The following is a 56809-nucleotide window of genomic DNA, read 5'->3' as shown; positions in this document are numbered from 1 at the left end:
TTCGACAGAGGCCAGCGCTTCGGCCATGACATCAGCCGCGGGCTGCATCAGCGCGCAGTGGAAAGGAGCACTGACCGGCAGCATCACCGCCCGCTTGGCGCCTTTTTCCTTGGCGATCTCTGCCGCGCGTTCAACGGCGGCCTTGGCCCCCGAGACAACAACCTGTGTCGGATCATTGTCGTTCGCAGCCTGACATACTTCACCCTGTGCGGCCTCTTCGGCAACTGCACGTACAGCGTCCAGATCAAGGCCCAGAATGGCCGCCATTGCACCCTCGCCGACCGGCACGGCGCTTTGCATTGCTTGACCGCGCGTGCGCAGCAGACGGGCGGTATCCGCAACCGTCAGCGCACCAGCCGCTGCCAGAGCCGAGTATTCACCTAGTGAGTGACCGGCAACGAAAGCCGCATCCGACACCGAAACACCTTCGGCCTCAAGCGCGCGCATCGCGGCGATAGAAGTTGCCATCAGCGCCGGTTGCGCATTTTGCGTCAGCGTAAGGTCCGCAATATCGCCGTCCCAGATCAGGCTGCTCAGTCTTTCACCCAGTGCCTCGTCGACCTCATCGAATACAGCCTGAGCTGCAGGGTAAGCCTCGGCCAAAGCCTTGCCCATCCCGACAGTTTGGGCGCCCTGCCCCGGAAATACGAATGCGCGTGTCATTGCGACCTCATGGATGACGTTAGGTTGCGGCGGGGTGTAAACTGTGTGCGAGCGCGGCACAAGCATTGCCTGACCTCTGCACTGTGGCACTTTTGATGTGCGTACCGCGCTATTGAGTCCTGATCCCATGGCTTTAGGTTGAACGCAGCCCTTCCAGCCCGGAGCAACTGATGCCTTCAACCAACACCTTTTCAAGCTATGGCAGCGTGACCAAGACGTTTCACTGGTTAACCGCCCTGTTGATCTTTACGGCATTGCCTTTGGGGTGGTTCGCCAATGATCTGGCCCACGCAATCTATGACCCGTCCGTCCCTACCACCGAAGAAGACATTGCACGGGCCGCCCGTCTGTTTTCGTTACACAAGACGGTAGGTGTCACTGTTTTCTTTGTCGCTCTTGCCCGCATCCTTTGGGCAGTGACGCAAACCAAGCCCGGATTGCTGAACGCAGAAAACAAGCCCGAAGCTTTCGCAGCAGAAGTCGTCCATTGGATGTTGTACGCTGCGTTGGTTTTAGTGCCGTTGACAGGTTGGGTGCATCACGCCGCTGCCGAGGGTTTCGCCCAGATCCTGTGGCCATTTGGTCAGAACCTGCCATTTGTACCCAAGTCACCTTACCTAGCCGAAGTCACGGCTGGTCTGCACTGGCTTTTCATCTGGGTTCTGGCTGGGTCTTTGGCGCTGCACATCGCCGGAGCACTCAAACACCACGTGATCGACAAGGACAGCACTCTTCGACGCATGCTGCCGGGCAATTCGGAGGCACCTGAGCCTCCTGCGCAACATCACTCGACCGCGCCTGCATTCGCGGCCCTTGCCGTCTGGGGCGCAGTTTTGATTGGCGGTTGGTCTACCGGCGTGTTTTCGGATCACTCTACCGCGGCGACCGACACAGCTGAACTGACCGAGGTGCAATCGGACTGGAAAGTTCAGGACGGCGACTTGTCTATCACGATCGCCCAACTGGGCAGCCCGGTTACCGGCAGCTTTGCCGATTGGACCGCAGCGATAGCCTTTGAAGACCCGGCAGAACCGGGCCAAGCCGGGACGGTGGATGTAACGATTGCGATCACGTCTCTGAGCCTTGGAACGGTCACTGATCAAGCCATGGGGGCTGATTTCTTTGACAGCGCTCAGTTCCCGACGGCCCAATTCAAGGCAGATATCTTCAAAACCGAAACTGGTTACGAGGCGCGCGGACCGCTGACTATTCGCGACAAATCCATGGATGTCGTCCTACCCTTTGAATTGGAGTTACAGGACAATACCGCAACGATGTCTGGCGAACTGGAACTGAATCGAATGGATTTCGATGTCGGCACATCCCAGCCGACCGAAGACTCGCTTGGTTTTGGCGTTGTTGTCTCGGTCAATCTTACTGCAGAACGCGGGCAATAAAAAAACCGCCGGGGTGATCCCCCGGCGGTTTCTTCTTAGAAAGTTTGAACTGGATTATTCAGCTTTCTGAGCTTCGACTGAAATACGAACCTGAACTTCGTCGCTGACGAACGGTGCAAATTGACCTAGGTCGAACTCGCTGCGGACCAGTGTGGTCGTCGCGTCAAAACCAGCCCAAGGCTTGTTGGCCATTGGGTGATCGCCAACTTGGTTCAATTTGGCGTCCAGAACGACTGACTTGGTCACACCATTCATGGTCAGGTCGCCAGTGATGTTGGCTGTGTTCTCGCCGGTGACTTCGATACCTGTCGAAGTGAATGTGATCAAATCGCCTTCGGCTACACCGAAAAAGTCTTCGGTCATGAAGTGATCTTCACGGGGCTTCCAGCCAGTAATCATCTCAACAACGGGCATCGACACGGACACACTCGAAGCAGCAGGATCCTCCTGATCGAACATGATCTCGCCTTCAAAGCCCGAGAACATGCCAGTTGTGGTAGAATAACCCAGATGGTCATAGCTGAAGACTACCTGGCTGTGGCTGGGGTCCAGAACGTATTTCTCGGCGCTGGCAAACGCCGAAGTTGCCGAAACGGCCAGCGCCGCAGCAAGAAGGGTGGTTTTCATGACAATCTCCGCAATTTTGTGGATGCAAACCGAATTGGTTGCTCGATAACGAAAATGTGCTGCCCAAGGGCAGCACACAAGTTCTATTCACTCACAATGTCTGTTCCTAGATGAACAGAATAAATCTTAGGCGAAGATTGTTACACTTCCGCTAAGCTGTCCCTTAAGCGCTCGGCTAACATCCGCCGATTCCAGTGGCAACTTCATCAGCAGGCTGCCATCCACGTCGAACAGTTCCACTTGATCTTCGGCGAAACGTGCACCGCCTAGAGTGTCATAGCTGCGACGCAGAACAGTCTGAGGACGCCCATTTTCGTTTTTCTGCAGAACCCGGACTTCGCGGCGGATCGGGTCAAAATACGCGTCAGGACGAGAGTCCAGCAGTTGGACTGTCAGCAGGCTGACGCCAATCAGCAGGAATGTCAGGGACGCTGCCAGTTTAATTGGCCATACTTCGGCCGCCATTGCGGAACCAGGGACCAACCACATCGAAAACGCCATAACGATCAGGAAAGCGCCAACTACGCGGGCCAAAATCATTCGAACTTTCCAGTTCGCAGCAAAGGTGATCAGAACTGGTACGGATTTTTCATAGCGCGCGTCGCTCGCAGACTGTTCGAAAGCATTCGTATTCATCGCGGTCATTTCTCTCACCCTGTTTTCAGGTTGCCGTCCTGGGTTCGTTCTTCGGCGTGTTGCCGGTATGCAAAACAACTTTGAGCCGAAAAGCGTCAGGAATTGGGCAGCGCAATGTTAATTGGATGTTAATAGCACGACTTCACCAAGGCATGTTCCGAGGGGTTGCCCCCCACTCGCAAAAGTGTATACGGGGCCATCCTTCGCTAATCGTATGAATCGCGCAGCCTCTCGTGGCAGGGTCGCGGAGGGTTTAAAGACCCCGCCTATGAAATGCGCCTTGATAGAAACAGGAGTGCACATGCCACTGTATGAGCATGTAATGATCGCGCGTCAGGATCTGTCCAACGCGCAGGCAGAAAGCCTCGTCGAACATTTCGGCACCGTTCTGGCTGACAACGGCGGCAACGTCGTCGAAAGCGAGTACTGGGGTGTCAAGACGATGGCCTACAAGATCAACAAAAACCGCAAAGGCCACTACGCCTTCCTGAAAACTGATGCCCCTTCCGGCGCGGTACAGGAAATGGAACGCCTGATGCGCCTGCATGACGACGTTATGCGCGTTCTGACCATCAAGGTCGACGAGCATGCCGAGGGCCCTTCGGTCCAGATGCAGAAGCGCGATGAGCGCGAAGGCCGCCGCGAGCGCCGCTGATCAACGCCTGACGAAAGGACATAAACCATGGCCGCAAAACCATTTTTCCGCCGCCGCAAGGTCTGCCCGTTCTCGGGTGAGAACGCGCCGAAAATCGACTACAAAGACACTCGTCTGCTGCAGCGCTACATCTCTGAGCGTGGCAAGATCGTACCTTCGCGCATCACCGCCGTTTCGGCGAAAAAGCAGCGTGAACTGGCCCGTGCTATCAAGCGCGCCCGCTTCCTCGCCCTGCTGCCCTACGCTGTGAAGTAAGGAGAGACTAACATGCAAGTTATCCTTCTGGAACGCGTTGCGAAACTGGGTCAAATGGGCGACGTCGTTGACGTTAAGCCCGGCTACGCCCGTAACTTCCTGCTGCCCCAAGGCAAAGCTCTGAGCGCATCGAACGCCAACATCGCGTCGTTCGAAGCCCAGAAAGCTCAGCTTGAAGCGCGCAACCTGGAAACCAAGAAAGAAGCTGAAGCACTGGCTGAAAAGCTGGACGGTCAGCAGTTCATCGTGATTCGCTCGGCATCGGATGCTGGCGCTCTGTACGGCTCGGTCACTCCGCGTGACGCGGCAGACGCTGCGACTGAAGCAGGCTTCACTGTCGACAAGAAACAGATCGCCCTGATCGCACCGATCAAGGAACTGGGTCTGCATTCGCTCGCCGTAAAGCTGCACCCCGAGGTCGAAGTCGAGATCCAAATGAACGTCGCCCGTTCGGAAGAAGAAGCCGAACTGCAGGCGTCGGGCAAATCGATCCAAGAACTGGCTGCCGAAGAAGAAGCTGCTGCTGAATTCGAAATCGCCGAACTGTTCGACGATATCGGCTCCGCTGCTTCGGACGACGAAGATCTGGTATCCGAAGAAGCTCCGGCTGAAGAAGACGAAGCTAAAGCCTGATCTGGCAAAATTGAGATTGAAAGAAGGCCGCGCATTTTGTGCGGCCTTTTTTTGCGCTCGCTCCAAACGGGCAAAATTCAGCCAGTATTTTGTAGCAGACTTGCAGATGCATCATCGTTTCCTATCATCGCACCCTGAATTTCGGAGCACCCAGATGACAAAATTTATGCGCCGCAGCGTCTTGGCCGCATTTCTAATTGCCCCAATAGCAGCTTGCGGCGGACCGGATACCCCTACACCGGTTGAGTTTGACCCCCCGCTACACCCCAATGAAACGCCCCAGCTGCGCGCCTCTATCAACAAGTGGGCCGACCACTATGAATTACCGCGCGAATTGGTTCACAAGCTGGCAATTCGTGAAAGCACGCACCGCCCCTGGGCTGTTAATCGCCCCTATTACGGCCTGCTACAGATTTTGCCCGCAACTGCCAGATCGATGGGTTACACCGGCAATGCACAAGGATTGTTGGACGCGGATACGAACCTCGAGTTTGCCGGGAAGTACCTCAAAGGCGCCTGGTTGCTATCTGATGGAGATCAGCAACGTGCAATTTTTCTGTATGCCAAAGGCTTCTACCCCGAAGCCAAGGCACGGGGGATGCTGGTTGAAACCGGGTTACGGCCAGAGTAGAAAAACCGTGCATAATACAGTTTACAACTGGGAAATAGTGTAAATCTGTTGCATCATTGGCCCGTCGTGTTGCCTCAAGCACGCAATATGTCTGTGTCTCTTGCACAAATGGCTTGCACTAAGCACTGCAATTGACGCAACGTATGATTTGAATGGACAGAAAGGCTTTTCCTTTGGGGAAAGAAAAGCCGCACAAGGGTAGGACAGGTGAAACTCATAGACTTGGCTGCGCTCGACCATCAGGAGAAGTCGACCGCCGATATCATTAACTCAGTCTGCGAGGAACTTGGCTTTGACTATGCGTCTTACGCCACCATGAATCCTGTCAAAGGTGATGTTCAGGGCTATGCGAACTACCCTGACGAGTGGAAACTGCACTACGGGCGCCACGGGTATCACCATTTTGACCCGACGATCTACCAGTCCGTTCTTAGTATCGCCCCAGTCGACTGGGGACGCTTCAATCACGACGAGAAGTTCAACACTGTTTTCCGTGATGCACATGATTTCGGAATAACTCCCAGAGGGTTGACCGTTCCTGTCCGCGGTCCTTATGGCGAGTGCGGCATTCTCAGCGTGACCCGAGATTGCTCGGATGAAGAGTGGGAAAAGCTGAAAACTCAAGTCATGGGGGACTTGCAGATGGCCGCGGTCCAAGCACACGACATGGTTATGCAGTCGGGCGTTTTGGCTAAGGCTCTCTACCTTCCAGCACTATCCACGCGAGAAAAAGAAATCCTGCAATGGGTGGCAGAGGGCAAATCCCAGCAGGATATCGGTGACATTCTTTCGATTTCGCACCGGACAGTAGAGGTGCACATGCGTTCCGGTCGGGAAAAACTGGGCGCGTTAACCACACCACAAGCCATTGGTAGAGCAATAGGTTTAGGTCTAATCGCTCCAGGTTAACAAAAAAGCCCAAAATCTACGGGAAACCCCCAATAGTCTCAGACAAGAACTTAGTTAACATCTTCCTTACGGTAACCAGACTGTAGGGGGATGGAAATGATCATCGTAATTGATGGTATCAACCAACATAAGTTTAAAGACGTCCTTGATGACATGTTCAAACTGCGCGCGCGCGTTTTCGGCGACCGCTTAGGCTGGGATGTAAATATTAAAGATGGGCGCGAACGCGACCACTTTGACGACCTGCACCCTGCACACGTTGTCAGCATCAATGACGAAGGGGACGTCGTTGGTTGTATGAGACTTTTGCAGACCACAGGGCCACATATGTTGGCGGACGTCTTTCATTCAATTCTCGACGGCGAAGCACCGCTTCGCAGCTCACAGGTCTGGGAAGCGACCCGCTTCTGTGTAGACACTAAGAAATTGGGCCGTGGGCGCGGAGAAAACTCGGTTTCCTATGTGACCAGCGAGGTTATGATCGGGTCCTTCGAATACGCAAAGGCGGCAGGAGTTCTTGACTCGATCGCCGTGATTGACCCGGTCATGAATCGCGTTCTGCAACGGTCTGGAAACGCGCCATACGATTATCTAGGTTCAGCCAAGCCAATGGGCAAAGTGGTTGCCATGGCAGCACTTATGGACTGCTCGGATGAGCGTATCTCAGGTATTCGGGACTATGCCGGCATTGCGCATGATGTCTTTCTGACAGATGAGCAAGCGCTTGAGTTGGTCGCCAGCTCTCAAACACAAGAAGATCCCGGTGTTGCGAATTTCGACCACCAGCCGCTAACACAGCTGGAAAAGTACTTTGTGGAACAAATGCACACCGCAACTTCGAAAGACGAAGTTGAAGCAGTTCTGAAGTTGATCGAAGCCCTTTCGGACAGATTTACGCCAGAGCAAAAGACCGCTCTGCTAAGTACCCCCCGTGCTTTTGCTCAAGAGGCCTGACCCCCTCACCTCGTAGAGCTAAAAGCCACCCACGCGGAGCCGTCTAATTTCAGACGGCTCCGCTTTTTTGTGCCCATATGGGTGAAATGGGCGGAAGAGGATTATTCCTCTTCCAGTGCCTCAACGGCTTTCTGCAGGTCGTCTTTGCTAACTTCTTTGTCAGCAACCTGAGCCAACTCGACAATGTAATCGACGACTTTGTCTTCAAAGATCGGCGCACGCAGCTGCTGCTGCATCTGAGCGTTCTGCTGAACGAACTCAAAGAACTGACGTTCCTGACCAGGGTACTGGCGCGCTTGGTTCATAATCGCCTGAGTCATCTCGGCATCGGTGACTTCAACCTCGGCTTTCTGACCCAGCTCAGCCAGCAGCAGACCCAAGCGAACGCGGCGCTCGGCCAGTTTGTTGTGCTCGTCGGTGGGTTCGATCTCACCGTGGTCGTGACCTTCGACTTCTGGGTTTTCTTCGTGCCACAGCTGATGTGCGATCTGCTTGGCCTCTGCTTCAACCAGCGACGGCGGCAGGTCGAACGAAACTTTCTCGTCCAGAACGTCAAGCAGCGCGCGCTTCATGACAGCACGGGAAGCACCCGCGTATTCAGCTTCCAGACGCTCAGCAATTTGGCCTTTCAGCGCGGCCAGATCTTCGGCGCCGAACTTGGTGGCCAGCTCGTCATTGATCTCGGCGGCAACGGGCTCTTTCACTTCCTTGACGGTGCAGGTGAAGACAGCGTCTTTACCGGCCAGATGCTCGGCACCATATTCCTCGGGGAACTTGACGTTGACGTCTTTTTCTTCTTCGGCCTTTACGCCAACCAGCTGCTCTTCGAAACCGGGGATGAAGCTGTTGGAGCCCAGTACCAGCGGATAGTCTTCGGCGGAACCGCCTTCGAACTCTTCGCCATCCACTTTACCAACGAAGTCGATCACAACCTGATCGCCATCTTTAGCTTTCGAACCTTTGCGGCGCGCTTTGAAGTCCTGAGCGGTTTCTGCCAGGTTGTTCAGCGCTTCTTCGACGGCTGCATCGTCTGCCTTGACGACCAGTTTCTCCAGCTCAACGGACTTCAGGTCAACTTCTGGAATTGCCGGCAGCGCCTCATAGGACATTTCGACGTGGACGTCGTCGCCCTCTTTCCAGTCCTCGTTGGTCATCTTGACCTGCGGCTGCAGCGCAGGACGGTCACCGCTGTCTTCGAAGTGCTGGTTCATCGCGCCGTCGATGCTTTCCTGCATCGCTTCACCCAGCAGACGCTGACCAAACTGCTTTTTCAGCAGAGCCATCGGCACCTTGCCTTTGCGGAAGCCCTTCATCTCAATTTCAGGCTGCGCTTCGACCAGTTTTTCATTCACTTTGTCGTCCAGCTCAGCTGCGGATACGACGATGTTGTAGCCGCGTTTCAGACCTTCGTTCAGCGTCTCGGTAACCTGCATTATGGTAGTCCCCATAGGATTCGGGGCGCGCAAAAAGGCGCGCCGGGCAAATTTGACGCCTTCTATTTGCCAAGCCGCCTGCGTGCAAGGGGGCAAAGGCCGGATCGGTCTTGTTTTGCCGCCGAATTGAACAAAAAAACGCCCCGGAAACTACCGGAGCGCCATTTGTGTCGGAAACAGCTGGATCAGAACTGCCAGCGTGCGCCCAATACCCATGCTTCGTTATCGTCAAAATCTACCATATCGTCGAAATTGTGGTTACGATATTTCAGGTACGTATCGGTGTTGATGCTGTCGATCCGCTGCACGACCGCAATGCCCCAAGCCTTGGTGCTAGAGCCGTCATTTTCGAAATCAGAGCCATCGAAATAGTCGATACCGATGCCGGTCTTTCCCCACGAAGGGATCCACTTGTCGGTTTCGTAGGCCAACTTGGTGTACCAGTAGTCCGGATCACTTGCCCCGGCGGATGTGTCATCGCGCGTACCCAAAGCCGCAGTAAAGCTGAACCCGCTGGGCAAAAGAACAGAGCCCGATCCGATCCAGTCTTTCCGCTCGCCGGACGAGTCATCGAAGTCGCGGACGGCATAAGCTATGCTTGCAGCGAGTTTAACGCCTCCGGCAAATGTTTCGTTATAGGACACAGCGACATCGTAGTAGTCATCGTCGTCGCTGCTGGACAGGATGTTTTGACCATAGGCGATGGAGGCTGAGAACCCGTTATCATCAGTACTTCCACCGAATTTTGGCGTGTCGTAACGAATACGGCCTCGGCGCGCGCCGTCGAAGTTATCGGCCGAGTCCCCAACAGTAATGTCGCTCAGAATGCCAGTGGGGTCTCGGTAGAAGAAAGCCCCGTTTTCATCATTGGTGAACGAATACAGCGCAGTGCCGACATAAGACAGATCAGTTTCGGCTGCCCCATCCGAGGCCATGCTGCCCTGACCCGCCGAGAACTTACCGTAACCACCTTTCAACGAGAAATCGACGTGGCGGATATCTGAGCGCGTCCATCCATTGGTGTTGGTGCCATCCTGGTTTGCGGTACCTGTGCTTGGCAGACCCAAACCAGTTTCAAACCGGAACATGAACTCGTTGCTGCCATAAGGCTGCATGACACGCAGGCCAACGCGGCTGTTGGACAGATCGTTGTCCAGTACCCGAGTTTCGGTCTCTTCGCCGTCGTCAACCGACACCAAAGCCGGGTGCAGCTGTCCGTACAACAGCACATAGCCGCCGCTGTTATTTTCGTACTTTAGCTCTGCCGCGGCAGGAATTGCCGTCGTCGCGGCCAAAACTGCTGCTACCGAAGACAGTTTTAGTTTTTGGGTCATTTCACTCACCATGAAAAATTCCGGGTTCAGGTACCATTTGATTGCGCATCAAATTCATAGGTTCCAGTGACATTTCCCTATACTTTTCAAAGTATTGCACGATCGCCACTCAGGTCACAAAAGGCCGGAATTAATTTCCTTTATTTTCAATTTATTAAGCGCAGCTTTGCTGCGACTAGAGACCAGCTCCAAGGAAATTTTGACGCCCGCCCATGCGTCTGGCAAACACTCGCTTTGCTGTAGCCGCAAGCCTATCGGCCGAATGCCGCCGACAGCACCGACCTTCGGCCAAAACTTGCCGAAATCATCAAATATTCAGTCCTTTAAAAACCTTAGGCAACTGCTCGGGCAGATCTTCGGCAATCAACCCAGGCCCAAATGCGCGCGCACATTCCACATGTAGCCATGCGCCGGTCTCTGCTGCCTGCATTGGATTGAACCCGCGCGCAAGCAACCCGGCAACGTAACCCGCCAGCACATCTCCCGAACCAGCAGTCGCCAGCCATGGCGCTGATCGCTCATAGAACGCCGCGCTTATTGAACACCGACCATCCGGCGCCGCAATTACAGTGTCCGGCCCTTTGAAAAGCACGATGCACCCTGCCCTTTGTGCCGCCTCGCGGGTAGCATCCACCTTGGAATAGGCAGGGCCTTTGGTTGGTTTTTCCACAAGTTTCTCGGCGATATCAGGAAACAACCGCGCAAACTCGCCGCCATGTGGGGTGAGAACGCAGTTCTCGTGTAGAAGCGGAAACAGCGATACCGGATCACTGGCAAGAACTGTCAATGCGTCGGCGTCCAGCACCGTTGCCCGTTTAGCCCCAAGGGCAACCGGGATCATTTCTCGAGCGCGCTCCACTCCCAATCCTGGGCCAAGGCAAAGGGCGTTCAGGCGCTCATCCCGCAAAGCTTCGGTCAGGCCGTCCGCGCCCTCCACCCGCTGCAACATAATGGCCGTCACCTGCGATGCTACCTCCATTTGAGCAGACGGAGGAACACCCAACGTCACCAGCCCCGCACCAATGCGCAAAGCCCCCCGAGCCGCCAGACGCGCGGCCCCGGTTTTGGCTGGTCCGCCTGACAAGATCAGGGCATGACCGTGGGTATACTTGTGATGCTGTTTAAACTTGGGCAGACGATAAAGCGGCAACCCACCCCATCTTCGCTCGTCCTCTACACGGCCCGGCGCCTCAACAAGGGTGAGAAATGCTGGACGGTTCGCCCTGGGAAAAGGCTTGGGCCCCAAGGTGAACGCGCTGTCGTATGGGTCACCGTTCCAGCGGCAACGCTGAGAGGATATACCGATGTCTTTCACAACAAGCTTGCCACATAAGTCCGGCCCCTGTGCCAAGAAATGTCCCGGCTTTGGACTGTCGAAACACACGGTCAACCGCGCAAAACGGTCGTGCAAAGCGCGTCCGCCGCCCGCACCGGCAACCTTGTTCCGCATCTCTACAGGAATACTGTCCAGCAACTCGCGAGGCCATAGATTCAAAGGCTCTTGATGCAACACCCGCCCGCTATCCAAACACAAGCCCGATGGGGCGTCGATACTGACAATTTGGTCTGTATAATAGTCCCCATTCATACCAGAAAGATGCCGAACAACTTTGAACAACTCACCGTCCAAGCCGCGCTTCAGCCCTGTCCCGAACAAGGCGTCAACGTACAGATCAGCGGAACCGCCCTTGCGCATGTCTCGTTCGGTCAGCGGCAGAACCTCTCCTAAACCCAGCCACCGGTCGTAATTTACCCGCGCATCCGGCGGCAGTTTATCGGCTTCCCCATATAGAAAAACCTGACCCTCCCAACCCTGCTCGTGCAACAAACGCGCCACGACAAACCCATCACCGCCATTGTTCCCCGGACCGCACAAAACCACCGCCCGGCCAGCCGCTTTTGCCAGTTCGGGCCACTCATCGAAAATCGCCTCGACCACGCCCTGCCCGGCCCGTTCCATCAGTTCCAGCCCGGTCACCTCACCGGACTCGATCGCGGCCTGTTCGATGGCCCGCATTTGCGCGGCTGTCAGCAATTCCGTCATCTCAAATTCCTCTGGTGATTCAATTCTGATTACTTTTTGTGCAAGTTGACCAAAATTTAATCCACCGCCTATTTTCTCGGCACACACTCGCCATCATCTACGCAATCAGATTGCCGCCTGATCTTAGACGTGATCAGTGCCATCGAGACAAGTGTTATAGGGAGCCCGGGATGAAGAAGATCGAAGCGATCATCAAACCGTTCAAACTGGACGAAGTGAAAGAGGCACTGCAGGACGTCGGTGTCCAGGGTCTCAGCGTGATCGAGGTTAAGGGTTTTGGCCGTCAGAAAGGCCACACCGAACTCTATCGCGGTGCTGAATACGTCGTGGACTTCTTGCCCAAGGTAAAAGTCGAAGTCGTACTGGACGACGACCAAGTTGACGCTGCAATCGAGGCAATCGTATCCGCTGCGAAAACCGACAAGATCGGCGACGGCAAGATTTTTGTCTCGCCCGTTGAACAAGCCATCCGCATCCGTACCGGCGAGACCGGTTCGGAAGCGCTGTAATCGAACACACTCAAACCAGAGGAATAGAGAGTATGAGCAAGGACGCAGTTCTTCAGCTGATCAAGGACGAAGGCGCCGAGTACGTCGATGTTCGCTTCACCGACCCGCGTGGCAAGCTGCAGCACGTTACCCTGATGGCCGATCAGGTTGACGAAGACTTCCTGGACGAAGGCTTCATGTTCGACGGTTCATCCATCGCAGGCTGGAAGTCGATCGAAGCTTCGGACATGAAGCTGGTAGTCGACACCGACAGCGCGTATGTCGATCCTTTCTACGCGGAAAAAACCATCTGCGTTCACTGCTCGGTTGTCGAGCCCGACACAGGTGAAGCGTACGAGCGTGACCCGCGCGGCACCGCTCAGAAAGCCGAAGCGTACCTGAAAGCATCGGGTATCGGTGATGTAGCCTACATGGGCCCCGAAGCCGAATTCTTCCTGTTCGACGACGTCCGTTTCTCGAACAGCATCAACAAGGTATCTTACGAAGTTGATGCAACCGACGCGTCGTGGAACACCGACACCGAGTACGAGATGGGCAACATGGGCCACCGTCCGGGCGTCAAGGGCGGTTACTTCCCGGTCAACCCGATCGACGAAGCACAAGACCTGCGTTCGGAAATGCTGTCGACCATGAAGCGTCTTGGCATGAAAGTTGACAAGCACCACCACGAGGTTGCGTCCTGTCAGCACGAGCTGGGCCTGATCTTTGACAGCCTGACCAAGCAAGCCGACGAGCTGCAGAAGTACAAGTACGTCATCCACAACGTTGCTCACGCCTACGGCAAATCGGCCACCTTCATGCCGAAGCCGATCGCAGGTGACAACGGCACCGGTATGCACGTGAACATGTCGATCTGGAAAGACGGCAAGCCTCTGTTCGCTGGCGACAAGTACGCCGACCTGTCGGACGAAGCGCTGTACTTCATCGGTGGCATCCTGAAGCACGCGAAGACCCTGAACGCCTTCACCAACCCGTCGACCAACAGCTACAAGCGTCTGATCCCGGGCTTTGAAGCACCTGTTCTGCGCGCCTACTCGGCTCGTAACCGTTCGGGTTGTGTCCGTATTCCGTGGACCGAAAGCCCGAAAGCCAAGCGCGTCGAGGCTCGCTTCCCCGATCCAGCTGCGAACCCCTACCTGGCGTTTGCCGCTCTGCTGATGGCCGGTCTGGACGGCATCAAGAACAAGATCGATCCGGGCGAAGCCATGGACAAGAACCTGTACGATCTGCCTGCCGAAGAACTGGCGGACATCCCGACAGTTTGCGGCTCGCTGCGTGAAGCACTGGAAGCTCTGGCATCCGATCACGACTTCCTGCTGCAGGGCGACGTGTTCACCAAGGACCAGATCGACGGCTACATCGCACTGAAGATGGAAGAGGTCGAAACCTACGAGCACACCCCGCATCCGGTAGAATACGGCATGTACTACAGCTGCTAATCCGGTTGCAGACCTACCTCGGCAAGGGCGTCCATTTGGGCGCCCTTGTTTCGTTTGGCTTGATCTACCAAACTCGGGACCATCCCGGTTAGGAGAAGATCGCATGTCATCCGACGCCCCATTCTCGCAATTCTCGAACTTCGTAACTTCGGCAGAAGAACTGAAACGCATCACTGGCGCACCCCTACCCCAGATCCTAGCTAAAGAGCTTTCGGCACTGGATCAGATGTGCCGTGACTTCATTTCAAAGTCGACTTTTTGCCTAATCGCCTCAGCCAATCCCGGTGGCTATCTGGATATCTCTCCCCGAGGCGACCCGGAAGGTTTTGTTAACGTGGTATCCGACACGCTGCTTGCCATCCCGGACCGTCCGGGCAACAAACGCGTGGATACGTTTCACAATGTACTATTAGACCCTCGGGTCAGCCTGATTTTCTTTGTTCCCGGCAAGATGGAAACACTACGCATTCGGGGAAACGCACGAATTTGCACCGACGCTGACCTGCTTAACAGTATGTCCGTCAAGGATCGTCCGCCCAAGCTGGCACTATTGGTTCAAGTCCAGACCGCCTTTGCGCACTGCCCTAAATGCGTCATCCGATCGAACCTTTGGGAACCGGATAACTGGCCAGATTCCTCGAAGTTGCCCAACATGAACGCGATGATGGTTAAACACGCGAAGATCGATAAAACGCCGGAGGAGTGGTTCGAAAGCCTCAAAGGCACAGATGAACTGGACCTTTATTGACCCCCTTTCCGGATTCAGAAACCCAGCTTAGGCTTGACCGTGAATTACAGGCTTTTGGATTGACCTCATGTTTCGCACATTGCTTTTGATACTTACGCTTTCCACACCGACTTATGCCCTGGCCGCACCCTGCGGGAATACCAGCGCTGGGTTTGATGCGTGGAAAAAGGACTTTGCAAAACAGGCCAAACGCGCGGGCGTAAAAAAGAAAGGGTTACAGGCATTGGCTCAAAGCCAATATGCAACCCGCACCATTGCAGCGGATCGCAACCAGAAAAGCTTTAAGTACTCGCTGGACAAGTTTATGCGAGTGCGCGGGGCCGACACCATTGTTGCACAGGGGCGCAAACGCAAAGCCCGCAACCCTCAGTTCTACGCCGCCCTTGAAAGACAATACGGTGTCCCGGCCGGTGTGCTGATTGCCATTCACGGCATGGAAACCGGGTTCGGAAATTTCATGGGAGACAGTCAGGTTGTTTCCGCAATCACAACACTTGCCTATGATTGTCGCCGATCCGAGTTCTTTATCCCTCATGCCATCGGAGCACTGAAACTGGTGGATCAAGGCAGCATTACGACCGCCACAAAAGGGGCAAAACATGGCGAGCTTGGACACACGCAGTTTTTGCCAGGCAATGCCCTGACCTACGGAGTGGACGCCACCGGTGACGGCAAAGTTGATTTTTACAACATGACAGACTCTTTGGCCTCGACCGCCAATTTTCTTCGCAAGAAAGGGTGGAAACCGGGTCGAGGCTATCAGCCAGGCCAACCAAATTACGCTGTTATTCAACAGTGGAACGCCGCCTCAGTATATCAGCAATCGATCGCAATCATGGCCGCCCGAATCGACGGGTAGTGGATTAACCGAAATTGAATGCAGACACCCCAATCCGGACACAATGTTGCCACAGAATCCGAACGGCCCTCAAAATGCCTTGGTTTCCATAGTGTAATCAATCAAGCGAATTTCTCATTTTTTTCCATTTGCGCCCAATTTTGCCCCATATCGATTGCTAAATTGATTGTTAAGAAATCGACGACAGAGGACAGGGCGGTGACTCCGAAGCACAGTTATCACGGTGGTCTGCAATTCAACGGCAAGACTGAAAACGCGATCGAGCGTTTCGGCGACATCGTTGCAACGACCCTCGAAGACTATGGGCATCTGGTCGAGCGCAAGAACTTTGTGAACGCGACCGAAGCCAGCATAGTCTCCAGCCAGTACCTTGTGCGTCTGACGCTAGACACCCAATTGGGCGAAAGCACTGACCGGTTCGAACGTCTAGATCGGTTTGCAGGCCTGAAAACCATGCATAAGCCGATAGTGAGTTTGCCTGAAAACAGGCTGACAATCACGATCTCTCCGGTTTCTGCACTGTTGGACGACAACGAAATCTCTGAGCTTATGATGGTGGTAATCCTCTACCGCATGGTCGACATCTGCGCGACACAGCGTGTCGAGTGGTTGTCCCCCAACACTGTTCTGACACTTGAGCAGTTCATGAGCGCATTCGATACACTGACCCCAAACAAACAGAGGGACAGAAAACAAATATTCGAGGCAGTTTCCGGCCCGTTCGCGGGCTTGAACATTCCTGCAGAAGAAGACCTGGATGAGTCAAAAAAACAGGCGCTGAAACCAGTAGCCCGACCGATCCAGTTGTCAGATGAGCAACTCCTCAGCATTGCTTTTCGGACAGAAACCAACGAGCAGCCCATTGATCGGGACGAAGACACGCGCCCCCTCGACCACGACCGCCCCAGTGACATCCTCCGACTGACAAGTTGGGGTCTGACAGGTGCCGTGGCTAGCGTGTCAGTTCCGATCGCGGCTTCGATGGCCGCAGTTAACCTGATCCGAGGCGAGGATTTTCGCTTGAATACTCAGGTACTTGCCTACACCGTCGCAATCTCCGCTCTCAGCACAAGCGGGGCATTCGCCGGTGTCGCAAATGTGCTCGGCATGTAGCACATTGTAGAAAGACCCTCCTTGGAGGCCCCGCCAATCGGCGGGGTTTTCCATTTTCAGGCTAAGCGGTCTACTTCAACAACATAGGTGTGAATCGTAAAGATCACCGCTCGTGTTTCCGGCAATCGCAATAATGTTTGCCGTTCACTGCGCATATAGCGGGTTGCTCCGGGGTCTTTGACTTGGCGTCGATCGCTTGCGCTGCGTGGTTGAAAGAGTTCGGCATCCTCGTACCTTAGCGCATTAAACCGCCACAGAGGTCGGCCCGGCTGCACACCGTCAAACAAGCGTTGTACTCGGCGGGCAATATCATCGGTGTAACTGTCCACAGGCACGTGAATATCAATCAAAGGGCGCATGTATTTTTCTGACAAGCGCCAACTTGCCGGGAAACATAAAATTGCCCCCGTCAGAACGTGCTCTGCCCCGTGCTTTTGCAGGATGCAAAAATCCTCTTGCACCAACTGGCACAGCGTATCCAGCGGGTGGTCGCGATCAATGTGAACCTCTTTCCCATCTGGCCGCGTCACGCTGTCCGAGACACCGGAATAGGCCTGTGTGAGAACAATATCCAGTAATTCCTGCGCCGCAGGTTTGGCGCTGGAATCCAAGGCCAGAACGTCCGACCGGCGTTCCGCTAACAGAGTTTCCCGACGTTGCATTTGACCGGCAAAGGCATCGTCAACGTGCAGCCATTCTTCCATGGTAGTCGGTTGAATGCCCGGCATAGGGCGCGGGTTGAACGGGTCGTATGGGATCGCTTTCTGTAGAATTGTTTTCATGAGTTTGACCTAACACTCGCGCGATCGATTGTCGGTCAAAAAGCGACGGGCAATGCGTCGCAAATTTTCAAGACGCCTGTTCATTCCACCTTCACGCTCAATAATGAGGCAAGGAGGTCCACAATGAACCGACATTACCGCGACAATCGCAAGATTGACCCAACCAAGGGCGCGTCACTTGGTGATGGCACTCCGAACGATAACGACCGTATCGAAATCGGGCCCACGCAGTTGGCCTTTGCGGAATGGGAAGCTGCCGGATTGACCTTGCCCGACTTGGTCCGGATGCGGGAATACCGTTGGAAGCGATTGACCAAAGCCATCGTGGATCGCGGCTTTGGTGGGCTTTTGATGTTTGATCCTTTGAACATTCGCTATGCCACTGACAGCACCAACATGCAGCTATGGAACACGCACAACCCATTTCGCGCCGTACTGTTATGCGCCGATGGCTACATGGTTATCTGGGACTACAAGAACTCTCCGTTTCTGTCCAAATTCAATCCCTTAGTACGAGAACAGAGGTCAGGTGCTGACCTGTTCTATTTTGACCGCGGTGACAAAGTAGATGTGGCGGCGGATGTGTTCTCAAACGAAGTGCGTGTGCTGATTGACGAACACGGCGGTGGGAACAAACGGTTGGCCGTCGACAAGATCATGCTTCACGGCCTACGCGCGCTTGAGGCGCAAGGGTTCGAAATCATGGAGGGCGAGGAAGTCACCGAAAAGACCCGTGCCGTTAAGGGCCCGGACGAGATTTTGGCTATGCGCTGCGCAAGCCACGCTTGCGAAACGGCTGTCGCGGAAATGGAAAAATTCGCACGCACCAACGTGGGAGACGGCAAGACTTCAGAGGATGATATCTGGGCAATCCTACATGCCGAAAACATCCGCCGTGGCGGAGAGTGGATCGAAACCCGCCTGTTGGCCTCGGGTCAGCGCACCAATCCTTGGTTTCAAGAATGCGGACCCAGGATCACCCAAAAGAATGAGATCATCGCATTCGACACTGATCTGATCGGCTCCTATGGCATCTGCGTGGATATCTCGCGCACCTGGTGGATCGGAGATGAAAAACCGCGGCCTGATATGGTCTATGCAATGCAGCACGCCCATGAGCACATTATGACCAACATGGAGATGTTGAAACCCGGCGTAATGATCCCTGAACTAACCGCAAACTGCCACCGACTGGATGACAAGTTTCAAGCTCAGAAATACGGGTGCCTAATGCACGGAGTCGGGCTGTGCGATGAATGGCCGTTGGTTGCCTACCCTGACAAGGCTGTCGCAGGATCATACGATTACCCGCTTGAGCCGGGAATGGTGCTGTGCGTTGAGGCCGCCGTGGGCGAAGTCGGCGGGGATTTTTCCATTAAGCTGGAAGATCAGGTTCTCATCACCGAAGACGGGTATGAAAACCTGACCACTTACGCTTTTGATCCCCAGCTCATGGGACAGGCCTAGTACCTTAGCTCGGCCAGTGCGAACGCCGGACGTTGCCGTGCCAGTCTTCTGTGACCGGGGCGCTGAATTCGGTTGTTGGTGACGCTGCAGGCCAAGTCTGGCCAAGTGCAAAACCAAGCAGCCCGGTGAGGGCAACGACAATCAGAATCTCGGGGCGCAATGCAACGCCACGCGGTGCGGGTACGGTATGTGCCATGAAAGCCTCCTTGGCTGTGAATTTGCTATGGCCAATACATGAGGCTTAACCAGAAATAGTTAAAACGAATATTTGATGGCCAAATCATCACAAATGTTGATCATATTGACTGGACCTGCATTGACGCGTTCGTTCCTCGAAAACATGTGCCTCTCACTCACCTTCCCGTGACGCTTCTTACATTGGGGTTGAGCCGCCCCACCGAAGCACACAGTATTGGTTCCATCCCGACACGTAAGGAATAGCCATGCCCACTGAACGCATTACTTTTGCCGGTCATGACGGCAACCAATTGGCCGCGCGACTTGATCTGCCGGATGGGCCAGTGCTTGCAACCGCGTTGTTTGCTCACTGCTTTACCTGTTCCAAAGACATACCGGCAGCGCGCCGTATTGCGACCCGGCTTACGACCATGGGCATAGCTGTCTTGCGTTTTGATTTCACGGGATTGGGGCATTCCGGTGGTGAGTTTGCCAACACGACTTTTACCTCGAATGTCGAGGATTTGATCGTGGCGTCGCGCTACCTTGCCGATAGGAAGATGGCGCCGTCCCTGTTGATCGGTCACTCGTTGGGCGGTGCCGCCGTTTTGAGGGCCCGCGCAGGAATTCCCAGCGTCAAGGCTGTGGTCACTCTGGGGGCCCCCGCCGACCCCGGCCATGTCTCGCATCACTTCGAAGACGCGCTGGAAGAGATACAGCAAGAAGGATCAGCCGAAGTCTCACTGGGCGGACGTCCGTTCCGCATTGGGAAGGCGTTCGTAGATGACATTTCGGAAACGGCTTTAACACCGGCGATTGCTGACCTTAGAGCAGCCCTATTGATCCTGCATGCTCCGCTGGATGAAACCGTGAGTATCGAGAATGCCAGCACCATTTTTCTGGCTGCCAAACACCCAAAGAGCTTTGTGACTTTGGACGATGCCGATCACCTGATCACTCGTGCGTCTGACGCCGAATATGCGGCCGACGTTATAGCGGCGTGGGTGTCGCGATATGTCCCCCTGAACCCGCCAGCCCCACCACCGGGAGCACCCGAAGGCGTTGTGCGCGTGACTGAAGTAGACCCGGGCGGCTTCTTGCAGGACATTCAGTCCGGCCCCCGGCATCACACCATCGCGGATGAACCCGCCTCTTACGGAGGAACTGACCGTGGCATGTCGCCTTATGGGTTCGTTTCATCCGGCTTGGGGGCATGTACATCGATGACTATACGCATGTACGCCCGACGAAAAGGATGGCCACTGACCGGCATCACCGTCGATGTATGCCACGATAAGGTCCACGCACAGGACGCGGGCCTCGCGGGTGACGGTAAGGTTGATCAGTTCCGCCGCAAGATACGTCTTGAAGGACCGCTGGATCAGGGACAGCGCGCGCGTTTGCTTGAAATCGCAGACAAGTGCCCTGTCCACCGCACACTCGAGGGGTCAGCCCAGATCACAACTGAGTTGCTGGCCTGACCCTTTGTTTGCTCTGCTTAACGCCGACGTGGCGCAGGGCGGTGGATCGGGGGCCTGGCCGCGGGTGGGCGTGCCACAGGCGGACGCGGACGCGCTGGCGGTTTTGCAATCGGTGGCTTCGGCCGTGCCGGGGGTTTACCGTTAGGCGGTCTGGGCCTATTGGGCGGTTTACCTTCGGGTGGGCGCGGACGAACAGGCCTGTCGATATCGATGTCGACGTCAACATCGCGATAGTAATCGTTCCACAGCATCGAGTCGTAGAACGGGTCATATCCGTAGCCATAGCTGGCGCCAACAGTGACACCATCACAGGCTGACAAAGTAAAGGTTGCTGCGCCCAACCCCAGTGCAAGGAACGTGCGTTTGATCAGTTTGCGGGTCATTTGCGCCTCCTCACTGCAGGGAACGGAACGACGCAAAGACATCGTTCAGGTCATCTACATAGCCGGGATCTGCCCCATCCCGCAGGATCGCAACAACCACAGCTACGCGGTCCCTCGGCAAGTCGATCACGGTTGCTGTGAAATTGATTCCGCGGCCCTCACGGGTGCCGGTACCCCGAATGACACGAGCTGGCAACCCTCCGATACGCGTGTCGCTTGTTCCGGAAACTTGGGGATCTTTGACTAGAAACTTGTCTATTTCTTCCAGATACCTGATGCCACCGTCGATCGATGCAACACCCGCAGGCGATACGAACCCCATCCAAACATTATCGTCTGTAACTGGGCGTACTCCAATGACACGTGCCACTGCGCGAAGGTCGCCCAGTTCGGTGTCCTCAATCTCTCGCGGGCCACCGGTTCGAACGGCCCAAAAATCAGGAACGGAAAAGCTGAACAAAGCACGATCGTCGTCAGTATATGTGATCGGCGTTTCAGCCGCAGATGGCGCGGCCCAAGACATCCAAATGGCAGCGCAAGCTGTAAGCGCTGAACGTGGGGACAAAAGCATATCTCAATAACCTAATGATTTCGCTGATGTCAGATTGGACTTTCACTGGCAACTTTGTCCAGCATCGGGTTGCTTGGGCAACAAAAAACCCGCGCCGAGGTCCAACCTGAGCGCGGGCATTTTTCTTTGAGTTTTTCTGAAATTCAGGCGCGAGCGTCGCCCACCAGTTTCCAGAGGCCGGGGATCAACAGAGCGGCAAGCGCCAGCTTGATCGCGTCACCCAGCAGGAACGGCGTCAGACCCCATTCCAGGATCGGCTTGTCCCAACCATACAGCTGACCCAACCACAGCAGGCCAGGCACGTAAATCAGAACATTTGCCAGCACAAGTGCCAGAGCCATTTTACCGACCGAGCGGTCCCAACCGCGCGCTGCCAGTGTACCAAGTAGGACAGTGGCCATCAGGTAGCCAACCAGATATCCACCGGTTCCGCCCATCATGTAGGTCAGACCATATTTTTCTGCCGAAGATGTCGCGAAGACGTCAAAGCCCAGCGCACCGATCAGCAGGTAACCCAGCATGGTGACCAGACCCAGACGCGCGCCATATGCTGTGCCAATGGTCAAAACAGCAAAGGTGCCCATGGTGATCGGAACAGGCCACATCGGCACTTTGATTTTGGCGGCGATTGCTAGGGCTACAATACCCAGCGCAACCAGAACAACTTGCTTTACGCGCAGTGCCGTGCCTTCGCGCGGACCAAACGCGTTGGCCAGTACGTTTGCATTCATTTCAATTTCTCCCAATTCGGACCAGGATTTCTGCATTAGCAATGCCTTGTCTCGGGCCTAGCTGCAAGATGATTACGCTATCGCGGCGCGTAATCTGTACTCATTTCATAGGATTTTCTGGGTCCGGCCACCTTCCAGCACACAGACCATTGCGGCCAGTGTGAGAAATCATAAACGGCGTCGTAGCTGTCTGGAGGGCAATCGTGGTGGTCAGATGCCTCCGGCGACCCCAATTTCAGAGCATGGAAAAAGCGGCCATCATCAAAATTCACCAAGATACGATCCTCACCGTTGTGCCATAGGTAACGGCGCGTTCCCTTCATCTCGGGCTGACCTGGAATGCGTAGGGTGACCTCCTCGTCATAAATCAGCCCCCCCTCACCTTCGTAGAGGTGTGCAACTCCGTCTGCCTGCACAACCTGCCCCGCTCGCGCGTCGCGTATAACGCGTTTTAAACTCCAGCGCCCTTCGAAGTCGGTCAGCTTTCGCGGCAGGTTCATGTCCACCGACACCCCGGCCAGACCGTCAAAATCAGGGCAAACCGTCTCATCCCAGCACTCGCATCTTGTTCCTTTGGCCGCGCGGGTTTAAACCCCGCCGCATCGCTCTCTGCCAAATCATAAAAAGGTGCCGCTGCCAATGATTCCACGTTATTCCCGCCCCGACATGGTTGCCATCTGGTCGCCCGAGACCAAGTTCCGCATCTGGTACGAGATCGAGGCACATGCCTGCGAAGCAATGGCAAATCTGGGCGTGATCCCGCGTGAAAATGCGGATGCTGTATGGAAAGCCAAGGACGTGGAATTCGACGTGGCCCGGATCGATGAGATCGAGGCTGTCACCAAGCACGACGTCATCGCATTCCTGACCCATCTGGCCGAGCATGTTGGCAGCGAAGAAGCCCGTTTCGTGCATCAGGGTATGACCAGCTCGGATGTTTTGGACACCTGCTTCAACGTACAGCTAACGCGCGCCGCCGACATCCTGATCGCTGACCTGGAAGGACTGCTGGCCGCCCTGAAGCGCCGCGCCTATGAGCACAAAGAAACCGTCCGCATCGGTCGCAGCCACGGCATCCACGCCGAGCCGACGACCATGGGTCTGACATTCGCCCGGTTCTACGCTGAAATGGACCGCAACCTTTCCCGTATGCGCGACGCGCGTGCCGAAATCGCAACCGGAGCGATCAGCGGCGCGGTTGGCACCTTTGCCAACATCGACCCGCGTGTAGAAGAGCATGTTTGCGATCAACTGGGTCTGGTCCCCGAGCCGATCAGCACGCAGGTTATCCCGCGCGACCGTCACGCGGCCTTCTTTGCCACGTTGGGCGTCATCGCCAGCAGCATCGAAAACATCGCCATCGAAATCCGCCACATGCAGCGGACCGAGGTTCTGGAGGCCGAAGAGTTCTTCTCAAAAGGCCAGAAAGGTTCGTCGGCGATGCCGCACAAGCGCAACCCGGTTCTGACCGAAAACCTGACCGGTCTGGCCCGTCTGGTGCGTATGGCCGTGGTTCCAGCGATGGAAAACGTGGCTCTGTGGCACGAGCGCGACATCAGCCACAGCTCGGTCGAGCGCAACATCGGCCCCGACACAACAGTCACTTTAGACTTTGCTCTGTCGCGCCTGACCAGCGTAATCGACAAGCTGGTGGTTTATCCTGAAAACATGCTGGCCAACATGAACAAGTTCCGCGGTCTGGTGATGAGCCAACGCGTGTTGCTGGCCCTGACGCAGGCAGGTGTTAGCCGCGAGGACGCATATCGCCTGGTTCAACGCAACGCGATGAAAGTCTGGGAAGAAGGCAAGGATTTCAAAACCGAACTTCTGGGTGATGCCGAAGTCACCGCCGCGTTGAGCACCGAAGAAATCGAAGAAAAGTTCGACCTTGGGTACCACACCAAACACGTCGACACGATTTTCGAACGCGTTTTCGGCGAATAGATCCTGATCATCAAGTACTTTGAGGGGCCCGGGTCGCGAAGAACGATCCGGGCCCCATTCTTTTGCCAGATTGGGTCAAATCGGCTATGCTGCGAAGGTATTTCCGAACTGGAGAAACATTATGACCCGCACTTTACTCTGCGCACTCGTTCTTAGCTGCACCGCCTCTATCGCACTGGCTTGCTCTGGAAATTCCAAGCAAACGCAATCCTGCGCACCCGGCACTTATTGGGACAGCGAAAGCCAAACCTGCGCAAAAATTGTAAACAGCTGAGAAAAATCTTTCCTACTTGTGAATAAAAGCGAGGGCGCGATTGTTAGCTTTTTATCAGATCGCGCTATGCTTGATGAGAGCAGCCCAGAGAACGGAGTAGGAAAATGCGTCTCGTACTAGCCTCAGCAATTGCCCTTCAGGCTTTTGCCTTTGCACCCGTCGTTTACGCCGCCGGCGGAGGTGGCAGCACTGCCCCCAAGCCAACCAATACCACCAAGAAATGCCTCTTTGGACGCGTGTACGACAAAGATGCCGGTCGGTGCGTAAAACCAGACAAAACCAAGTTCTCTGAAGACGAGCTGTACGAAGCCGTGCGTGAATTGGCGTATGACGGCCAATTCGAAAATGCCCAGAATATCTTGCGCATCATGGATCAGAACGATGATCGGGTGCTGACATACTGGGGTTTCACCTACCGCAAAATGGGTGAGCTTGAACTGGCAAACGTGTTTTACAACAACGCCATCGAAGCTAACCCAGATAACATTCTTGCCCGCAGCTATATGGGTCAGGGCTTTGTCGCCGAAGGCAAAACCGACTTGGCGATCGAGCAATGGCGTGAGATCAAGGCGCGCGGCGGAGAAGGCACATGGGCCGAGACGTCTCTGCAAGAGGCAATCCGCACCGGGCTGACTTATAGTTACTAGGCTTCAGTCTTTCTTTACCCGACTCTCCGTAATCTGCCTGTGGAACAGAAACTTGGCACCACAGGCAGATGCAGGACTTAAACTCTTTGATACAAATGGAACCGGGGACGGCAGCTCCGGTTATTGATCAGAACGACGACGCTTCGTGCCTTGTCCCGCAGGCATTGAACAGTCGGCAAAAGGCCGCGATCGTCGTTCGACTATTGTTGAACGAGGGTGCTGATATCCCTCTGGAAGAGCTTCCCGACGAGTTGCAGGAAAAGTTAACCCACCAGCTTGGCCGAATGGGGCTAGTGGATCGTGTGACCTTGGATGCAGTGGCCGAGGAATTCGCAGATGCATTGGAGAGCGTTGGTTTGTCCTTTCCCCACGGCTTGGCAAGCGCGCTTGATGCGGTAGACGGTAAGATCGCCCCCGCAACTGCGGCTCGATTGCGCAAGGTGGCTGGAGTGCGCCAGATCGGCGATCCCTGGCATCGACTGCGTGACATCCCGCCAGAGGATCTAGCCGCGATCGCCCAGGCGGAAAGTATCGAAATCGCAGCAGTAATGCTGTCAAAGCTGGAAACCGCTAAAGCGGCAGAGCTTTTGACTCTACTTCCCGGGCCACTTGCACGCCGCATTACCTATGCAGTATCCAAAACCGCCAATATTACTCCAGAGGCGGTAGATCGTATCGGTTGGTCTTTGGCTGCCCAACTGGATCAAAAGCCCGCGCAAGCATTCACCGATGGGCCAGGCGCGCGCGTTGGCGCGATCCTGAATCAGTCGACGGCGACCACACGCGATGGTCTGCTCACCGCCCTCTACGAAGAGGATTCAGATTTCGCCAGTGTCGTGCGAAAATCGATCTTTACCTTCGCCCATATACCCGAGCGTGTCATGCCGCGCGATGTCCCAACGCTCATACGCAGTCTGGATCAGGCCGACCTAGTTACAGCGCTTGCAGGCAGTACTTCGGAAGACGATGCAAACACGGCCGAGTTCTTGCTTTCGAACATGTCCAAACGGATGGCCGACAACTTACGAGACGAAATAAACGAACGTGGTAAGGTCAAACACGCGGATGCCGAAGCATCCATGGGGCGGGTCGTCGGCGCAATACGAACTCTGGTAGACGAAGGCACGATCTCTCTTATCGAGGAAGACGACGAAAAATAATGCGCTACCGATGCCCAAGCTATCCATCGGGGCGCTTGTGATCAGGGGGCGTGCCTTGTATGTCTGACCCGGCCAATCGCAACAGCCGGTGAGACCAGATTATGCCCGTCGAAAAGTCGGAACTAAGCCGCGGAGAGCTTAGAAAGTACTACATCACCGGTCTTTTCCTAAAAGGTGTAATCCGTGCGATGGGCATACTGCCCTATGAGCGTCGCATCGCAACTATGGGTGCAATCGTGCGCGGCCTCGCACCCCTTGTTGGGTTCACCAAGCGGGTACGCAGCAACCTGAAACTCACCTGTCCCGACCTACCCGAGGCGGAGGTCAAGCGTATTTGCCGTGCTGTCCCGGACAACGCCGGGCGTGCCATCATGGAGCATTTCTCGCCCGAAGGTTTCACCCAGCGCCAGAGTACCGCCAAGATCTCGGGGCCTGGTGTGGCTGCCTTTGACGCTGCTGTGGCCGAAGGTCGACCAGTCATGATGATCACCGCGCATTTCGGACACTATCTTGCTGCCCGGATCGCGTTACAGGCGCGCAGCGGTCAACCAATTGGTTGCCTGTACCGCCGAATGGCAAACCCTTACTTCAACGACATGTATGTGGACGCCTTTTACAAAACCGGTGCGCCCATGTTCGAACAAGGGCGCCGCGGGATGGTCGAAATGGTTCGGTCGCTTAAGAAAAGCGGCATCATCGCTATTGTTTCGGACCTCCACGCCCACGGCGGCGAAGAGCTGATGTTCTTCGGCAAACCGGCCGTGACCTCGGTTCTGAATGCAGAGCTGGCAATGAAATACAATGCTGTGCTAATCCCGTGCTATGCGGTGCGCCAACCGAACGGGATCGATTTTGAGATCGTCTTACATGACCCGGTGCCGCACACCGATCCCAAAACTATGACCCAGTTCACCAATGACGACCTTGAAAAAATGGTCAAACAGCACATGGGGCAATGGTTCTGGATTCACCGCCGCTGGAAAGCGTGGAATGGCTTAGGCGTGCAGCCCGAAGATATGCCCTGACTACTGAATATGCGCTGCCGCAACGATTGGGCCGTGCCCTACCCTTTGCACCAAAACGACTGCAGGCAGGTCCGAGGCTAACTCTGCCGTAAACTGTTGTGGAGCAACGCCGTCCCACTGCCCGGCTACGTACCATACCTCTACAACATTCGCGTAATCCAGTTCGTGCCCGGCCAGTTCACCACGTCGGATCGAAGCGTGCCGCATCGGGGAATACTGAACGATGCGCACATCATAGGTTTCATCCGCAGGTAATTCGACCGGAGCGACCTCAACCATAACATCGCTGCCTGAACGGCTTGCGCTGACCGTAGCCTCTGGTGCCGCCGTCAGATGGGCATCAATGAGGCGATCTAGTTCGAGAGACTTTGCACCAACGATATCATGCTGACCATTCACCACCATTTGAGGTGTGTAGATCATCGACCGTCCGCCTTCCCGTGCATACGCGCGTTGGCGCAGCGTGTGATCGGGTTTAGCGTATTCGTCTTTCCAGCCGATGTAGTCCCAATAGTCCACATGCAGCGCCAGACCAATCACATCATCTCGTTTTGCCAACTCATGCATAATGCGATCCGCAGGCGGACAAGAGGAACATCCCTGCGAAGTAAAAAGTTCAACAACAACGGGATCATTCTCGGCTGCCGCTGACACTGTCATAAACACGCTGATCACGGTCGCCAATGCTGTCGGTTTGAGCATTTTCACCTCGGTACGATAGGTTTTTCGCTTGAATTCGATAACTTGCCTAAATGGTCTAACGCTTCCGCCGCTCAAGCTCCAATCAAGGTTTCTTGAGACCGAAGTTTCTAAGCGCAGCAAGTGGCGGACAGGGTTTCAAAAAACACCAAACCTTGAACCGACGGCCCCAGTGATGCAGAAAACTTTTAGCGAATCCCATACTTCACGTCATTTGAGAGGGAGGCCATCAGATGCCTATCAATGTTGGAAAGGATACCGCCAACACACGCCGCAGTCTGAGCGTGAACGGCAAGTCGATTTCCTATTATTCAATCCCCGCTGCGCAAGAGGCCGGTCTGGGTGATTTTTCCAAGCTCCCTGCCGCACTGAAAGTCGTGCTTGAGAATATGCTGCGGTTCGAGGATGACGGCTTTTCCGTCTCGGTCGACGACATCAAGGCATTCAGTGAATGGGGTGCCAATGGCGGCAAGAACCCGCGCGAGATTGCCTACCGCCCTGCCCGTGTTCTGATGCAAGATTTCACTGGCGTGCCGGCCGTGGTCGATCTGGCCGCGATGCGCGATGGCATTAAGGGTCTTGGTGGCGACGCGCAAAAGATCAACCCGTTGAACCCTGTTGATCTGGTCATTGACCACTCGGTCATGATCGATGAATTCGGTAACCCACGCGCGTTTCAAATGAACGTGGACCGTGAATATGAACGCAACATGGAGCGGTATCAGTTTCTCAAATGGGGTCAGTCGGCATTCAACAACTTCCGCGTTGTGCCCCCCGGAACGGGCATCTGCCACCAGGTGAACCTGGAATACCTCGCGCAAACGGTTTGGACTGACACCGATCAGAACGGCGACGAAGTCGCCTATCCCGACACGCTGGTCGGCACCGACAGTCACACCACCATGGTCAACGGCATGGCCGTTCTGGGCTGGGGTGTCGGCGGGATCGAGGCTGAGGCAGCAATGCTGGGTCAACCGATTTCGATGCTGATCCCAGAGGTTGTGGGATTTGAGCTCACAGGATCGATGGTCGAGGGCACCACCGGCACTGACTTGGTTCTGAAAGTCGTCGAGATGCTGCGTGAAAAGGGCGTAGTCGGCAAATTCGTCGAGTTCTACGGCGAAGGTTTGGATCATCTGCCGCTAGCTGACCGCGCGACTATTGCCAACATGGCACCAGAATACGGCGCAACCTGCGGCTTTTTCCCCATTGATGGAGAAACCCTGCGCTACATGCGCAACACCGGCCGCGATGAGGACCGTCTCGCGCTGGTCGAAGCCTATGCCAAAGAAAATGGTTTCTGGCGCGATGAGAACTACGAGCCAATCTACACAGACACCCTGTCGCTGGATATGGGTACCATCGTGCCCGCGATCTCGGGCCCGAAACGCCCTCAGGACTACGTGGCGTTGACAGATGCCAAGGCTGCCTTCACCAAGGAAATGGCCGAGACCTTCAAACGCCCGATGGGCAAGCAGGTCGAAGTCAAGGGCGAGGAATACGGCATGGAGTCCGGCAAGGTCGTGATCGCATCGATCACCTCCTGCACCAACACCTCGAACCCCTACGTGATGATCGGCGCTGGTCTGGTGGCGAAAAAGGCGCATGAACTGGGTCTGAACCGTCAGCCTTGGGTCAAGACCTCGCTGGCACCCGGCTCGCAGGTCGTGTCCGAGTATCTTGAGGCGGCTGGCCTTCAAGAGCATCTGGATGCAATCGGGTTCAATCTCGTTGGCTATGGCTGCACCACATGCATCGGTAACTCCGGCCCCATCCAGCGAGAGATCAGCGAAGCGATCGCCGAGGGGGACCTAGTCGCTACCTCGGTGCTGTCGGGCAACCGCAACTTCGAAGGTCGAATCTCACCGGACGTCCGCGCCAACTATTTGGCGTCACCCCCGCTGGTCGTCGTCTACGCGCTGGCCGGTACTATGGATATTGACCTGACGTCCGAGCCAATTGGCAGGGATAAGGACGGCAACGATGTCTTTATGAAAAACCTCTGGCCAAGCCAAAAGGAAATCGCTGATTTGGTTCAGGCGACCGTAACCCGCGAGGCGTTCCAGTCGAAATACGCCGACGTCTTCAAAGGTGACGAAAAGTGGCAAGCGGTTGAGACCACCGATGCCGAAACCTATGACTGGCCGCCGAACTCGACTTACATCCAGAACCCGCCCTATTTCCAAGGGATGGGTCCGAATGCCGGTACGATTTCGAACATCGATGGAGCCAAGGTTCTAGCCATTCTGGGTGACATGGTCACAACCGACCACATCTCACCTGCTGGTTCTTTTGCCACGACAACTCCAGCCGGTAAGTATCTGACCGATCGCCAAGTTCAGCCGCGTGAGTTCAACTCGTACGGCTCGCGTCGAGGAAACCACGAGGTCATGATGCGTGGCACCTTCGCCAACATCCGCATCAAAAACGAAATGCTGGACGGTGTCGAAGGTGGCTACACCAAGGGGCCCGATGGTCAGCAGACGTCGATCTATGACGCTTCGATGGCCTATCAGGAACAGGGTACCCCGCTGGTTGTCTTTGGCGGAGAGCAGTACGGCGCAGGCTCCAGCCGAGATTGGGCGGCAAAAGGCACCGCACTATTGGGAGTCAAAGCCGTGATTGCCGAAAGCTTTGAGCGTATCCACCGCTCGAACCTGGTCGGCATGGGCGTCATTCCATTCGAATTCACAGGCGGAGACAATCGCAAGTCGCTGAGCCTGAAAGGTGATGAAACCGTCTCGATTGACGGTTTGGATTCGGTTGAACCGCTGCAGGAATTGCCCTGCAAAATCACCTATGGGGACGGCACTGAAAAGACCATCACCCTCAAGTGCCGCATCGATACCGCGCCTGAGATCGAGTACATCGAAAACGGCGGCGTGCTACAGTACGTCCTGCGAAACTTGGCGAAAGCCGACTAAAAAACAAAGCCCCGGCCAATATGCCGGGGCTTTTTCAATCTGTGCGGATCTACTCAATCCGCCTAGCCAAGATAACAAGCGGGGGCGCAGCCTCGCACCGCTTGGTACCGATCAGATCTATTGCCCAGCTTTCTCTAGCGCAGGCCGGATCGTGCTTTCGATAACGCGTTGGGTGATTGGGCCAGCAAAGCGCAGGATGATCGTACCCTCGCCATCAATGACGTAGGTCTCAGGCACACCGTAAACGCCCCAGTCCAACCCCATTCGTCCTTGCTCATCGCGCCCAATGCCGGTGTAAGGGTCGCCCAGTTCGGTCAGAAACGCCTCAGCGTTGCCCAACTTGTCTTTGTAGTTAATCCCGTAAACCGGAATGCCCTCTGCAGAGAGTGCCTCAAGGTTTGGATGTTCAGCGCGGCAGGGTGCACACCAGCTGGCCCAGTAGTTGACCAGTTTGACTTCACCATCGCGGAGGGTCGCATCATCGAACGATGTCTTGCCCGGAAACTCAGTCAGGACGACCGGCGGTGCCGGTTGACCCTCACGCGCCGAAGGCAGTGCGTTGGGGTCATCGCGAAACATACCGATGCCAGCCAGCACAGCGAATGCGGCAAAGATCAGTGGCGGCGCGATCATCAGAGGCGAAACTTTAGCCATTGCGCGTCATCCTTTGTTCGACCTTCTCCATCTCGGCCCTGACCTTGCGTCCTCGGGCAATGCTGAACACGATCAACAGCACAAGCAACGAGATCGAAGCCGCATAAGACCACAAAACCGTATCTGCATATTTTCCAAGATCCGGAATCATCCGCTCACCCTTTCACGTGCCAGCAGCGCTTTGATCCGTCGGGCGCGAATTTCAGTACCAGTACGATACAGGACGAGCGCGATGAACAGCAGAACAAACCCGATGATGCACAACAGCAGCGGGTAGAAATAAATGTTGCTGACTTTTTCTTCGGTATCTGTGCCTGTGATCGCCGCCGCACGCATCACCGACGCACCTTGATGCAGGCCCTGGTTCCAAAAGTTCACCGCGTAACGGCTTAGGATCGCAAAGACCGACCCGACGAGACACAGAACAGACGTCAGATCAGCTGCCGTATCGGGGTCTTCGATCGCCTCCCACAGCGCAACGTACCCCAGATAGAACAGGAACAAGATCAGAAATGATGTCAGGCGCGGATCCCATTCCCACCAAGTGCCCCACATGGGTTGACCCCAGATCGCCCCGGTAACCAAAGCGATCAGTGTCATGACGATGCCAATGGGCGCTGCTGCGCGGGCAGCCAGTGCGCTGACATGATGTCTGCGAACCAACCAAACCAAGGACGTCGCAAGCATCATTAGCCAACAGTTGATTGCCATCAACGCGGCCGGCACATGCAGGTAAATAATCTTAACGGTCGAACCCTGCTTGTAGTCATCTGGTGTGAAGAAGAAACCCCAGACCAGTCCGACAACAATACACGCAAGAGAAGTCACCCAGAAAAACGGCATTACCCGCTCACTGGTTGCAAGGAACTTGCGTGGGTTGGCGTATTCCCAGAGGGCGTTGGCTTTGGCTGCGATAGACATGGGCCTTATCTAGTCCGAGTCGGGTTCGTTCTCAATTGACATCGGTCAAAGTTTGACCGCGTCACCGAAGGTTGATGCGCAGAACAGCGGCGCTGGCAAAGGGTAGCAAGGCGATTGTGGCCGCCGTTATACCCGCGAGCATCAGTAGAGGGGTTTGTGTCTCCATCCCCGTGGCACCGCGTCGCGCGACCTCGGCACCGAAAATCAGCGTCGGCACGTACAGTGGCAAAACGAGCAAAGACAAAAGCAACCCTCCGCGTTTCAGGCCAACGGTCAAGGCGGCACCGAAAGTGCCAATAACGCTCATCGCGGGGGTTCCGACCAGCAACGAGATCACCAGCCAGAAAAAACCTGGCACCGGCAGATTCAGCAACACGCCCAGAAAAGGAGCAGCCAGCACCAGCGGCAACCCGGTCGTGATCCAATGAGCAAGGGCCTTGATCGAAACTACCGATTCCAGCGGCAGTGGTGCTGTCGCCAACAGATCAAGCGAGCCATCTTCCCAATCCAGAGCCAACAGGCGATCCAGCGACAGCAGACAGGCCAGAAGCGCACCCAGCCAAAGAACGCCCGGCGCAATCGTTGACAATAGCGAAGATTGAGGGCCCACCGAAAACGGGACCAGAACGGTCACGATCAGGAAAAACGCCAAACCAAGACCGAACCCTCCGCCCGCACGGAAGGCCAGTTTCAGGTCACGCAGTAGCAAAGCGATCACAAGAAGCCTCCGTCGAAGTCGTCGATAGGTTTCGGTTTGGCCTTGTTGGGCCCCACGTCCAGAACCTCACCATCCAAACCAAGATCGATATGGGTGGCGATCAAGGCCGAACCGCCCTGCCCCAGATGCGCGCGCACGGCATCGGCGAACATCTGAACTGCGTTGCGGTCTAGCGACACAGTCGGTTCGTCCAGCATCCAAATCGGCCGACCGGTCACCAACATCCGCGCCAAACCCAATCGTCGCTTCTGCCCCGCCGACAGGTTGCCCGCGTGGCGATCGGACAACTCGTTTAGTGCAAAGGCGTCCAAAGCAGGTTGAATATCATTTGTGCCGAAAACCGAGGCCCAAAAGGTAAGGTTCTCAACCACCGTCAGCGTCGGCTTCAGTCCATCGGAATGTGAGGCGTAAGCGATTTGATCTTCTGCCCCTTCGATCTCTCCGGTCAGGGGCGGTTGCAATCCCGCAAGCGTCCTCAGCAAGGTGGTCTTGCCGATACCGTTCGGCCCGCGCAAGATCAGTGCCTTGCCCGGTTGCAGCTCAAAGCTCAGCCCCTCAAGAACAGGAACGCCACCACGGGCGATGGCCAGATCAGTCACAGTCAGTGTCATGAGTTCCGCTTATCTCATTGCCGTCAGAGGCAAAAGGTGAGATTTGCCGCAGGCTCTGTAACCAGATCAGACCGGCAATAGCGCCAGCGCAACACGCCGCCCTTCGGACAACAGCACGTTGTACGTGCGGCAAGCCGCCGGAGAGTTCATAATCTCGACGCCAATACCAGCACCTTCAAGTGTAGTACGCAGATCGCTCGGGATATGCGTCAGCGCCTCTCCGGTACCAATAAAGAGAACATCAACGGTATCAGAGAGCGCAAGTAGAGGCGCGTCGTCCGTGTACCCACCCCATTCTAAGGTTCCCGTCGGCCCAGTCAGGACTGACCCCTCGAAAACCTTCCCGCCAATTCGGAAAAAACCGGGGCCATAGCCGTCGACCGGAACTGCATTGTTATAGCTGATCTCATTCAAGCGCATGGCGTCTTCTAGCCCCAAAGAGGCAGTCCCGACAAGGCCGCAAGAGCAATCGCCAGGTAGGCCGCAGCACGATAGAGCTTTTCGCGCTTGGGCCGGAACAACCATCCCCCCAGCCGATTGCCAGCAAGGTTCGGGACAGCCAGAACCAAACCAAGCATTGCTGCGGAAAATGTCACCCGCCCCATCCCCGTAAGGTATCCAAGGATAAGAAAGTCGAAGACAAACAGGAACAACAAGATAGTCGCCCGGATCACTTCAACCGGCAGTGAACGCGACATGTAAAACAGGATAACAGCTGGCCCGGGCAACCCAGCGCCCCCCCCAAGGAAGCCTGCGGCCCCGCCTATACCCGCAACCATCGTTCGGGTGACAACCCCATTGTACCGAACCCCCATTATCAGCACAGCGAGCATGAAAAAGGCCAAAAGGCTGACCGCATAGCGAAACACTTCGGGTTCAACTTTTGTAAGAACCCATAACCCTACGGGCAGCAACAGGGCACATCCCGTCACCAGCCTTACCAGATCACTCCGATCCACCACGCGCCATGCTCCGCGCAGGTTTGGCAGCGGCCCGAAAATATCCATGATCGTTAGGCCGATCAGTGCTCCGAACGGTCCAAGATAAGGTGTGGAAATTGGGAGAAAGATAAGAGCGGTCCCAAAGCCGGAAAAACCGCGTACGACACCACCCAAAAAGGCGGCGAATAGAATTATGGCCAGCCCCGTGGGGGACTGGCCAAAGAACTCAGGCGTCGATGTTGGCAAACTGATTGCCCGCCGTATTCGACGGCTTAGACCAGTCGCGTTTAACACCCAGCCACAGCAGAATTGTCGAGGCCACGAAGACCGAAGAATATGTTCCCACGATCACACCCCAGATCATCGCAAAGACAAATCCGCGGATCACGTCGCCGCCCAGCACATACAGCGAGATCAACGCCAGAAGCGTCGTGACCGAGGTCATCACCGTCCGGCTGAGCGTCTCGTTGATCGAGATGTTCAGAACCTCTTTCAGCTCTTTCTTCTTGTACTTACGCAGGTTCTCACGAACCCGGTCAAACACAACAACGGTATCGTTCAACGAGTAGCCAACAATGGTTAGCAACGCTGCAATAATCGCCAGATCAAAGCGGATCTGCAGTTCCGAAAAGATGCCTATGGTCAAGATCACGTCGTGCACCAAAGCGGCCACAGCGCCCAGCGCGAACTGCCATTCGAAGCGCAGCCAGATGTAGACCAACACCGCCCCGATAGCGAGCATCACCGCGATCACGGCGGTCTGGATCAACTCGCCCGACACTTTGGGACCAACGGATTCGACCGAGACAAATTCGATATCCGGCACGGAAACCTTCAGCGCCTCTTCCACTGCGGTGACCGTGGCGGCCGAGACCGCCTCGGCATCGGCCTGCGCCTGAATACGGATCATGGCGACGTTTTCGTCTTCGCCAAAGGTTGGGTCAAAGATTTCGGTGATCGTAACATCGCCCAGCTCAAGTGGAGCAATGGCATCACGATAGGCACCAATATCGATTTCCTGCGCGGATTGGGTCCGGATAGTGGTCCCGCCGCGGAAGTCGATGCCAAAGTTCAGCCCTTGCAGCATGAATGAGGTGAACGCAATCACCATCATCAAAGCCGAAATGCCCAGCCACAATTTCCAACGAGTGAAGAAATCGAACGAGGTGTTTTGGGGTACGAGTTTCAGTCTCATGTCAAACCTCGATCGTTTTCGGACGGCGGCGTTCGAACCACATCACCACCATCAGACGCGTCACGAAGATCGCGGTGAAGGCTGAGGTCAGAATACCCAGACCCAGCGTAATCGCGAAACCGCGCACCGGTCCGCTGCCCATTGCAAACAGGATCACGGCGGTGATGAAGGTGGTCACGTTGGCGTCGACAATAGCCGATAGCGCCTTTTCATAACCCAGCTCGATTGCGCGCGCCGGACCTTTGGCTGATTTCAGTTCCTCACGGATACGCTCAAAGATCAGCACGTTGGCGTCCACCGCCATACCAACCGTCAGAACGATACCCGCGATACCCGGCAAGGTCAGCGTCGCCCCAATCAAGGACAGCAGGCCAAACAACAAGCCGACGTTGATGATCAGTGCGATATTCGCGAACACACCGAACAGGCCGTAGCTAAGCGCCATGAAGCTCAGAACCGCGACAAAGGCCACCATTGTCGCAATCTTACCTGCGTCGATGCTGTCCTGCCCTAGCTCAGGACCAATGGTGCGTTCTTCCAGAAACTCCAACTCTGCAGGTAGAGCACCAGCGCGCAGCAGAACGGCCAGATTGGTGCTTTCTTCAACAGTGAAGTTTCCGGTGATGATCCCGGACCCACCGGCAATATGCGCCTGAATCACTGGCGCCGAGATCACCTCGTCATCCAGCACGATTGCGAAGGGCGCGCCAATGTTGTCTCGGGTATAGTCACCGAACTTACGGGCGCCCGATGTATTGAACCGGAAGCTGACCGCAGGACGGCCGTTCTGGTCGAACGACGGCTGCGCGTCCACCAGTTCCTCGCCGGTTACGACAGGGGCGGACTCGATGATGTAAAACACACCATTTTCGTCGATCGAAGGGACAACCTCTTGCCCGAAGTTCGGCGTAACATCCGGGTCAGTGCCGCGCCCAACAACCGGATTGAAGGTCAGCTGCGCCGTGGTACCGATGAGATCTTTCAGCTCACCTGCGCTGCCGATACCCGGCACCTGAATAAGAATACGGTTTGCACCCTGACGCTGAATAGTCGGCTCACGGGTCCCCACCTCGTCAATCCGGCGGCGAATGATTTCCAGCGACTGACGCACTGTACGGTCGTCAGAGGCCAGTTTCTCTGCCTCGGAAAGCTGTACGATGAGCGTGTCGCCCTCTGCGCTTACCACGATATCGGTGGCCCCCACCCCAGTCAGCGTCTGCACCTGACGGGCAAGGCCACGCACAACCTCAAGCGCACGGGACATGCCTTCGGGCTGGCTTATGCGAACACGAATCTCGTCCGGGGCTGATTCCTGCTCTCGGATTGTGCCGACCGTGGCACGCTCGCCCCGCAATGCATCGCGGATTTCGGGCCACATCGCCTCCATGCGGGATTCGTAGACATCTTCGACCTTAACTTCGGCCAGCAGATGAGCTCCACCACGCAGATCGAGGCCAAGATTGACCAGCGATGACGGCAGCCAATTCGGCCACTGCCCCGCTTGGGTCTGAAGCTCTGGGGTGTCGATGCCAAGCTCGATCTCGGCCTTGGCATCGTTGGATTGCTCGACGCGCGTATAGAACGCATTCGGCAGGGCCATGAGCAGGCCGATCACGCAGACCGACCAGATCAGAACCCGCTTCCAGGTATCAATTTGCAGCATTACCCTGCCTTTTCAAGGAATTGTCGCGCGAAGTTACTTCGCAGGTTCAGTCTTGTTCAAAACCTGTGCAATGGTCGATTTGACCACGCGAACCTTGACGTTCTCAGCGAGTTCAACCTCGATCTCGTTCTCGCCTTCCTTGACCTTCGAAACTTTGCCGATCAGACCACCTTGGGTGACGACCTGATCGCCCCGGCGCACGGCCTCGACCATGGCCTGATGTTCCTTCATCTTCTTCTGCTGCGGGCGGATCAGCAGAAAATACATGATCGCAAAGATTAGGATCAGTGGGAGAAACTGGGCGATTGCGCCACCTTCCATGGGATATTCCTTTTGGTTTGGAGCTGCGGAGGGGCTCCGCAAATTTGGCGAGAACCTATGCCTTGAACCGGCTGTTTGCAAGCAAAGGCGGCACCGGATTGTGCAAGCTTGCTTCTGGAAGCGTTAAGGATGTTCAGAAGCGTTGCAGATATGTCCTAGGAACGAGCGCTGTCTTGGATATAGTCAGGGGAAAGGAGGACGAATGACGAGAAACTTCAATCCCTTCCAGCTGTTGATGCATCTGTTGCTAACGGCTGTAGTCATCGTTCTTCTATCTGGACCAAGCGCGGCGCAGGAAGCACCCGCCGCACCAGCAGAGGTTCAAGAAAGCGACACGGACGTATTCAAAGCCCCTGTGATCGTAGACGGGGACACGCTGTTCTTCTTGCGCGGCTCCAGCGCCCTTCCGGCCTCGGAGCGGGCCGAACGCGTTCAGAACAGCATTATCGAAGTTGCCGAAGCATCCGACCGACCCAACGTCGAAATCGCCTTTGAGGAAACTGAGCTGGGTACGCGCATCAGAGCTGATGGCGTCCTCATATCAATCGTAACGGTGGCCGATGCCGAGTTGGACCAGATGGAGCTGGATGTTCTCGCCCTTCTGCACGGTGACGCTATCAAAGAGGCAATCGTATCTTACCGGGCCAACCGCACCGAACAGGCACGGGTGTCCGGCGCCATCGAGGCCGCAGCTTGGACGTTGGGTTTTGTTGCTTTCGTCGTGGCCATCCTATGGATCCACCGGCGTATTCGCCGCCGTACGCTCAAATTCGTGAAACGTCAGCTTAAGGATGTAGAAACCGCTACTGCCAAAAGCGTTCAGGCCGAGGCGATTGCCGCTTTGGTGAGGTACGGACTGAATTTCGCTCTGCTGGTGATCTTTTTTCTTGGCTTCTACTACTACCTTTCTTTCGTCCTGCTCGCCTTTGCCGAAACCCGCTACTTCGCACAGCTGCTACTGACCTACCTGACCGAGCCGGTCCTGCTGATCTTTAAGGGTATTCTGAGTTATATACCGAACTTGATCATGCTGGCCCTGATCGCGTGGGTCACGATGTACATCATCAAAGGTATGCGGGTGTTCTTCGACGCGGTTGAGGCAGGATCATTCGATCTAGGCGATTTCGAAAAGCACTGGGTCAGCCCAACATTCAACATCGCACGCGTGATCGTCATTTTGATCGCGCTGGTCTTTGCCGTGCCTTACATTCCGGGGTCGGACTCGGCGGCCTTTCAGGGACTAACTATTCTGGTCGGTGCGATGCTGTCGCTGGGTGCAAACTCGGTTGTATCAAACATGCTGGCTGGCCTGTTTGTGATCTATCGCCGTTCGACGTCGATCGGTGACCGTATCCAAATCGGAGATCACATCGGCGACGTGGTGCAGATCAAGCTGATGGAAACGCACCTGAAGTCGATCAAGAATGAACTAATCTCGATCCCGAATGCGCAGTTGATGAACTCGGACGTCGTGAATTTCTCAAAGAAAACCGACGGCAGCGGTCTGCTGTTACATACAACCGTTGGCATTGGCTACGAAGAGCCGCCCGAGAAGGTAGAAGCCATGCTGGTCGAAGCCGCCAACCGAACCAAGGGGATCAAGGCCAAACCCGAGCCGTTTGTCTTGTGGACGGCTTTGGCGGACTACGCGATCAATTACCAGATCAATGGATTCACCACGCGCGGTAGTATCATCCCCAAGATCCGTTCTGACCTGCATCGCAATATCGTGGCGGTATTCAACGAAAATCACGTGCAGATCATGACACCCTCGTACATGGCCGATCCCCCTGAACCCAAGATCCCGGTCGAAGAATGGGACGGGCATTTGGCACATGAATCGCACGAGGTCTCCGATAAGTCGTAACCGGTGCTACACCCCGCCTTTCAGATGGTGCATAAGCGGTTCCAGTGATTCACACATTTAAGGATCTGAACCATGCACGACATCCGCGCCATTCGCGAAAATCCAGCCGCCTTCGACGCCGCACTTGCGCGCCGTGGGGACGCGCCGGTGTCGTCAGACCTGCTGAGGCTGGACGAAAGCCGTCGGGCGAAAATTCTGGCCGCCGAAACTGCGCAGGCTGAACAGAACAAAGCGTCTAAAGAAGTGGGCGCTGCCAAGGGACGCGGTGACGAAGCAGAGTTCGAGCGCCTCCGCGCGCTGGTGGCCGAAAAAAAGGCCGAAGTCGCCCGTATGCAGAACGAGGCCAAAGACCTCGACGCCTTGCTGGCCGACCAGCTGATCCGCATCGCCAATCTGCCAGCCGAAGATGTGCCCAAAGGCAAAGACGAAAACGACAATGTCGAAGTCAACCGCTGGGGTACACCGCGTGAGCTGGACTTTGCGCCGAAGGAGCACTTCGAAATCGAAGCCGTCAAAACCGGGATGGATTTCGAAACCGCAGCGAAACTCTCCGGCTCGCGTTTCGTATTGCTGTCTGGTGGTGTCGCACGCATTCACCGTGCATTGGCGCAGTTCATGCTGGACACGCACGTCAACGAGAACGAACTTACTGAGGTGAATGGGCCTGTTCTGGTTCTCTCCGAGATGATGCAAGGCACCGGTCAATTACCGAAATTCGGCGAAGACAGCTATCAAACCCGCGAAGGTTGGTGGTTGATTCCGACATCCGAAGTCTCGCTCACCAACATGGTCAATGACACCCTGACCGAGGAAGAGATCCTGCCCCGCCGTTACACCGCGCATTCGCTGTGCTTCCGTTCCGAGGCTGGCTCTGCGGGCAAGGACACTCGCGGGATGCTGCGGCAGCACCAGTTTGAAAAGGTCGAGATGGTCTCGATCACTCATCCGGACAAGTCGGATGATGAACAAAAGCGCATGCTGCGTTGCGCCGAGGGTATTCTGGAAAAGCTGGGCATCCCCTATCGCACGGTGATCCTGTGCACTGGCGACATGGGGTTCGGCGCCCGCCGCACATTTGATATTGAGGCGTGGTTGCCCGGTCAGGACACCTATCGCGAGATCAGTTCGGTTTCGACGTGTGGTGATTTTCAGGCGCGCCGGATGAACGCGCGTTTCCGTCCCGAAGGAGGCGGTAAACCCGAATACGTGCATACTCTGAACGGCTCGGGCTTGGCGGTAGGACGCTGCTTGATTGCTGTTCTCGAGAATGGACAAAACGCCGATGGTACTGTGACACTGCCCGAAGTTCTGGCGCCTTATCTGGGCGGCAAGCTGACGCTGCAACTGGACGGCACACTGGCATAAAAAACCGGCGCACGCGCAACGCGGCACCGGTTCGAAAATCCGAAAGGCGGAGAAGGCTTACTTCTTCGCCTTTTTCTTATCTTTACTCTTATCTTTCTTTTTTTCTTTGCTTTTGTCTTTTTTCTTAACGTCTTTTTTCTTCTTATCGTCTTTCTTCTTTTCGACTTTTTTCTTGCCGTCCTTCTTGGACTTTTTGTCCTTTTTGGTCTTGGCCTTCACCTTGTCCTTGGCTTTTGAAAACACAGCCTCCATTTCCTGGAGCTTCTTGGCCGCCTTTTCAGCCTTAGCTTTGGCCTTGGCTTTCTTGCGCGCCTTTGCTTCGGCAGCTTCTGCCGCAGCTTTTTCTTCGGCCGCCTTTCGCGCGGCTTCCTCAGCACGTTTTTCCGCCGCTGCCGCCGCCACGGTCTTTCGAGCAGCTGGCCTACGGGGCGCTTTTTTCCTTGTCACTGGCTTTCTGGCAGGCGCACGACGAGCGGCTGGTTTTGCAGCTGCCGGTTTGGTTGCAATCGCTTCTTTCGCCGCCGCGATCAAAAGCGGCGCGCTTGCGGCGCCTATTCTGGGGACTTTGACCAGGTCTGCGGGGCTTGCCTTGGCGATGGCTTCTGCGGTTTTGAAGCCATTGGCGACCAGCGCTTGCCCTAGCGCCTCACCTACACCCTTAACGTCAGTCACTGCGGTCATTACGGTTCCTTTCTTTCTCCCCAACTCTTCGAACGTACGCGTGATACACGCGCCTGCAAACTTTGGATCGGCAGATCAGCCTTCAGATGTCACCCTGTACGGGCCAAGCTACCGTGTTGATCCTTTTTGGGAAATGGCACAAGGCGCTTTGCGTCCTCGTCCCACAGTTTCAGATTTAACGCCGCCACGGCCTCGGGGAATTTGATCCGGCGCGGCGTGAATTCCGGTGGTAAGTTATAATGGCAGGCACGCAGCCGATAGGATGGGATGCGAGCGTTGAAATGGTGAATGTCATGCAGCGTGATACAGGCGACTGCGTTATCAAACCACCAGCCGAAATCCAGAGCCGAAGACCCCTGCAGAGCAGCTATTTTGGGGTCCAGTTCAGGCCGACGATCCCAATAGGTGTCTTCAAAGTTGTGCTGCAGGTAAACAAGGAACACTCCCAGCATCCCACCCAGCAAAGAAAACACCAGCCAGACTAGAATGCCCGTGCTGCCTGCCGCCAAGTAAAGAAGGCCCAGGAAAACAACGATCGACAGGTTGTGTAGCAATACTCCCTTCACGCCGAACCGCATGGTGTTCTTGGGCCAGCGATAGCGGATGAAATAGGTGAACAACGCCCCCACCGGAACAAGTATGAAGGGATTGCGATACAGCCGGTAAAACAAACGGGTTTTCCAGTCTGCCTGGTTCCATTCCCGCAATGTCATTGTGTGGATTTCACCGGTCTCGCGATGCTCAAGATTACCGATACCCGCATGATGCAGGTTGTGGTTTTGCTTCATTACCTCGAACGGAGCGAACGTGAATGGGGACAGCCCATGCCCTGCCCATTCATTCTGCTGTCGCGTTTCAAAAAGAGAGTGGTGTCCGCAATCGTGCTGGAGTACGTAAAGGCGCACAGCAGAAAAGGCAAAGACGATCCCGGCCGGTATCATCACATACCACCGATCCACAAAAATGATCGCCAGCGCAAGCGATGTGAAATACACCGCAAAAGTTCCAAAATAGCTCAGTGCGGCCAACCTGTTGTCTTGCACCGCGTATTTTCGAGTATATTCCCTCAGATCCATCCAGTCCGCTCCCCACGATGGCCCGGTTCAATGTAGTTTCAAAATTAATGCGGTTTGCCCGCATACAAGCTGCGCGCGAAAACAGATGCACGCAAGCGAATGCTAGCGCGCAGTCAGGGGAGTGTCACGCCCCTGAGCCGAAAATGCTGAAAATTGGCGCAGTTACGCGCGACCCTTGAGATGTTTGGCCAAGGCACCAGCGTTTTTCTTGCGCCGTCCTTTATAAGGGTTCTTGTCTCCCTGGCCGCGCAACGTTAGGCGGATAGGAGTTCCCGGCATGTCGAAATCCTCGCGCAGACCATTGACCAGATAGCGTTTGTAGCTGTCTGGCATCTTATCCGGGTGCGAGCACATGACTACAAACCCGGGGGGGCGGGTCTTGGCCTGTGTCATATAGCGCAGCTTGATCCGACGACCTTGTGGGGCTGGCGGCGGGTGCTGCTCCAACATTGCGGTTAGCCAACGGTTCAGTGCTGCGGTGGGGACGCGACGGTTCCAGACGTCATGCGCACGCAGGATCGCGGCACGCAGACGCTCCAGGCCGCGGCCGGTCTTAGCCGATACGGTAATCAGTGGAGCGCCACGCAATTGCGGCAACAGGCGTTCGAAAGACTCTTTGAGGTCGCGCAGTTTTTCCTGCTTGTCCTCTTCGATGTCCCACTTGTTGATGGCAACGACAACGGCACGACCCTCGCGTTCTGCCAAATCTGCAATACGCAGGTCCTGTTGTTCAAACGGGATTGCTGCGTCCAACAGCACCACCACGACCTCGGCAAACTTCACGGCGCGCAGGCCATCCGAAACCGATAGCTTCTCCAGTTTCTCCTGAACTTTGGCCTTTTTACGCATCCCGGCGGTGTCAAAAATCCGCATCGGAGTGCTTTCACCATCCGGGTCGGCCCAATCAATCCGCAGGCTGATCGCATCGCGGGTGATACCGGCTTCGGGGCCGGTCAACAGGCGATCCTCACCAATGATCTTGTTGATCAGAGTGGATTTACCAGCGTTCGGACGCCCAACAACCGCGACCTGCAGCGGTTTTGCCGCAGTGATCAGTGGGGTTTCCCCTTCGCCGTCCTCATCCAACTCGATATCAGTTTCCGGCGCATCGTCCTCGGCTTTTTCGGCCGCAGCATCTGCCAAAGGCATCAGTTGAGCATAGAGGTCTGTCATGCCTTCACCATGCTCACCCGACAGCCGAACAGGCTCGCCCAAGCCCAAGTTATAGGCCTCAAGCACACCCGCATCGGCAGCGCTTCCCTCTGCCTTGTTGGCGGCGAGGATCACGTGCTTGGAACGCTTACGCAGGATTTCAGCGAACATCTCATCGGTAGGTGTCAGACCTACGCGTGCATCGATCATGAACAGGCACACATCAGCCATGTCCACAGCACGTTCAGTCAGGCGACGCATACGCCCCTGAAGGCTGTCATCCGTCGCATCTTCCAAACCAGCCGTGTCGATAACGGTAAAGCGCAGATCACCCAGACGCCCTTCGCCTTCGCGCAGGTCGCGCGTTACGCCCGGCTGATCGTCGACCAAAGCCAGACGTTTGCCCACAAGGCGGTTGAACAGTGTGGATTTGCCCACGTTGGGGCGCCCCACGATGGCGAGGGTCAGCGACATGATACTCAACTTTCAAGACTCAGACGCGCCCTTTAGCGCATCTTTTCGTCAACGGAAAGCGTGCAGTTCACCTTTGGACGATACGACATACAGCGTTTGGCCAGCTACAACCGGCGCTGTAGTGGCTCCGCCGGGTACTTCGACACGATGCACAAGCGTGCCATCCACCGGGTTAAAGAACCGCAGATATCCGTCATTCGAAGCGACAACGATACGTCCACCTGCAAGGATTGGACCGTAATGAGCGACGATGGGGCCGCGCCGGTTCGGCTTGTCTTTCACAAAGCCCGGCAAGTCCTGCGCCCATACGATAGAGCCGTCCGCAGTACTCAGGCGGACCAGCTGACTACGGTCGCTGATCAGAAAAATACTATTGCCCGCGGGCCAAACCGTATCAACCGCACCTTCATCGGCTGTCCACTTCCGCTCACCCGAGCTTACCTCGAACGCGACTGTTCGGCCCGAGTGGTTGCCAATGTAGATCGTGTCTCCGACGACCATGGGCCCACCTGTCACATCCACAATCTGAGCAGCCGCGCGTCCACGACGCCCACCGGCCACCGAGGCGCTCCAACGACGGATACCGCCGCGCCGGAAAGTTGCGGTTATGTCGCCCGACCCGAATGCGAAAACAGCAAACTCAGATGCGATCACTGGTGCCGGAGCACCCAGAACGTTCCCCACGCTCGGCGTACCTTGGATCTGCCACGCGATCCGGCCGTCCTTGGTATCAACAGTCCATCCCGTTTCATCGCCAGCGACCAGATACAGTAATCCGTCGCTCACCAACGGAGATCCACTGCCGGTCGCATTCAAGCGTTTTTGCCATTTGATGGCGCCAGATTTCGCATCAAGTGCAGTCAACCGCCCGAAACCAGACGAGACATAAAGAACACCGTTGGCATAAGCCATGCCGCCGCCCGTCGCATCAGCTTCACCGTCAGTGGCAGGGATCAGCTTAGTGTTCCAGGCCACCTGCCCTTGCGGAGTTACGGCTGATACGGTTGCCCCGGAGTCCAGGGTGTAGATCAACCCTCCGGCCACAACAGGTTCTGCCGTGATCCGTTGCTTGCGGGAATCCCCTTTGCCGATAGACGTCGACCAAATCCGTTGAGGTGTAGTCCGTAGCGCGGCATTCGTGGTCCGGAATGCCGAAGTTCCCGGGCTTTGCGACCAACTGCTGTTGGCTTTTTGCGCCGGTAGGCTGATCGGCTTGGAACCACGGGTCTCGACAGTTTCCAAGTCCGACGCCGGGCGAATATCTTCGCGTGCACCCGGAAGAATAACTTCGGGTTCTTCACAGGCGGCCAAAACAGTCAATGAGGCGGCCGCAACCGACAATCCAATGCGGGAGAAAAGACTTGTCACCATGATGCTCCGAACTCGCCTGTCATTATTTACGCCGCCGTATCAGCCCTGCTGGGCAACCAGCGGTTCCGGTTCGCCACCAAGGGCCACGATCAACTGCGCAGCGCGTTGTTGAAGGTCTACGCCAATTTCGGCGTCTTGGCGCATCGCCTGCAACCGTGTGATAGCGGCGTCAACATTGCCCTCAGACACTTCAATCAAAGCCAGCTGTTCTTCGGCGAGCAGCCGCAAAGGCGCACCCGGCGCGGCCAGGGCTTCAAACTGTTGACGACGATCTGCCACCGGCAGCGTATCAGTTTGCAGAAGTAAAGCCTTAAATGTCGCGATAGCACGGTAGATTTCCGGCAACTCGCCTTGAACGGCAATGGCATTGAGGCTGTCCACCGCGTCCTGCCTGGACCCAGCCTCGATCTGCGACGAGGAAAGCAGCATGTTCAGAACGGCATCCCCACCGGGTGTAGCCGCCTCAACCCCTGCCAAAGCTGCGGCACGTTCGGCCGAGTCATTCTGAGCCAGCGCGCCAAGGATATCATCACCGAGTTCCTCGGCCTGCGAGGTGGCGCGCGATTTGCGAATTTCGTTGAACGCGGCACCGCCGACAATCAGGACTACGGCCAATACGCCGACCCAACCCCAACGCCGAAGCAAAAGGAACAAACGATCGCGGCGGACCTCTTCGGTCACCTCTTCAATGAAACTGTCGACGTCGCTCATCCCTGCTCCCCAGGCTTAGTCCTGCTGTATAGCGCCATGTCATAACCCGGCGACTTTGCCAAGCCAAGGGTCCGAATTCGCCCAGTAAGACCTTGGCACGCTGCCCTTGCGAAAAAAAGTGAACCGAACTATTCAGTTTAGCGTAGAAAAGGCGAACGTCTGACCCCATTTTTAGACTTACAAGTCGTAGGACAATCGACAAAAATTCTGGGAGAAATTCTGTATGCGATTGATTTCATTCGTAAATGCGATTCTAGTTATAGTCGTTTTGTTCTTCTTGGTTTTTGAGCGCGATGCGCTGTTCGCCTTTGCAGGCCGCGGCGACACAACCGAAGATACCGCTTCGGGTGCCGAGTCTGCAGATCAAAATTCGGGGGATCAAACCCTGATCGGCGTAGTTGCCCTTAGGTCAATCGCGCGTGAAATTGACAACGCTGTTCTCCTGCGCGGTCAGACGAGAGCCAATCGCCAGGTCGAAGTACTGGCCGAGACGACCTCGACAGTGATCTCTGAACCGAAGCGGAAAGGGACATTTGTAGAGGCAGGCGACCTGTTGTGCGAACTGGATCCCGGCACCCGCCCTGCGAGCCTTGCCGAAGCAATGGCCGGCAAACTTGAGGCCGAGAGCCGAGTGCCCGAAGCTGAAGCTCGATTGGAAGAGGCACATGCTCTTGTCGCCGAAGCGGAAATCAATCTAACCGCTGCGAATAAGCTGTCAGAGACAGGCTTCGGCTCGGAAACCCGCAGAATCTCGAGCGAGGCGGCAATGCGTTCCGCTGAAGCGGGAGTAAAGACCGCCGAGGCTGGGCTGGAAGCCACGCGGGCAGGCATCGAAGCCGCCACAGCCGAAGTCAAAGCCGCCCAGCGCGAGATCGAACGCCAAACCATCGAAGCGCCTTTCAAAGGTCTGCTGGAAAGTGACACAGCCGAGTTGGGCAGCTTGATGCAGCCCGGATCACTGTGCGCTACTGTCATTCAATTGGATCCAATGAAGCTGGTCGGATTTGTACCCGAAGCCGAGGTAAACCGGATTATTGTTGGATCGGAGGCATCGGCGCAACTGATCACGGGCCTTGAGGTTACAGGGCGTGTCACTTTCCTCAGCCGCTCGGCGGATGAAACTACTCGGACATTCGAAGTTGAGATCACGGTGCCAAATCCTGACCTCGCCATTCGTGATGGTCAGACCGCCAACATCCGCATCGCAGCAGAAGGTGCCAAGGCACACCTGTTGCCACAATCCGCCCTGACCTTGAACAATGAAGGGCAAGTGGGCGTTCGTACTGTTGGTGCGGGCAATGTTGTCGACTTCAAGCCGATTCGCCTGTTGCGCGACACAGCTAATGGCGTTTGGGTCAACGGATTGCCAGAAACGTCTGACGTCATCGTTGTCGGACAAGAGTTTGTGACAGAGGGAGTAACCGTTGCGCCCACATATCGGGAAGCTGATCAATGATAAGTATTGTCAGCTGGGCCGCCAGTCGGGCCCGTATGGTTTTGGCGTTTATTGCGATCTCGCTCGTCGTTGGGGGGGTTGCCTATGTTGGCTTGCCCAAGGAGGGTGAGCCCGACATCGAAATTCCCGCCCTTTTCGTATCAGTTCAGTTTCCGGGCATCTCTGCCGAAGATTCCGAGAACCTGCTGATCAAACCGATGGAAACAGAGCTTGCGGATCTAGATGGTCTCAAAGAGATGACCGCCACCGCTGCCGAAGGCTATGCGGGCATTGCTCTTGAATTTGATTTTGGCTGGGATAAAACCGCGATCATGGCGGATGTCCGCGACGCCATGAACAGTGCTCAGGCTGATTTCCCCGAGGGAGCAGAGCAGTACTCGCTGTTCGAGATTAACTTCTCGGAATTCCCGATTGTCATCGTCAACCTGACCGGGGCTGTCCCGGAACGCACAATGGCGCGGATTGCCAAAGACTTGCAGGACGATCTGGAAGCTTTGGATTCAGTGCTTGAAGCCGGTATCGCGGGCAATCGCGATGAGATGCTTGAAGTCATTATCGATCCGCTGCGGCTTGAGGCCTACAACGTCTCGGCTGATGAACTGATCAGCGTTGTTCAGAACAACAACCAATTGATCGCCGCAGGCGAGGTCGATACCGCGCAAGGCACGTTCTCGGTTAAAATCCCATCGTCGTTCAAGACCGCCGAGGATGTCTATAGCCTTCCCGTAAAGGTCAACGGTGATCGCGTGGTCACCATGGGTGAGTTGGCCCAGATCAACTACACCTTCGAAGACCGCGAAGGTACAGCCCGTTTCGACAACGAATCCACCGTGGCGTTGCAAGTGGTCAAACGTAAGGGTTTTAACCTGATCGACACCGTGGCTGACGTCAAAGCAACTCTTGCCACAGCACAGGTAAAGTGGCCCGCCGAACTGCGCGCCGCCGTCGATGTCGGAACCTCGAACGACCAAAGCCGTATAGTCGCTTCGATGGTGCGCCAGCTGGAGGGCTCGGTTCTGACCGCCATCGCTCTGGTGATGATCGTGGTTCTGGCGTCACTGGGCACACGCGCAGCATTGCTGGTGGGTTTCGCCATTCCAACCTCGTTTCTTCTGAGCTTTGCGTTTCTCGCGATCATGGGTGTCAGCATCTCGAACATGGTGATGTTCGGGCTGATCCTGGCCGTTGGGATGCTGGTCGATGGGGCGATCGTAGTGGTCGAATACGCCGACAAACGCATCAACGAAGGCATCGGCCCGATGCACGCCTATGTCGAGGCCGCCCAGCGGATGTTCTGGCCCATCGTGTCCTCGACCGCGACGACGCTCTGTGCCTTCCTGCCGATGCTGTTCTGGCCCGGTGTGCCCGGCGAATTCATGAAGATGCTGCCGATCACGCTGATCTTTGTGCTTTCCTCGTCGCTGATCGTCGCGCTGATTTACTTGCCTGTCGTGGGCGGCGTGTCCGGTCGCCTCAGCCGCATATTTGACCGCACGTCCAATTGGCTACGCGGAGTGGCCCCCTGGTGGGTTCGTGCGGTGCTGGTGCCGCCGTCGCTATACATGATCTTCCTCGGCGCGATGCAGATGCTGAACCCCGGCTATTTGTTGCCCGATGGCAGTGCTGGCGGCGTGGTATTCGGCGCCCTGCTATTCATAGCAGGCGGCTTTGCCGGGTCAGTTACATTGAGCGCGGCAAAAATCGAACGCCACCGAGAAGAGCACGTCCACACGGCCCGTGAGCACAGTCCCTTTGGGTATCTGATCAAATTCTTGGTTGGCAACCCAATCATGCCCGTGGTTTCGATTGCTATTGTCGCCTTCAGCGTCATGTCCGTGATGGGCTATTACGGCGCGAACAACCGTGGCGTTGAATTCTTTGTGGAGACAGAACCAGAGCAAGCAACCGCCTATGTGCGGGCTCGGGGAAATCTGTCACTGCAGGAAAAAGACGCAATGGTGATGGCTGCTGAGGAAGTGATCAGTGCCCACCCTGCCGTTACCAATGTGTTCGCGTTTGCCGGTGAAGGCGGGTTGAACCAGAATAACGGCGGTGCCGAAGCCCCAGCCGACACCGTGGGCCGTGTACAGTTTGAGATCACCCCTTGGGAGGATCGCCCCAACGTATCCGAACCGGCGTTTTTTGGCTTGTTCGACCGCCAGATAATCGACCCTGAATATGACGGTGACTACGTTCTGGACGAGCTGGCCGCGGAACTTTCAAAGCTGCCCGGCTTCGTTGTCGAGCTTCTGCCGCTGGAGCAGGGCCCGGCCTCGGCCAAACCAGTCCATCTGCGTATCAAAGGTGACGGATGGGCGGAACTGACCGAAGCGACCGAAGCAGCGCGGGCCGTCTTTGACGAAACACCCGGTTTGATCAAGATCGAAGACACCATGCCTTTGCCCGGCATCGACTGGCAAATCGACGTAGACGTTGCCAAAGCAGGTCGCTTTGGTGCGGACGTCGCTACTGTTGGTGCAATGGTACAGTTGGTCACGCGCGGTATCTTACTGGGCGAGATGCGCCCCGATACGACCGACGAAGAGGTCGAGATACGCGTGCGTTTGCCCGAGGATGACAGGGTGCTGTCCACACTGGACACGCTAAAAGTCCGCACACCTGACGGTCTGGTACCGCTGTCTAACTTTGTCACCCGCCAGCCTGTGGCCAAATTGGCCGAGATCAACAGGATCGACCAGCAGCGCTACTATGATGTGAAGGCCGATGTAGAGCCGAACCTATCGAAAGTGGTAGTTGATGGGGCGGACGGAGCAGAGCAGCGTCTGGCAGTTGTACGCGCAGTTGAAGACGGTGCTGAAGCAAATGGAACAACCGTCACCAACCAGGATGGAACAGTTTATGAGCTGTTCCAACTGACAGGCGCCGAGACCGTAGATGACCTGCGTGCCACCATCGAAAGCGGCGACGCACGTTTTGCTCTGGTCAACCCTAACGAACGGATCGAGATTCTGACCGAATGGCTGAACACCGACCCCTTCCCTAACACTATCAGTTGGGAATGGACCGGCGACCAGGAAGATCAGGCTGAATCCGGGGCGTTTCTGATGCAGGCGTTCTTGGGTGCGTTGGGTTTGATGTTCGTAATCCTGTTGGCGCAGTTCAACTCGCTCTACAACTCAGTACTGGTGTTGCTGGCGGTGGTCTTGTCTACCACTGGGGTTCTGATTGGGATGATCATCATGCAGCAACCCTTCTCGATCATTATGACCGGGACGGGCATCGTGGCGCTAGCCGGGATCGTGGTGAACAACAACATCGTTCTGATCGACACTTATCAGGAATACAGCCGCTATATGCCGCGTATCGAAGCGATCATTCGGACGGCCGAAGCACGTATCCGCCCGGTTCTGCTGACAACGTTGACTACGATGGCCGGCCTGACACCGATGATGTTTGGTCTTTCGCTGGACTTTATCAACGGCGGGTATTCAATCGACAGCCCGACGGCACTGTGGTGGAAGCAGTTGGCAACGGCTGTTGTATTCGGATTGGGTACGGCCACCTTCCTTACCCTGATCGTGACACCTTCGCTGTTGGCGCTGCGTGTTTGGATTTCCACTTATACGGTATGGATCGGTAAGCTTCTTGCGCGCGCCACGGCCGGACGCTCCAGCCAGGTTGCACAGGACATGGCGATCGGCAAGGCAGCGCGTCAGGCACAAGCAACTGAGGTTATCTGGAACGACGGTGCACCCGCAGTTCAGGCAGCGTCCGAAGAGAGTACCAGCCCCCCTGACCGACCATCAGGTACGCCGTTAAAGGCTGCGGAATAACGAAATGGCGAGCTCTAGAGCTCGCCATTTTTTGTTTGAGATTTAGTCGTCAAAGTCGGGTTTGCTTAACTCAAACAGATGCACACATCAGTGCTCTGAAGCGGAACTATCAGATCATCCACTTCGTCGGGTCACGGCCATGCTTCAATTCGATAGACGCGTCCAAGTTTGATGACCGCAAACAACGTGTTCACACCCGCGCACGGTTAGAGAGTTACCACTTAGTGTCATCTGCGGAACGACATCAACATCGACCATTGGAATCCAAAAGTCGCCACCGCCGTACTTTCCGCCGCCTTCACTGGCGACATCCCAAAAGAGCTTCTTACCAATATTTGGGGTTTTCACCTGCTTGCCCGATGCGTCGTAAGCGGACTCAATCTCACCGCAGAATTTCCCTCCGCAGTCCGAAATTTTGATGTGTGAGATGAGGTTCTTTCGATCGGGCTCGGTTTTCCATACGCCCACGATGGGATCTGCTGCGGCGAGCGCAGGAGCCATGACAAACGCAGCTACGATTACGGCTTTCAGCACGGGTTTACGCATTAGCTCTCCTCACACAAGGTCGAGACATCATATCACAATTCTGGTCGAAGCCCCGTGGCAGTTTAGGCGGCTTGTGAGTCCGATTGCTGACGGTTCCAAAGCTGGGCATAGCGCCCTGCCCGTTTCAGCAGCTCATCATGCGTTCCCTGCTCTAAAATCTCACCCTGCTCCAACACAACGATAAGATCCGCCTCAGCAATCGTGCTAAGCCGGTGCGCAATGGTCAGAACCGTTCGTCCCTCACCCGCCCGTGCCAGAGCGTCCTTGATGTCCTGTTCAGTATCAGTGTCCAACGCTGAGGTCGCTTCGTCCAAGAGTAGGATTGGCGGGTTCTTTAGCAGCGTGCGCGCGATGCCAACGCGTTGTTTTTCTCCACCTGACAGCTTCAGACCACGCTCACCGACCTTGGTGTCGTAGCCCTCGGGCAAGGTGACAATAAAGTCGTGAATTTGAGCAGCCTTTGCGGCGGCTTCGACATCGTCCTGACTGGCGCCATCGCGGCCATAAGCGATGTTGTAACGGATCGTATCGTTGAACAGCACCGTGTCCTGAGGCACCACACCAATTGCCGAGTGAAGGCTGGTTTGCGTAACGTCGCGCACATCTTGCCCGTCGATCTTTAGCGCCCCACCCGTCACATCGTAGAACCGAAACAACAACCGCCCTATGGTGGACTTACCAGACCCTGTCGCCCCCACGATTGCCACGGTCTGGCCCGCAGGAACTGTCAGGGAAACGCCCTTTAGGATTTCGCGGTCCGGCTCATATCCAAAATGGACATTCTCCAACGTGACCTGACCACCGTTTACCTGCAGATCGGCTGCGCCGGGCTTGTCGGTCACCTCGGCCGGCTGTTCCAGCAAGTCGAACATCTGCCCCATATCTACAAGTGACTGTCTGATCTCGCGGTACACCGTGCCAAGAAAATTCAATGGCACCGTAATCTGGATCATGTACGCATTGACCATCACGAAATCGCCAACGGTCAGAGAGCCATTCTGAACGCCGACAGCAGCCAGAACCATCACCCCAATCAGGCCGCATGTGATCAGAAAAGACTGCCCGAAATTCAAAAAAGCCAGCGAATAGGCTGTTTTCAGCGCAGCGCCAGCATAAGCCTTCATGGACACATCGTAACGTTCTGCTTCGCGCCGCTCGGCATTGAAGTACTTTACGGTTTCAAAATTCAACAGGCTGTCGATTGCGCGCTGGTTGGCCTCGGTATCCTGATCGTTCATCTCGCGGCGCAGCTTTACCCGCCATTCTGTCACCGCAAAGGTAAACCAGATGTACAAAGCGATCGTCACGGCAACGACGACCAGATACCAGACATCAAACAACCACATCAGAATGATCGCGACCAAGAGAAGCTCGAGGATCAGCGGTCCGATTGAAAACAACAGAAACCGCAGCAGGAACTCTACCCCCTTCACACCGCGCTCGATAATCCGACTAAGACCACCTGTTCGCCGGGTCACGTGGTATCGCATCGAAAGCTGATGGATGTGCTGAAACGTCTCAAGCGCAAGTGCGCGCAGCGCACGTTGGCCGACTGGTGCAAAAGCCGCATCACGTAATTGCTGAAAACCCACGGTCATCATCCGAGCGACACCGTAGGCAACAGTCAGCCCGACTGCGCCCAACGCCAGCGGCGGCACGCCTTCACCCGCCAAACTGTCGACCGCACCTTTGTACAGGATCGGCGTGTAAACAGCGATTAGTTTGGCCAGCACCAACATGCCCAAGGCCAAAACCACGCGGCGTTTTACCCAAGGCTCATCATCGGGCCATAGGTAAGGGGCAACCCTGCGGATCGTGCGCCAGCCAGAGCGGCGTTCGTCGGTTTGGGGCATATCTTCAGAATGCATCGGGGCTGATCGTCTCATCACGTACCTGAACTGCGGTCAGAGATAGTGCTCAGCCCCCGAAAGGGCCAGAGGCAGCGGCTTATTCCGGAATAGTAAATATCTGACCGGGATATATCAGGTCAGGGTCTCGAATGGCATCCCGATTGGCGTCGAACAGTTTCACGTACAGAACACCATCGCCAAAACGCTCGCGCGAAATCGCCCAGAGTGTATCGCCCTCTTGAACAGTGACTGATCGGATTGGCGGCGCATCTGGTTCCTCTCCCGAGGCTTCTGCAACGCTCAACACCTCGACAGGTTCACGCTTGAACGGAGTCTCCAGGCGACTGACCACGGTTCCGTCGGCAGAAACCTCATCCACGCGCAGTGTGTATACACCAGGGTCGATACCTTCCAGCTCACTTCGCCACTTGCCACCGTCGGCGGGTGTCAGGTCGTCCACGAGGCGATTGTCTAGGTACAAGCGAACAACCGATCCGTCCGGAACCCGACCCGTCAGTTCGACGTCACCTGCATCCGAATACCCAATCGTGTCCAGCGCAACCTGCTCTGGTGCCTGGCTCTGAGCGGTTGGGGGCTGCACAAGCTCGACACCGTCCTCACCCGAGCGCAAAATTGCGACCTGCTGGTCTTGGCCCTCGTCCGTGATGGTTTCGGTTGTGTCTTCTGCAACCTGTTCAACCTCTTCAACTGCCTCATCCGCAGGCGGCTCGGCCGCGGTCGTCTCCACGGGTGCATTCTCGGCGGTTTCAGCTTGTGAAAGCGCCTCGTCCTGAGGTTCAGGAGCGGGCAAAGCCGCGATAACATAGTCATCCGAGCGCAATGGCTGATCACCACCGGCCTCCAGCGTCAGACCACGCGCCGATTCTGAGAATGGGATCGAAACGAATTCCGCAAACTGGCCACTGGAATCCACGGTAAAGCTGTGCACCTGCTCTCCGTCCAGCAATACGCGAACGTCGGCACCAGGTTCAGCATTTCCCGAAAGCACGGCATTGCCATCGGGTTCGACAAAGATTTGATCCAAGATCGGAGCTGTCGGTTCGGCAGGCACATCCGCCGTTTCCACTTCCTCGGTTTCTGGCGCCACTTCCGGTTCTTCTACCTCAAGTGTATCAGCTGTCGCGGATTCCACTTCGGCTGGTGCCGTTTGCACAGCAACATCCGTTTGCGGCGCGCTGTTTTGCGGCTCGTCCTCCAGAATTCCAGACAGGTACAAACCACCTGCCCCGGCCACAACTACAATACCGGCGATCACCCCCCAGGTGAGCGTGCCAGAACTTCCGCTTCCCGACTCAGCGTTCATTCGCTTCCTTTCACTCCGCAGTGCAAGTGCTTTGACTATAACACATTCTGCCTGACGGTTGAGCCAATCTATCAATCCCGCTATCAGGGGTCAAAGTCCCAGATACAAGTCGAGAGAAGCCCCCTCATGTCTCAGAAGTCGGTGTGTGTGTATTGCGGGTCACGCAATGGAGCTCAGCCTGCCTATTCAAATTCCGCCCGAACCTTCGGAAAAATGTTGGCTGAAGAAGGTTGGCGGCTGGTCTACGGGGCTGGCGATGTGGGCTTGATGGGCGAAGTCGCGCGTGCGGCCCAGTCGGCTGGCGGAGATACATTTGGTGTCATTCCTGTTCACTTGCTTCGACGCGAAGTCGGCAAGACAGACCTGACCCGTTTCGTGATTACCGAAACGATGCACGAGCGCAAAAAGGTCATGATCATGAACGCGGATGCTGTTGTTGTTCTGCCAGGCGGCCCCGGCTCGTTAGATGAGCTGTTCGAGGCGCTGACATGGCGGCAACTGGGTCTTCATGAAAAGCCCATTCTCATTATGAACGTCGACGGGTATTGGGATGCTCTGCGTGAGCTGATCCAACAAGTCATTGGACAAGGTTTTGCCGATGGGTCTTTGGCAGAATTCATAACTTGGGTCGAAAATCCACAAACCGCGATCGCCGAACTTCGCCGCGTCCTGAACTAGGTCGATCACCCAGCGGACGGGTCGAACCGTCCGCTGAGGTCCACAGCTTAAACTGCTGGTTTCAAACGGTTTGTTAGAACCTGCTCTACCTTGTGAAGCGGGTGATTGGTCAGAGTTTTGTCGACCTCAGCAACCACTTTGCTGAGCACTTCACTATGCAACCGACGGCGTAGCAGCCCCAAGACATGCGGACTTGCAACTAAGACCAGACGGTTGAATGCGCCTTTTAGGCCTTTGCGGTTCAAAAGGTTGGCAACATCCTGCACGAACAGGGTTTTCGCATGGGTTTTCCACTTGGCTTCCTCAACCGCAGATTTTTGATTTGGCCCGGTATCT

56 protein-coding genes (2 of these 56 running past the window's edge) are annotated in these 56809 nt (G+C 55.8%); 24 read left to right on the top strand and 32 right to left on the bottom strand.

Annotated features, from left to right (window positions below; all coding sequences use genetic code 11):
• Positions 1 to 663, bottom strand: the 5' portion of a protein-coding gene (gene fabD, locus ACR0EO_RS01090; protein ID WP_480686545.1) for an ACP S-malonyltransferase. It extends 276 nt beyond the left edge of the window; only the first 663 of its 939 coding nucleotides appear in the window; it begins with the start codon at positions 661 to 663; its stop codon lies off the left edge, out of view.
• Between the two features lie 170 nt (positions 664 to 833).
• Here fabD and ACR0EO_RS01085 point away from each other — a divergent pair, with 170 nt between their 5' ends.
• Positions 834 to 2060: a cytochrome b/b6 domain-containing protein gene (locus ACR0EO_RS01085; RefSeq protein ID WP_480686544.1), complete on the top strand. Its 1227-nt coding sequence runs from the start codon at positions 834 to 836 to the stop codon at positions 2058 to 2060.
• Positions 2061 to 2114: 54 nt separating this feature from the next.
• Here the strand turns inward: ACR0EO_RS01085 and ACR0EO_RS01080 are convergent, their stop codons facing one another.
• Positions 2115 to 2687 carry a YceI family protein gene (locus ACR0EO_RS01080; RefSeq protein WP_480686543.1) on the bottom strand — a complete coding sequence of 191 codons (573 nt, stop codon included), beginning with the start codon at positions 2685 to 2687 and terminating at the stop codon, positions 2115 to 2117.
• Between the two features lie 126 nt (positions 2688 to 2813).
• On the bottom strand, positions 2814 to 3332 hold the full coding sequence (locus ACR0EO_RS01075; RefSeq protein ID WP_480686542.1) for a hypothetical protein: 519 nt from the start codon (positions 3330 to 3332) through the stop codon (positions 2814 to 2816).
• 292 nt (positions 3333 to 3624) lie between these two features.
• Here ACR0EO_RS01075 and rpsF point away from each other — a divergent pair, with 292 nt between their 5' ends.
• From rpsF to ACR0EO_RS01045, 6 genes are all read left to right on the top strand, one after another.
• Complete coding sequence (gene rpsF / locus ACR0EO_RS01070; RefSeq protein ID WP_068332653.1) at positions 3625 to 3978, top strand: 30S ribosomal protein S6; 354 nt, start codon at positions 3625 to 3627, stop codon at positions 3976 to 3978.
• Between the two features lie 27 nt (positions 3979 to 4005).
• Positions 4006 to 4233 (top strand): 30S ribosomal protein S18, encoded by a 228-nt coding sequence (rpsR, locus tag ACR0EO_RS01065; RefSeq protein ID WP_005608650.1) that lies wholly within the window; start codon positions 4006 to 4008, stop codon positions 4231 to 4233.
• 12 nt (positions 4234 to 4245) lie between these two features.
• The gene (gene rplI / locus ACR0EO_RS01060; protein ID WP_480686541.1) at positions 4246 to 4866 is read left to right on the top strand and encodes a 50S ribosomal protein L9; all 621 of its coding nucleotides are present in this window, start codon (positions 4246 to 4248) and stop codon (positions 4864 to 4866) included.
• Between the two features lie 154 nt (positions 4867 to 5020).
• Positions 5021 to 5497, top strand: coding sequence for a transglycosylase SLT domain-containing protein (locus ACR0EO_RS01055; RefSeq protein ID WP_480686540.1), 477 nt, complete (start codon positions 5021 to 5023; stop codon positions 5495 to 5497).
• A 207-nt stretch (positions 5498 to 5704) separates the two neighbouring features.
• Positions 5705 to 6406, top strand: coding sequence for a helix-turn-helix transcriptional regulator (locus tag ACR0EO_RS01050; protein ID WP_480686539.1), 702 nt, complete (start codon positions 5705 to 5707; stop codon positions 6404 to 6406).
• A gap of 96 nt (positions 6407 to 6502) precedes the next feature.
• Positions 6503 to 7360 carry an acyl-homoserine-lactone synthase gene (locus ACR0EO_RS01045; protein WP_480686538.1) on the top strand — a complete coding sequence of 286 codons (858 nt, stop codon included), beginning with the start codon at positions 6503 to 6505 and terminating at the stop codon, positions 7358 to 7360.
• A gap of 101 nt (positions 7361 to 7461) precedes the next feature.
• Here ACR0EO_RS01045 and tig read toward each other — a convergent pair whose 3' ends face one another.
• From tig to ACR0EO_RS01030, 3 genes are all read right to left on the bottom strand, one after another.
• Positions 7462 to 8793: a trigger factor gene (tig, locus tag ACR0EO_RS01040; protein ID WP_480686537.1), complete on the bottom strand. Its 1332-nt coding sequence runs from the start codon at positions 8791 to 8793 to the stop codon at positions 7462 to 7464.
• Positions 8794 to 8978: 185 nt separating this feature from the next.
• Positions 8979 to 10127: a porin gene (locus tag ACR0EO_RS01035; RefSeq protein ID WP_480686536.1), complete on the bottom strand. Its 1149-nt coding sequence runs from the start codon at positions 10125 to 10127 to the stop codon at positions 8979 to 8981.
• 307 nt (positions 10128 to 10434) lie between these two features.
• Positions 10435 to 12171, bottom strand: coding sequence for an NAD(P)H-hydrate dehydratase (locus ACR0EO_RS01030; RefSeq protein ID WP_480686535.1), 1737 nt, complete (start codon positions 12169 to 12171; stop codon positions 10435 to 10437).
• A 170-nt stretch (positions 12172 to 12341) separates the two neighbouring features.
• On the opposite strand from ACR0EO_RS01030, the gene ACR0EO_RS01025 reads away from it, so the two are divergent.
• The 5 genes from ACR0EO_RS01025 (at position 12342) to ACR0EO_RS01005 (ending at position 16839) form a co-directional block, all read left to right on the top strand.
• On the top strand, positions 12342 to 12680 hold the full coding sequence (locus ACR0EO_RS01025; protein ID WP_170325301.1) for a P-II family nitrogen regulator: 339 nt from the start codon (positions 12342 to 12344) through the stop codon (positions 12678 to 12680).
• Between the two features lie 32 nt (positions 12681 to 12712).
• Positions 12713 to 14119 (top strand): type I glutamate--ammonia ligase, encoded by a 1407-nt coding sequence (gene glnA, locus ACR0EO_RS01020; RefSeq protein ID WP_480686534.1) that lies wholly within the window; start codon positions 12713 to 12715, stop codon positions 14117 to 14119.
• 103 nt (positions 14120 to 14222) lie between these two features.
• Positions 14223 to 14867 (top strand): MSMEG_1061 family FMN-dependent PPOX-type flavoprotein, encoded by a 645-nt coding sequence (locus ACR0EO_RS01015; RefSeq protein WP_480686533.1) that lies wholly within the window; start codon positions 14223 to 14225, stop codon positions 14865 to 14867.
• Positions 14868 to 14934: 67 nt separating this feature from the next.
• The gene (locus ACR0EO_RS01010) at positions 14935 to 15726 is read left to right on the top strand and encodes a lytic murein transglycosylase (protein WP_480686532.1); all 792 of its coding nucleotides are present in this window, start codon (positions 14935 to 14937) and stop codon (positions 15724 to 15726) included.
• Positions 15727 to 15924: 198 nt separating this feature from the next.
• A complete protein-coding gene (locus ACR0EO_RS01005) occupies positions 15925 to 16839 on the top strand; it encodes a hypothetical protein (RefSeq protein ID WP_480686531.1) in 915 nt (304 codons plus the stop codon).
• A 56-nt stretch (positions 16840 to 16895) separates the two neighbouring features.
• On the opposite strand, the gene ACR0EO_RS01000 is transcribed toward ACR0EO_RS01005, so the two are convergent.
• Positions 16896 to 17621: a heme-dependent oxidative N-demethylase family protein gene (locus ACR0EO_RS01000; protein WP_480686530.1), complete on the bottom strand. Its 726-nt coding sequence runs from the start codon at positions 17619 to 17621 to the stop codon at positions 16896 to 16898.
• A gap of 123 nt (positions 17622 to 17744) precedes the next feature.
• On the opposite strand from ACR0EO_RS01000, the gene dddP reads away from it, so the two are divergent.
• Entirely contained in the window at positions 17745 to 19088 is a 1344-nt protein-coding gene (dddP, locus tag ACR0EO_RS00995; protein ID WP_480686529.1) for a dimethylsulfonioproprionate lyase DddP, read from the top strand.
• 4 nt (positions 19089 to 19092) lie between these two features.
• Here dddP and ACR0EO_RS00990 read toward each other — a convergent pair whose 3' ends face one another.
• Positions 19093 to 19284, bottom strand: a complete 192-nt coding sequence (locus ACR0EO_RS00990) for a hypothetical protein (protein WP_480686528.1) — start codon at positions 19282 to 19284, stop codon at positions 19093 to 19095.
• Between the two features lie 247 nt (positions 19285 to 19531).
• Here ACR0EO_RS00990 and ACR0EO_RS00985 point away from each other — a divergent pair, with 247 nt between their 5' ends.
• Positions 19532 to 20746, top strand: coding sequence for a bifunctional alpha/beta hydrolase/OsmC family protein (locus tag ACR0EO_RS00985; RefSeq protein WP_480686527.1), 1215 nt, complete (start codon positions 19532 to 19534; stop codon positions 20744 to 20746).
• Positions 20747 to 20763: 17 nt separating this feature from the next.
• On the opposite strand, the gene ACR0EO_RS00980 is transcribed toward ACR0EO_RS00985, so the two are convergent.
• The 4 genes from ACR0EO_RS00980 to ACR0EO_RS00965 all read right to left on the bottom strand — a co-directional run bounded on the left by ACR0EO_RS00980 (position 20764) and on the right by ACR0EO_RS00965 (position 22931).
• A complete protein-coding gene (locus ACR0EO_RS00980) occupies positions 20764 to 21129 on the bottom strand; it encodes a hypothetical protein (RefSeq protein ID WP_480686526.1) in 366 nt (121 codons plus the stop codon).
• A 10-nt stretch (positions 21130 to 21139) separates the two neighbouring features.
• Positions 21140 to 21700, bottom strand: a complete 561-nt coding sequence (locus ACR0EO_RS00975; RefSeq protein ID WP_480686525.1) for a hypothetical protein — start codon at positions 21698 to 21700, stop codon at positions 21140 to 21142.
• A 143-nt stretch (positions 21701 to 21843) separates the two neighbouring features.
• The gene (locus ACR0EO_RS00970; protein WP_480686524.1) at positions 21844 to 22431 is read right to left on the bottom strand and encodes a biotin transporter BioY; all 588 of its coding nucleotides are present in this window, start codon (positions 22429 to 22431) and stop codon (positions 21844 to 21846) included.
• A gap of 77 nt (positions 22432 to 22508) precedes the next feature.
• On the bottom strand, positions 22509 to 22931 hold the full coding sequence (locus ACR0EO_RS00965) for a DUF6314 family protein (protein WP_480686523.1): 423 nt from the start codon (positions 22929 to 22931) through the stop codon (positions 22509 to 22511).
• A 139-nt stretch (positions 22932 to 23070) separates the two neighbouring features.
• Between ACR0EO_RS00965 and purB the strand changes: the two genes are divergently transcribed.
• The 4 genes from purB (at position 23071) to ACR0EO_RS00945 (ending at position 27481) form a co-directional block, all read left to right on the top strand.
• Positions 23071 to 24375, top strand: a complete 1305-nt coding sequence (purB, locus tag ACR0EO_RS00960; RefSeq protein ID WP_480686522.1) for an adenylosuccinate lyase — start codon at positions 23071 to 23073, stop codon at positions 24373 to 24375.
• A gap of 378 nt (positions 24376 to 24753) precedes the next feature.
• The gene (locus ACR0EO_RS00955) at positions 24754 to 25296 is read left to right on the top strand and encodes a tetratricopeptide repeat protein (RefSeq protein WP_480686521.1); all 543 of its coding nucleotides are present in this window, start codon (positions 24754 to 24756) and stop codon (positions 25294 to 25296) included.
• A 95-nt stretch (positions 25297 to 25391) separates the two neighbouring features.
• Positions 25392 to 26456 (top strand): flagellar motor switch protein FliG, encoded by a 1065-nt coding sequence (locus tag ACR0EO_RS00950; RefSeq protein WP_480688208.1) that lies wholly within the window; start codon positions 25392 to 25394, stop codon positions 26454 to 26456.
• Positions 26457 to 26557: 101 nt separating this feature from the next.
• Complete coding sequence (locus ACR0EO_RS00945; protein WP_480686520.1) at positions 26558 to 27481, top strand: lysophospholipid acyltransferase family protein; 924 nt, start codon at positions 26558 to 26560, stop codon at positions 27479 to 27481.
• Here ACR0EO_RS00945 and ACR0EO_RS00940 read toward each other — a convergent pair whose 3' ends face one another.
• Positions 27482 to 28183, bottom strand: coding sequence for a DUF1223 domain-containing protein (locus ACR0EO_RS00940; protein WP_480686519.1), 702 nt, complete (start codon positions 28181 to 28183; stop codon positions 27482 to 27484). It abuts the gene before it with no gap.
• Between the two features lie 230 nt (positions 28184 to 28413).
• On the opposite strand from ACR0EO_RS00940, the gene acnA reads away from it, so the two are divergent.
• Entirely contained in the window at positions 28414 to 31104 is a 2691-nt protein-coding gene (gene acnA, locus ACR0EO_RS00935) for an aconitate hydratase AcnA (RefSeq protein ID WP_480686518.1), read from the top strand.
• Positions 31105 to 31221: 117 nt separating this feature from the next.
• Here acnA and ACR0EO_RS00930 read toward each other — a convergent pair whose 3' ends face one another.
• The 10 genes from ACR0EO_RS00930 to yajC all read right to left on the bottom strand — a co-directional run bounded on the left by ACR0EO_RS00930 (position 31222) and on the right by yajC (position 38128).
• Complete coding sequence (locus ACR0EO_RS00930) at positions 31222 to 31758, bottom strand: DsbE family thiol:disulfide interchange protein (RefSeq protein ID WP_480686517.1); 537 nt, start codon at positions 31756 to 31758, stop codon at positions 31222 to 31224.
• Positions 31751 to 31909 (bottom strand): heme exporter protein CcmD, encoded by a 159-nt coding sequence (gene ccmD / locus ACR0EO_RS00925; RefSeq protein ID WP_480686516.1) that lies wholly within the window; start codon positions 31907 to 31909, stop codon positions 31751 to 31753. Before ccmD ends, ACR0EO_RS00930 begins: the two co-directional genes overlap by 8 nt.
• Positions 31906 to 32679 (bottom strand): heme ABC transporter permease, encoded by a 774-nt coding sequence (locus ACR0EO_RS00920; RefSeq protein ID WP_480686515.1) that lies wholly within the window; start codon positions 32677 to 32679, stop codon positions 31906 to 31908. The genes ccmD and ACR0EO_RS00920 overlap by 4 nt, the downstream gene beginning before the upstream one ends.
• A 61-nt stretch (positions 32680 to 32740) precedes the next feature.
• Positions 32741 to 33397: a heme exporter protein CcmB gene (ccmB, locus tag ACR0EO_RS00915; protein ID WP_480686514.1), complete on the bottom strand. Its 657-nt coding sequence runs from the start codon at positions 33395 to 33397 to the stop codon at positions 32741 to 32743.
• A complete protein-coding gene (gene ccmA, locus ACR0EO_RS00910; RefSeq protein ID WP_480686513.1) occupies positions 33394 to 34008 on the bottom strand; it encodes a heme ABC exporter ATP-binding protein CcmA in 615 nt (204 codons plus the stop codon). The genes ccmB and ccmA overlap by 4 nt, the downstream gene beginning before the upstream one ends.
• A gap of 66 nt (positions 34009 to 34074) precedes the next feature.
• The gene (locus ACR0EO_RS00905) at positions 34075 to 34428 is read right to left on the bottom strand and encodes an Mth938-like domain-containing protein (RefSeq protein WP_480686512.1); all 354 of its coding nucleotides are present in this window, start codon (positions 34426 to 34428) and stop codon (positions 34075 to 34077) included.
• 8 nt (positions 34429 to 34436) lie between these two features.
• Complete coding sequence (locus ACR0EO_RS00900) at positions 34437 to 35195, bottom strand: TSUP family transporter (protein ID WP_480686511.1); 759 nt, start codon at positions 35193 to 35195, stop codon at positions 34437 to 34439.
• A complete protein-coding gene (secF, locus tag ACR0EO_RS00895; protein WP_480686510.1) occupies positions 35176 to 36144 on the bottom strand; it encodes a protein translocase subunit SecF in 969 nt (322 codons plus the stop codon). The genes ACR0EO_RS00900 and secF overlap by 20 nt, the downstream gene beginning before the upstream one ends.
• A 1-nt stretch (position 36145) precedes the next feature.
• A complete protein-coding gene (gene secD, locus ACR0EO_RS00890) occupies positions 36146 to 37807 on the bottom strand; it encodes a protein translocase subunit SecD (RefSeq protein ID WP_480686509.1) in 1662 nt (553 codons plus the stop codon).
• Positions 37808 to 37840: 33 nt separating this feature from the next.
• On the bottom strand, positions 37841 to 38128 hold the full coding sequence (gene yajC, locus ACR0EO_RS00885) for a preprotein translocase subunit YajC (protein ID WP_170325331.1): 288 nt from the start codon (positions 38126 to 38128) through the stop codon (positions 37841 to 37843).
• A 202-nt stretch (positions 38129 to 38330) separates the two neighbouring features.
• Between yajC and ACR0EO_RS00880 the strand changes: the two genes are divergently transcribed.
• A complete protein-coding gene (locus tag ACR0EO_RS00880) occupies positions 38331 to 39995 on the top strand; it encodes a mechanosensitive ion channel family protein (RefSeq protein WP_480686508.1) in 1665 nt (554 codons plus the stop codon).
• Between the two features lie 72 nt (positions 39996 to 40067).
• Positions 40068 to 41360, top strand: coding sequence for a serine--tRNA ligase (gene serS / locus ACR0EO_RS00875; protein ID WP_480686507.1), 1293 nt, complete (start codon positions 40068 to 40070; stop codon positions 41358 to 41360).
• A gap of 57 nt (positions 41361 to 41417) precedes the next feature.
• On the opposite strand, the gene ACR0EO_RS00870 is transcribed toward serS, so the two are convergent.
• The 5 genes from ACR0EO_RS00870 to ACR0EO_RS00850 form a co-directional block, all read right to left on the bottom strand.
• On the bottom strand, positions 41418 to 42041 hold the full coding sequence (locus ACR0EO_RS00870) for a helix-hairpin-helix domain-containing protein (RefSeq protein ID WP_480686506.1): 624 nt from the start codon (positions 42039 to 42041) through the stop codon (positions 41418 to 41420).
• An 89-nt stretch (positions 42042 to 42130) separates the two neighbouring features.
• On the bottom strand, positions 42131 to 43117 hold the full coding sequence (locus ACR0EO_RS00865) for a fatty acid desaturase (protein WP_480686505.1): 987 nt from the start codon (positions 43115 to 43117) through the stop codon (positions 42131 to 42133).
• Positions 43118 to 43279: 162 nt separating this feature from the next.
• Entirely contained in the window at positions 43280 to 44743 is a 1464-nt protein-coding gene (gene der, locus ACR0EO_RS00860) for a ribosome biogenesis GTPase Der (RefSeq protein WP_480686504.1), read from the bottom strand.
• A 48-nt stretch (positions 44744 to 44791) separates the two neighbouring features.
• Positions 44792 to 46114: a PQQ-like beta-propeller repeat protein gene (locus ACR0EO_RS00855; RefSeq protein WP_480686503.1), complete on the bottom strand. Its 1323-nt coding sequence runs from the start codon at positions 46112 to 46114 to the stop codon at positions 44792 to 44794.
• Between the two features lie 39 nt (positions 46115 to 46153).
• The gene (locus tag ACR0EO_RS00850; RefSeq protein WP_480686502.1) at positions 46154 to 46825 is read right to left on the bottom strand and encodes a hypothetical protein; all 672 of its coding nucleotides are present in this window, start codon (positions 46823 to 46825) and stop codon (positions 46154 to 46156) included.
• A 223-nt stretch (positions 46826 to 47048) separates the two neighbouring features.
• Between ACR0EO_RS00850 and ACR0EO_RS00845 the strand changes: the two genes are divergently transcribed.
• Positions 47049 to 48281: an efflux RND transporter periplasmic adaptor subunit gene (locus tag ACR0EO_RS00845; RefSeq protein ID WP_480686501.1), complete on the top strand. Its 1233-nt coding sequence runs from the start codon at positions 47049 to 47051 to the stop codon at positions 48279 to 48281.
• Complete coding sequence (locus tag ACR0EO_RS00840) at positions 48278 to 52075, top strand: efflux RND transporter permease subunit (protein WP_480686500.1); 3798 nt, start codon at positions 48278 to 48280, stop codon at positions 52073 to 52075. The genes ACR0EO_RS00845 and ACR0EO_RS00840 overlap by 4 nt, the downstream gene beginning before the upstream one ends.
• A 144-nt stretch (positions 52076 to 52219) precedes the next feature.
• On the opposite strand, the gene ACR0EO_RS00835 is transcribed toward ACR0EO_RS00840, so the two are convergent.
• From ACR0EO_RS00835 to ACR0EO_RS00825, 3 genes are all read right to left on the bottom strand, one after another.
• Positions 52220 to 52621 carry a DUF2147 domain-containing protein gene (locus ACR0EO_RS00835; RefSeq protein ID WP_480686499.1) on the bottom strand — a complete coding sequence of 134 codons (402 nt, stop codon included), beginning with the start codon at positions 52619 to 52621 and terminating at the stop codon, positions 52220 to 52222.
• A gap of 62 nt (positions 52622 to 52683) precedes the next feature.
• Entirely contained in the window at positions 52684 to 54489 is a 1806-nt protein-coding gene (locus ACR0EO_RS00830; protein WP_480686498.1) for an ABCB family ABC transporter ATP-binding protein/permease, read from the bottom strand.
• A 79-nt stretch (positions 54490 to 54568) separates the two neighbouring features.
• Complete coding sequence (locus ACR0EO_RS00825; protein WP_480686497.1) at positions 54569 to 55795, bottom strand: LysM peptidoglycan-binding domain-containing protein; 1227 nt, start codon at positions 55793 to 55795, stop codon at positions 54569 to 54571.
• Between the two features lie 126 nt (positions 55796 to 55921).
• Between ACR0EO_RS00825 and ACR0EO_RS00820 the strand changes: the two genes are divergently transcribed.
• On the top strand, positions 55922 to 56473 hold the full coding sequence (locus ACR0EO_RS00820) for an LOG family protein (protein WP_480686496.1): 552 nt from the start codon (positions 55922 to 55924) through the stop codon (positions 56471 to 56473).
• Between the two features lie 47 nt (positions 56474 to 56520).
• Here the strand turns inward: ACR0EO_RS00820 and ACR0EO_RS00815 are convergent, their stop codons facing one another.
• Positions 56521 to 56809 carry the 3' portion of a host attachment family protein gene (locus ACR0EO_RS00815; protein WP_480686495.1) on the bottom strand. Its footprint extends 164 nt past the window's final position, so 289 of the gene's 453 nt are visible here — the last part of the coding sequence; the start codon falls outside the window, past its right edge; it ends in the stop codon at positions 56521 to 56523.

The organism is Ruegeria sp. BE9, assembly GCF_056538765.1.
Note: the sequence above shows the minus strand (reverse complement) of the source record. Positions and strands in the feature narration are given on the sequence as shown.

Bases quoted from the DNA above. Each gene is read 5' to 3' on its own strand.
- ACR0EO_RS00825 (WP_480686497.1), bottom strand. From the start codon at position 55,795: ATGAACGCTGAGTCGGGAAGCGGAAGTTCTGGCACGCTCACCTGGGGG.
- der (WP_480686504.1), bottom strand. From the start codon at position 44,743: ATGTCGCTGACCCTCGCCATCGTGGGGCGCCCCAACGTGGGCAAATCC.
- ACR0EO_RS01015 (WP_480686533.1), top strand. From the start codon at position 14,223: ATGTCATCCGACGCCCCATTCTCGCAATTCTCGAACTTCGTAACTTCG.
- ACR0EO_RS00955 (WP_480686521.1), top strand. From the start codon at position 24,754: ATGCGTCTCGTACTAGCCTCAGCAATTGCCCTTCAGGCTTTTGCCTTT.
- ACR0EO_RS00870 (WP_480686506.1), bottom strand. From the start codon at position 42,041: ATGACCGCAGTGACTGACGTTAAGGGTGTAGGTGAGGCGCTAGGGCAA.
- ACR0EO_RS00975 (WP_480686525.1), bottom strand. From the start codon at position 21,700: ATGCTTTTGTCCCCACGTTCAGCGCTTACAGCTTGCGCTGCCATTTGG.
- ACR0EO_RS01010 (WP_480686532.1), top strand. From the start codon at position 14,935: ATGTTTCGCACATTGCTTTTGATACTTACGCTTTCCACACCGACTTAT.
- ACR0EO_RS01025 (WP_170325301.1), top strand. From the start codon at position 12,342: ATGAAGAAGATCGAAGCGATCATCAAACCGTTCAAACTGGACGAAGTG.
- ACR0EO_RS00845 (WP_480686501.1), top strand. From the start codon at position 47,049: ATGCGATTGATTTCATTCGTAAATGCGATTCTAGTTATAGTCGTTTTG.
- purB (WP_480686522.1), top strand. From the start codon at position 23,071: ATGATTCCACGTTATTCCCGCCCCGACATGGTTGCCATCTGGTCGCCC.
- ACR0EO_RS01030 (WP_480686535.1), bottom strand. From the start codon at position 12,171: ATGACGGAATTGCTGACAGCCGCGCAAATGCGGGCCATCGAACAGGCC.
- rpsF (WP_068332653.1), top strand. From the start codon at position 3,625: ATGCCACTGTATGAGCATGTAATGATCGCGCGTCAGGATCTGTCCAAC.
- ACR0EO_RS00820 (WP_480686496.1), top strand. From the start codon at position 55,922: ATGTCTCAGAAGTCGGTGTGTGTGTATTGCGGGTCACGCAATGGAGCT.
- yajC (WP_170325331.1), bottom strand. From the start codon at position 38,128: ATGGAAGGTGGCGCAATCGCCCAGTTTCTCCCACTGATCCTAATCTTT.
- ACR0EO_RS01045 (WP_480686538.1), top strand. From the start codon at position 6,503: ATGATCATCGTAATTGATGGTATCAACCAACATAAGTTTAAAGACGTC.
- ACR0EO_RS01055 (WP_480686540.1), top strand. From the start codon at position 5,021: ATGACAAAATTTATGCGCCGCAGCGTCTTGGCCGCATTTCTAATTGCC.
- ACR0EO_RS01080 (WP_480686543.1), bottom strand. From the start codon at position 2,687: ATGAAAACCACCCTTCTTGCTGCGGCGCTGGCCGTTTCGGCAACTTCG.
- rpsR (WP_005608650.1), top strand. From the start codon at position 4,006: ATGGCCGCAAAACCATTTTTCCGCCGCCGCAAGGTCTGCCCGTTCTCG.
- glnA (WP_480686534.1), top strand. From the start codon at position 12,713: ATGAGCAAGGACGCAGTTCTTCAGCTGATCAAGGACGAAGGCGCCGAG.
- ACR0EO_RS00835 (WP_480686499.1), bottom strand. From the start codon at position 52,621: ATGCGTAAACCCGTGCTGAAAGCCGTAATCGTAGCTGCGTTTGTCATG.
- ACR0EO_RS00945 (WP_480686520.1), top strand. From the start codon at position 26,558: ATGCCCGTCGAAAAGTCGGAACTAAGCCGCGGAGAGCTTAGAAAGTAC.
- ACR0EO_RS01000 (WP_480686530.1), bottom strand. From the start codon at position 17,621: ATGAAAACAATTCTACAGAAAGCGATCCCATACGACCCGTTCAACCCG.
- dddP (WP_480686529.1), top strand. From the start codon at position 17,745: ATGAACCGACATTACCGCGACAATCGCAAGATTGACCCAACCAAGGGC.
- secF (WP_480686510.1), bottom strand. From the start codon at position 36,144: ATGAGACTGAAACTCGTACCCCAAAACACCTCGTTCGATTTCTTCACT.
- secD (WP_480686509.1), bottom strand. From the start codon at position 37,807: ATGCTGCAAATTGATACCTGGAAGCGGGTTCTGATCTGGTCGGTCTGC.
- ccmA (WP_480686513.1), bottom strand. From the start codon at position 34,008: ATGACACTGACTGTGACTGATCTGGCCATCGCCCGTGGTGGCGTTCCT.
- ACR0EO_RS00940 (WP_480686519.1), bottom strand. From the start codon at position 28,183: ATGCTCAAACCGACAGCATTGGCGACCGTGATCAGCGTGTTTATGACA.
- ACR0EO_RS00985 (WP_480686527.1), top strand. From the start codon at position 19,532: ATGCCCACTGAACGCATTACTTTTGCCGGTCATGACGGCAACCAATTG.
- ACR0EO_RS00970 (WP_480686524.1), bottom strand. From the start codon at position 22,431: ATGAATGCAAACGTACTGGCCAACGCGTTTGGTCCGCGCGAAGGCACG.
- ACR0EO_RS00855 (WP_480686503.1), bottom strand. From the start codon at position 46,114: ATGGTGACAAGTCTTTTCTCCCGCATTGGATTGTCGGTTGCGGCCGCC.
- ACR0EO_RS00880 (WP_480686508.1), top strand. From the start codon at position 38,331: ATGACGAGAAACTTCAATCCCTTCCAGCTGTTGATGCATCTGTTGCTA.
- ACR0EO_RS00965 (WP_480686523.1), bottom strand. From the start codon at position 22,931: ATGAACCTGCCGCGAAAGCTGACCGACTTCGAAGGGCGCTGGAGTTTA.
- ACR0EO_RS00920 (WP_480686515.1), bottom strand. From the start codon at position 32,679: ATGTCTATCGCAGCCAAAGCCAACGCCCTCTGGGAATACGCCAACCCA.
- ACR0EO_RS01085 (WP_480686544.1), top strand. From the start codon at position 834: ATGCCTTCAACCAACACCTTTTCAAGCTATGGCAGCGTGACCAAGACG.
- ACR0EO_RS00865 (WP_480686505.1), bottom strand. From the start codon at position 43,117: ATGGATCTGAGGGAATATACTCGAAAATACGCGGTGCAAGACAACAGG.
- ACR0EO_RS00930 (WP_480686517.1), bottom strand. From the start codon at position 31,758: ATGGCTAAAGTTTCGCCTCTGATGATCGCGCCGCCACTGATCTTTGCC.
- serS (WP_480686507.1), top strand. From the start codon at position 40,068: ATGCACGACATCCGCGCCATTCGCGAAAATCCAGCCGCCTTCGACGCC.
- ACR0EO_RS00905 (WP_480686512.1), bottom strand. From the start codon at position 34,428: ATGCGCTTGAATGAGATCAGCTATAACAATGCAGTTCCGGTCGACGGC.
- ACR0EO_RS01035 (WP_480686536.1), bottom strand. From the start codon at position 10,127: ATGACCCAAAAACTAAAACTGTCTTCGGTAGCAGCAGTTTTGGCCGCG.
- ACR0EO_RS00990 (WP_480686528.1), bottom strand. From the start codon at position 19,284: ATGGCACATACCGTACCCGCACCGCGTGGCGTTGCATTGCGCCCCGAG.
- ACR0EO_RS00840 (WP_480686500.1), top strand. From the start codon at position 48,278: ATGATAAGTATTGTCAGCTGGGCCGCCAGTCGGGCCCGTATGGTTTTG.
- acnA (WP_480686518.1), top strand. From the start codon at position 28,414: ATGCCTATCAATGTTGGAAAGGATACCGCCAACACACGCCGCAGTCTG.
- tig (WP_480686537.1), bottom strand. From the start codon at position 8,793: ATGCAGGTTACCGAGACGCTGAACGAAGGTCTGAAACGCGGCTACAAC.
- rplI (WP_480686541.1), top strand. From the start codon at position 4,246: ATGCAAGTTATCCTTCTGGAACGCGTTGCGAAACTGGGTCAAATGGGC.
- ccmD (WP_480686516.1), bottom strand. From the start codon at position 31,909: ATGATTCCGGATCTTGGAAAATATGCAGATACGGTTTTGTGGTCTTAT.
- ACR0EO_RS00850 (WP_480686502.1), bottom strand. From the start codon at position 46,825: ATGAGCGACGTCGACAGTTTCATTGAAGAGGTGACCGAAGAGGTCCGC.
- ACR0EO_RS00950 (WP_480688208.1), top strand. From the start codon at position 25,392: ATGGAACCGGGGACGGCAGCTCCGGTTATTGATCAGAACGACGACGCT.
- ACR0EO_RS00830 (WP_480686498.1), bottom strand. From the start codon at position 54,489: ATGCATTCTGAAGATATGCCCCAAACCGACGAACGCCGCTCTGGCTGG.
- ACR0EO_RS01075 (WP_480686542.1), bottom strand. From the start codon at position 3,332: ATGACCGCGATGAATACGAATGCTTTCGAACAGTCTGCGAGCGACGCG.
- ACR0EO_RS00980 (WP_480686526.1), bottom strand. From the start codon at position 21,129: ATGACCCGCAAACTGATCAAACGCACGTTCCTTGCACTGGGGTTGGGC.